Origin of the sequence: Microcoleus sp. CAWBG27 (genome assembly GCF_020883145.1) — a bacterium.
In the GTDB taxonomy this organism is placed as follows: domain Bacteria; phylum Cyanobacteriota; class Cyanobacteriia; order Cyanobacteriales; family Microcoleaceae; genus Microcoleus.
Genome location: NZ_JAHREU010000043.1, coordinates 1 through 57,671, shown reverse-complemented (window position 1 = coordinate 57,671; position 57,671 = coordinate 1). Strand labels below are relative to the sequence as shown.

General features: G+C 44.8%; 36 protein-coding genes (1 of these 36 running past the window's edge). 24 read left to right on the top strand and 12 right to left on the bottom strand.

Going from position 1 to position 57,671, the window contains the following annotated elements; genetic code table 11:
- The 3 genes from QZ938_RS21625 to QZ938_RS21615 form a co-directional block, all read right to left on the bottom strand.
- Positions 1–992, bottom strand: the beginning of a protein-coding gene (locus tag QZ938_RS21625; RefSeq protein ID WP_293353181.1) for a tetratricopeptide repeat protein. Its footprint begins 9,070 nt before the window's first position; 992 of the gene's 10,062 nt are visible here — the first part of the coding sequence; it begins with the start codon at positions 990–992; its stop codon lies beyond the left edge, outside the window.
- A gap of 116 nt (positions 993–1,108) precedes the next feature.
- Positions 1,109–2,104: a homogentisate phytyltransferase gene (locus tag QZ938_RS21620; RefSeq protein WP_293151784.1), complete on the bottom strand. Its 996-nt coding sequence runs from the start codon at positions 2,102–2,104 to the stop codon at positions 1,109–1,111.
- Positions 2,105–2,807: 703 nt separating this feature from the next.
- A complete protein-coding gene (locus tag QZ938_RS21615) occupies positions 2,808–3,761 on the bottom strand; it encodes a methyltransferase domain-containing protein (protein ID WP_293353179.1) in 954 nt (317 codons plus the stop codon).
- Here QZ938_RS21615 and QZ938_RS21610 point away from each other — a divergent pair.
- From QZ938_RS21610 to QZ938_RS21600, 3 genes are all read left to right on the top strand, one after another.
- Complete coding sequence (locus tag QZ938_RS21610; RefSeq protein ID WP_293353177.1) at positions 3,755–3,913, top strand: hypothetical protein; 159 nt, start codon at positions 3,755–3,757, stop codon at positions 3,911–3,913. The genes QZ938_RS21615 and QZ938_RS21610 overlap by 7 nt on opposite strands.
- A gap of 137 nt (positions 3,914–4,050) precedes the next feature.
- The gene (locus tag QZ938_RS21605) at positions 4,051–5,385 is read left to right on the top strand and encodes a TrkH family potassium uptake protein (RefSeq protein ID WP_293353175.1); all 1,335 of its coding nucleotides are present in this window, start codon (positions 4,051–4,053) and stop codon (positions 5,383–5,385) included.
- 141 nt (positions 5,386–5,526) lie between these two features.
- Positions 5,527–6,222 carry a TrkA family potassium uptake protein gene (locus QZ938_RS21600; RefSeq protein ID WP_293253566.1) on the top strand — a complete coding sequence of 232 codons (696 nt, stop codon included), beginning with the start codon at positions 5,527–5,529 and terminating at the stop codon, positions 6,220–6,222.
- A 588-nt stretch (positions 6,223–6,810) separates the two neighbouring features.
- On the opposite strand, the gene QZ938_RS21595 is transcribed toward QZ938_RS21600, so the two are convergent.
- Positions 6,811–7,044: a hypothetical protein gene (locus QZ938_RS21595; protein ID WP_293151796.1), complete on the bottom strand. Its 234-nt coding sequence runs from the start codon at positions 7,042–7,044 to the stop codon at positions 6,811–6,813.
- A gap of 787 nt (positions 7,045–7,831) precedes the next feature.
- Here QZ938_RS21595 and QZ938_RS21590 point away from each other — a divergent pair.
- Positions 7,832–9,799 (top strand): hypothetical protein, encoded by a 1,968-nt coding sequence (locus QZ938_RS21590; protein WP_293151802.1) that lies wholly within the window; start codon positions 7,832–7,834, stop codon positions 9,797–9,799.
- Positions 9,800–10,207: 408 nt separating this feature from the next.
- Here the strand turns inward: QZ938_RS21590 and QZ938_RS21585 are convergent, their stop codons facing one another.
- Both QZ938_RS21585 and QZ938_RS21580 read right to left on the bottom strand, forming a co-directional pair.
- Positions 10,208–10,888, bottom strand: a complete 681-nt coding sequence (locus QZ938_RS21585) for a class I SAM-dependent methyltransferase (protein WP_293150055.1) — start codon at positions 10,886–10,888, stop codon at positions 10,208–10,210.
- A gap of 263 nt (positions 10,889–11,151) precedes the next feature.
- Positions 11,152–12,330, bottom strand: a complete 1,179-nt coding sequence (locus tag QZ938_RS21580; RefSeq protein WP_293150053.1) for a glycosyltransferase family 2 protein — start codon at positions 12,328–12,330, stop codon at positions 11,152–11,154.
- 157 nt (positions 12,331–12,487) lie between these two features.
- Here QZ938_RS21580 and QZ938_RS21575 point away from each other — a divergent pair, with 157 nt between their 5' ends.
- The 3 genes from QZ938_RS21575 to glcD all read left to right on the top strand — a co-directional run bounded on the left by QZ938_RS21575 (position 12,488) and on the right by glcD (position 15,864).
- Positions 12,488–12,880, top strand: a complete 393-nt coding sequence (locus tag QZ938_RS21575) for a transporter (protein ID WP_293150051.1) — start codon at positions 12,488–12,490, stop codon at positions 12,878–12,880.
- 610 nt (positions 12,881–13,490) lie between these two features.
- Complete coding sequence (locus QZ938_RS21570) at positions 13,491–14,375, top strand: DUF6671 family protein (RefSeq protein WP_293353173.1); 885 nt, start codon at positions 13,491–13,493, stop codon at positions 14,373–14,375.
- 13 nt (positions 14,376–14,388) lie between these two features.
- A complete protein-coding gene (gene glcD, locus QZ938_RS21565; protein ID WP_293353171.1) occupies positions 14,389–15,864 on the top strand; it encodes a glycolate oxidase subunit GlcD in 1,476 nt (491 codons plus the stop codon).
- A gap of 126 nt (positions 15,865–15,990) precedes the next feature.
- On the opposite strand, the gene QZ938_RS21560 is transcribed toward glcD, so the two are convergent.
- Positions 15,991–17,808 (bottom strand): PAS domain S-box protein, encoded by a 1,818-nt coding sequence (locus QZ938_RS21560; protein WP_293353169.1) that lies wholly within the window; start codon positions 17,806–17,808, stop codon positions 15,991–15,993.
- A gap of 547 nt (positions 17,809–18,355) precedes the next feature.
- On the opposite strand from QZ938_RS21560, the gene purH reads away from it, so the two are divergent.
- Positions 18,356–19,900, top strand: coding sequence for a bifunctional phosphoribosylaminoimidazolecarboxamide formyltransferase/IMP cyclohydrolase (gene purH, locus QZ938_RS21555; protein ID WP_293353167.1), 1,545 nt, complete (start codon positions 18,356–18,358; stop codon positions 19,898–19,900).
- Between the two features lie 439 nt (positions 19,901–20,339).
- The gene (locus tag QZ938_RS21550; RefSeq protein ID WP_293150041.1) at positions 20,340–21,290 is read left to right on the top strand and encodes a 2OG-Fe(II) oxygenase; all 951 of its coding nucleotides are present in this window, start codon (positions 20,340–20,342) and stop codon (positions 21,288–21,290) included.
- 1,042 nt (positions 21,291–22,332) lie between these two features.
- Here the strand turns inward: QZ938_RS21550 and QZ938_RS21545 are convergent.
- Positions 22,333–23,814, bottom strand: a complete 1,482-nt coding sequence (locus QZ938_RS21545) for an ankyrin repeat domain-containing protein (RefSeq protein ID WP_293353165.1) — start codon at positions 23,812–23,814, stop codon at positions 22,333–22,335.
- A gap of 96 nt (positions 23,815–23,910) precedes the next feature.
- On the opposite strand from QZ938_RS21545, the gene QZ938_RS21540 reads away from it, so the two are divergent.
- The 3 genes from QZ938_RS21540 (at position 23,911) to QZ938_RS21530 (ending at position 25,942) form a co-directional block, all read left to right on the top strand.
- Entirely contained in the window at positions 23,911–24,381 is a 471-nt protein-coding gene (locus tag QZ938_RS21540) for a DUF4079 domain-containing protein (RefSeq protein WP_293353163.1), read from the top strand.
- Positions 24,382–24,642: 261 nt separating this feature from the next.
- Positions 24,643–25,323, top strand: a complete 681-nt coding sequence (locus QZ938_RS21535; RefSeq protein WP_293353161.1) for a type II toxin-antitoxin system antitoxin SocA domain-containing protein — start codon at positions 24,643–24,645, stop codon at positions 25,321–25,323.
- Positions 25,324–25,327: 4 nt separating this feature from the next.
- Positions 25,328–25,942 (top strand): type II toxin-antitoxin system PemK/MazF family toxin, encoded by a 615-nt coding sequence (locus QZ938_RS21530; RefSeq protein WP_293353159.1) that lies wholly within the window; start codon positions 25,328–25,330, stop codon positions 25,940–25,942.
- Positions 25,943–26,408: 466 nt separating this feature from the next.
- Here the strand turns inward: QZ938_RS21530 and QZ938_RS21525 are convergent, their stop codons facing one another.
- The 3 genes from QZ938_RS21525 to hetZ all read right to left on the bottom strand — a co-directional run bounded on the left by QZ938_RS21525 (position 26,409) and on the right by hetZ (position 31,252).
- Positions 26,409–28,802: a transglutaminaseTgpA domain-containing protein gene (locus QZ938_RS21525; protein ID WP_293353157.1), complete on the bottom strand. Its 2,394-nt coding sequence runs from the start codon at positions 28,800–28,802 to the stop codon at positions 26,409–26,411.
- 202 nt (positions 28,803–29,004) lie between these two features.
- Positions 29,005–30,078: a hypothetical protein gene (locus tag QZ938_RS21520; protein ID WP_293353155.1), complete on the bottom strand. Its 1,074-nt coding sequence runs from the start codon at positions 30,076–30,078 to the stop codon at positions 29,005–29,007.
- The gene (gene hetZ / locus QZ938_RS21515; protein WP_293150019.1) at positions 30,071–31,252 is read right to left on the bottom strand and encodes a heterocyst differentiation protein HetZ; all 1,182 of its coding nucleotides are present in this window, start codon (positions 31,250–31,252) and stop codon (positions 30,071–30,073) included. The genes QZ938_RS21520 and hetZ overlap by 8 nt, the downstream gene beginning before the upstream one ends.
- A 634-nt stretch (positions 31,253–31,886) precedes the next feature.
- Here hetZ and QZ938_RS21510 point away from each other — a divergent pair.
- Both QZ938_RS21510 and QZ938_RS21505 read left to right on the top strand, forming a co-directional pair.
- Positions 31,887–33,155 (top strand): transposase, encoded by a 1,269-nt coding sequence (locus QZ938_RS21510; protein WP_293150017.1) that lies wholly within the window; start codon positions 31,887–31,889, stop codon positions 33,153–33,155.
- A gap of 169 nt (positions 33,156–33,324) precedes the next feature.
- Positions 33,325–33,789, top strand: coding sequence for a hypothetical protein (locus QZ938_RS21505; RefSeq protein WP_293150015.1), 465 nt, complete (start codon positions 33,325–33,327; stop codon positions 33,787–33,789).
- A 303-nt stretch (positions 33,790–34,092) separates the two neighbouring features.
- Here QZ938_RS21505 and sds read toward each other — a convergent pair whose 3' ends face one another.
- Positions 34,093–35,064: a solanesyl diphosphate synthase gene (gene sds, locus QZ938_RS21500; RefSeq protein ID WP_293353153.1), complete on the bottom strand. Its 972-nt coding sequence runs from the start codon at positions 35,062–35,064 to the stop codon at positions 34,093–34,095.
- 1,560 nt (positions 35,065–36,624) lie between these two features.
- Between sds and QZ938_RS21495 the strand changes: the two genes are divergently transcribed.
- The 10 genes from QZ938_RS21495 to QZ938_RS21450 all read left to right on the top strand — a co-directional run bounded on the left by QZ938_RS21495 (position 36,625) and on the right by QZ938_RS21450 (position 57,316).
- Positions 36,625–42,711, top strand: a complete 6,087-nt coding sequence (locus tag QZ938_RS21495; protein ID WP_293353151.1) for a trifunctional serine/threonine-protein kinase/ATP-binding protein/sensor histidine kinase — start codon at positions 36,625–36,627, stop codon at positions 42,709–42,711.
- Positions 42,712–43,120: 409 nt separating this feature from the next.
- On the top strand, positions 43,121–45,694 hold the full coding sequence (locus tag QZ938_RS21490) for a CBS domain-containing protein (protein WP_293353149.1): 2,574 nt from the start codon (positions 43,121–43,123) through the stop codon (positions 45,692–45,694).
- Positions 45,695–45,746: 52 nt separating this feature from the next.
- Positions 45,747–46,145: a response regulator gene (locus QZ938_RS21485; RefSeq protein ID WP_293150007.1), complete on the top strand. Its 399-nt coding sequence runs from the start codon at positions 45,747–45,749 to the stop codon at positions 46,143–46,145.
- The gene (locus QZ938_RS21480; protein WP_293353147.1) at positions 46,142–49,300 is read left to right on the top strand and encodes a PAS domain S-box protein; all 3,159 of its coding nucleotides are present in this window, start codon (positions 46,142–46,144) and stop codon (positions 49,298–49,300) included. Before QZ938_RS21485 ends, QZ938_RS21480 begins: the two co-directional genes overlap by 4 nt.
- On the top strand, positions 49,297–49,473 hold the full coding sequence (locus QZ938_RS21475) for a hypothetical protein (protein WP_293330314.1): 177 nt from the start codon (positions 49,297–49,299) through the stop codon (positions 49,471–49,473). Before QZ938_RS21480 ends, QZ938_RS21475 begins: the two co-directional genes overlap by 4 nt.
- A gap of 795 nt (positions 49,474–50,268) precedes the next feature.
- Positions 50,269–52,203, top strand: coding sequence for a response regulator (locus tag QZ938_RS21470; protein ID WP_293353145.1), 1,935 nt, complete (start codon positions 50,269–50,271; stop codon positions 52,201–52,203).
- Positions 52,204–54,111 (top strand): ATP-binding protein, encoded by a 1,908-nt coding sequence (locus tag QZ938_RS21465; protein WP_293353143.1) that lies wholly within the window; start codon positions 52,204–52,206, stop codon positions 54,109–54,111. It begins immediately after the preceding gene.
- A gap of 342 nt (positions 54,112–54,453) precedes the next feature.
- Positions 54,454–54,603: a hypothetical protein gene (locus QZ938_RS21460; protein ID WP_293149999.1), complete on the top strand. Its 150-nt coding sequence runs from the start codon at positions 54,454–54,456 to the stop codon at positions 54,601–54,603.
- Positions 54,600–55,067, top strand: coding sequence for a response regulator (locus QZ938_RS21455; RefSeq protein WP_293330298.1), 468 nt, complete (start codon positions 54,600–54,602; stop codon positions 55,065–55,067). Before QZ938_RS21460 ends, QZ938_RS21455 begins: the two co-directional genes overlap by 4 nt.
- Before the next feature lie 581 nt (positions 55,068–55,648).
- On the top strand, positions 55,649–57,316 hold the full coding sequence (locus QZ938_RS21450; protein WP_293353141.1) for a diguanylate cyclase: 1,668 nt from the start codon (positions 55,649–55,651) through the stop codon (positions 57,314–57,316).
- Positions 57,317–57,671 lie beyond the last annotated feature (355 nt).

Here is a 57,671-nt window from a genome sequence, read left to right as displayed (position 1 = left end):
TCCCAAAGCGGCTGTGGAAATTGTCTCGGTTCTACTTGTGAAGTGCGCCACCGCCACTCATATTCAACAAAACCGCGCTGGAAATCTCCAAACAATAGCAAAGTCAAGGCTAATTCCAGGTGTGCGATGGCGTTGTCTGGCTGCAATTCCAAGGCTCGATGGTGACAAGCAAAAGCCTCTTGAAATTCACCTAAATCCACCAAAGCGTGGGCGAGGTTGTTAATAGCATCCACGAAGTCCGGCTTAAGTTTTAATGCTTGTCGGTAGTGGGAAACTGCTGCTTTAGTATTGCCTTGTTCGTGGTAAAATGCTCCGACATTGTTCTGAGCTTCCGGATTGTGAGGTTCTAAAGCTATAGCTTGCTGGTAGCAGTCGAAAGCTTCGGGGAATTTACCTTGCTGCTGAAAAATTCTTCCCAATCCGATCAGAGAATATGTCAAATTAGGATTAATTTTTAAAGCGTGCAGGTAACAGGCAACTGCCTCATTTAATTGATTTTTTTCTTTCAATAAGCCAGCTAAATTGTGTGCAGTTTCCACCAGGTTTGGGTCGAGTCCGAGGGCTGTTTGATAATATGAAATTGCCGAGTCAATTTCGCCCAAGTGCTGTTTGAGCCAGCCCAAATTGTTGTATGCTAGTGCCGAATTGGGCTGAATTTTGATCACTTGTTCGTAACTGGCGATCGCCCTTTGAGTAGCGCCGACATCCATCAAAACATGGGCTTTGTTTAAATGTGCCTCTACAAAATCCGGGTTTTGGGCGATCGCGCGATCGTAAAAGTCGATCGCCTCAGCCACTTTTCCCTGCTGTCTGACTGCAATTCCCAACAAACACAACACGTTTGCTGACTCCGGCTGCGCTTCCACAATTTGCCGGTACAAATTTTCAGCTTCTAACAAACGCCCCGCTTGATGATATTCCCAAGCTATGTTCAAAGAATCTTCACCACGCATTTTGACGGCAGATTTTTGCAATTTTTTCTTAGAAGCCATAGTTGTCTTTGTTGTTTGTTATTTGTTATTTGTTATTTGTTATTTGTTGTTTGTTGTTTGTTGTTTTTTACTATAACAATAACCGCCAACTGCCAACTGCCAACTGCCAACTGCCTTCATCCCAACAAACAAGCTGCGGGAAAAATCAGATATTCCAAGAAAAACAACTTCCAGATAAACTGATAAAAACCAGCAATTTCTTTCTGCTCATCCAAATCAACTTTGACACTCCAAAACCACATCAAACCCAAAGACACCAAATGAGCAACCGCCAAAAACACTAAATTAACATTAGACAACACGACTGCTCCCGCCAAAGTAGCGCCCAAATAGCAAACCGTCAACACCCAGCGAGATAAATTAAAGACAGCCCGCTTGCCCAGCTCGATCGTCAACGTAGTAATATTGTATTGCTTGTCGCCCTCCATGTCAGGGATATCTTTGAAAATGGCGATCGCAAAAGTAAACACGATCACAAAAACCGTCAGCACCCAAACTTCCGCCGGAATCGCCAAAGACAGACTATTTAAGCTCCAGCCCGTAAAAACGCTTTTTGCCCTTCCCAAACCCAAAACCCAATTAAAGTGTAGAAACAGCCCTAAATTGACGATCGCCCCGCGCACCGTAAAAATGCACAGCGCCGCCCAAAAAGGAAACCGCTTCAACCGAATTGGTGGCAGAGAATAAGCAGTCCCAATCGCCAAACTAACGCCAACTGTAGCCAGCAAAAACGGGCCTTGCAAAACAGCAGTCACAACCGCTATAATTCCCGTGGCAATTACAATCGACTCCCCAGTTTTGCGAGAAAATGCTCCCGAGGCGATCGGCAAATACGGCTTATTAATTTTATCAATTTCAACATCTTCTAACTGGTTCAATCCCACAATATAAATATTGCCGCAAATGCAAGCCAACCAAGCAAACGCCAGCGGCAGAAGTATAGGATTCACAAATAATCGAGTGCTTTGAGCGATCGCATACAAAGCCAGTACACTCAAGGTAGTGCCGATAATCGTATGCGGCCGAGAAAACTCCCAAAAAGCCCTCACCCAGCTTTGCGGAGCCGAGCCATTTTCATCAATCCAAGACTTACCAATCGAATCGTTGCTCATAAATCCTACAAACGCACCATAAATAATATTAAGTAAGGCTATTTTCCGAGCCATTAGTGTCAACAATCGTCTAAAATTCCTGATAAATCCCGCTTGTAGCTGAGTCTAGATCGCCCTTAACAAGGGGGACTTTGAGAGAGTTTTAGGCTTTCCCCGACTATCTGGTTAGCACGACAAGTCTCGCTTTTGGCGTAGTCTAGATCCCCCTAAATCCCCCTTAAGAAGGGGGACTTTGAGCGCTCCAGTCCCCCTGAAAAAAGGGAAACTTCGATCGCTCCAGTCCCCCCCTTCTTAAGGGGGGCTAGGGGGGATCGGGCCCTAATCATCAAACAGTAGACTCATACTACCCCCTTAACAAGGGAGACTTTGAGAGAGTTTTCGGCTTTGCCCGACTATCTGGGTAGCACGAAAATTCTCGCTTTTGGCGTAGTCTAGATCCCCCTAAATCCCCCTTAAGAAGGGGGACTTTGAGCGCTCTAGTCCCTCTGAAAAAAGGGGGACTTCGATCGCTCCACTCCCCCTAAAAAAAGGGGAGGCTTCGATCGCTCCAGTCCCCCCCTTCCTAAGGGGGGTTAGGGGGGATCGAGACCTAATCATCAAACACAGTAGACTCAGACTACCTTTAATCGCAAGTTGACACCAATGCTCTGAAAAACACCTTACGCCTTAACTAAAAACTCAAAAATTCTCTAATCCTTCCGATCTATTTTACAGCACAAATTAGCCCGAAACGAATCAATCCGCTCTCATATCCCCGACTCATCAACCCCAGAGCAAGTGCAGCTTGAATAGTCGTCCAACCGCTCGTCAACAAACCCCAAATCGCGCTCGGAGTCAAAGCAGAATCGATCACCACATCCCAAAAAGGAGCCACAGCTTTTGACCAATCAGCACTGCGAATACTTGTCAGAGGCAAACTGCGGACAATCTCCTCATATTCCGGCAAAGAAATCACATAAGGCAAAGCATAAACTCGGTAAATTTCTGCCAATTCCTTCCTCTCTGCATCAGTCAATTCTCCCGCTATTTCTCCCAGCGGGCGGTGACACCAAGTTGCCAAAATCAAAGTTCCTCCCGGCTTGAGCACGCGACAGCATTCCTGTAAAAACTTAATTTTGTCGGGCATATGTTCCCCACTTTCGAGCGACCAAACCAAGTCAAAGGACTCATCAGGAAAAGGCATATTTAAAGCATCTGCTACTAAAAAGTTAACATTGCTTTCCAGTCCAGCAATTTTAGCGCGTTCCTTTGCTCTGTTGGCCTGTACCGGACTCAGCGTAATGCCGGTAGCTGTCACCCGATCGCCCTTTTGATTTGGTTGAGACGATCGACTAAAATCGCGATCGACCCCATCATCCGACTTTAAATTATTTTGCGCGATCGAACCAAACTTTTCGGTCAAATACAACGTGCTCCCACCAATGCCGCAACCGACATCCAGAATGCGGTAAGGTTCTGATAGCGCTCCGGCTGTCGGCACTTGGGCCCACAAGAGCAGTTCCTCGATCAAATCTATCTGAGCCTGTCGGCGCTCTTTTTTCAAATTGCCATCCGGGCCGTAGTAACCGTGGTGCATATGTTCGCCCCACACCTGCTCCCACAAACCGCTAGAAGCGTCGTAGAGTTGCTGAATTTGCTGGTAAAGTGTTGATGTCATCGCACGATCGCAAGTTGTTACAGGAATTCTACCGTGATTTTCCCGTTGTTGTCATCGAATTTGGCGGCGAAAGTGCGATCGACAGCCGGCACTCGCACTCGCAGAGATATCCTGATTTCGGGCCGGGCGATCGATTTGTGAGTTCCCTTTAAAATCCCAAATCAAAAATCTCAAATCTAAAATCGATTTGTGGGTTCCCTCTAAAATCTCAAATCCCAAATCCCAAATCCCACATCCCACATCCTCAAATCTCAAAATCCCCAATCTAAAATCTAAAATCTAAAATCGAATGACTGTCTCGCGAACTATTTGTTTAGGATTCATCGCCGTCATTACCGCAGGTGCTCTACTACTAATGATGCCATTTTCCACAATAGATGGAACTTGGAGCGATCCAATCACAGCACTCTTTACATCTACTTCCGCTGTCTGCGTCACAGGGTTGTCGGTTGTAGATGTCGGAAAATATTACTCTTTTTGGGGGCAACTGTGCCTCGTGTTACTGGTGCAAATAGGAGGCTTGGGCTACATGACAGCCACAACTTTCTTACTGCTGCTATTGGGCCGCCGCTTTGGTTTAAAAGACAAGATTGCCCTGCAACAATCACTGGACAAATCCGGGCTGGCCGGCGTAGTGCAACTCGTGCAGTCAATTCTAGCAACAACCGCTTTGTTTGAATTGACTGGAGTGTTTTTGCTGATGTTAGTTTTTGTCCCAGAATACGGATTTAAAGACGGTCTCTGGTCTGCTATTTTTCACAGTGTAAATTCCTTTAATAACGCCGGATTTAGCATCTACTCAGACAATTTAATCCGCTACGTCAATTCGCCTGTAATTAACTTCACAGTCACCGGCTTGATCGTATTTGGGGGCATCGGCTATCAAGTAATTATGGAAATGTACCTGTGGCTGCGCGATCGCTTCAAAAAAAGCCCCATCTGTACAGTTTTTTCCCTGAATTTCAAAGTCGTTACCAGCACAACTGCTGTCCTTTTAATTTTAGGAACCCTAGGATTTTTGGTGCTGGAATACAACAACCCAGCAACTTTCGGCCCTCTAAATTTCCCTCAAAAGGTGATGGCAGCTTGGTTTCAATCTGTGACGCCCCGCACGGCAGGATTTAATACAATTGACATTGGAAAAATGAGCGAAGCCGCGCTATTTATGACGATCGCGCTGATGTTTGTCGGCGCCAGTCCCGGCAGCACCGGCGGCGGCATCAAAACCACAACTTTTAGGATATTGTTTAGCTGTACCGCAGCAGTTCTAGAAGGTCAGGAACAGGTGGAGTGCTATCAGCGTCAAATCCCACCAGCACTGATTCTGAAAACCATTAGCGTCGTCTTCGGTTCCCTGTTGGTCGCGATCGCCTCTGCAACTTTAATTGAACTGACCAATCCCGAACTAGAATTTATCCAAGTGTTGTTTGAGGCAGTGTCAGCTTTTGGCACGGTCGGCCTTTCCACAGGGATTACAGCTAAAATTTCGGCGATCGGCAAATTAATTTTGATTGCTACCATGTACATAGGTCGTGTTGGCGTGCTGCTGCTGATGAGTGCCGCTGTCGGCGACCCCAAACCCAGAACTTTTAAGTATGCTGAGGAAAGTTTATTAGTCGGATAGCAAAATCCTGCCTCGTTCCTGATAATCTAAACAATGGGTAACAACCCAAATCAACTTTTACTATTCACTCAAAAATCAAAAGGAGGCAGCGCTGTCTATGCTAAAATTTGAACATCCATACCTTCAGCGCTGAATATGAGCGTGAACCTTTCATCTTTAAAATTTTTTCGCAGTTTGCGCGCCGAAAACAAGCAATTTGCAGTTATTGGCTTGGGACGTTTCGGCAGAGCAGTGTGCTCGACTCTCCACGGCTTGGGTTACGAAGTCCTCGGGGTTGACACCGACGAAAAAAAAGTAACTCAAGCTTTGAGCGATCGCATTTCAGCTCACGTTTTGCAGTTAGATTCTACAGAGCCTAGCGCTCTACAGGAAGCAGGTATATTTGAATTTGAAACAGTGATTGTGGCGATCGGCAATTACCTCGCCGAAAGCATTACCACCACCCTCAACCTCAAGGAAGGCGGGGTAACTCACGTCATCGCCAAAGCTTCCTCGGAAACTCACTTAAAACTGTTGAAAAAAGTCGGCGCCGATCATGTAGTTTTTCCCGAACGAGAAATGGGCTGCTCTTTAGCCCGCATTCTTACACAACCCAGCATTTTAGAACGCTTTGACCTAGACCCAAATCACAGCATTGTTGAGTTGCTCGTTCCTGAAAAATTTGACGGTAAAACCATTGCCGATTTGGATCTCCGGCGCCGGTACGGTTTGAACTTGCTCGCAGTCGGTCGCGGCGACAATTTCGAGATCAATCCCCAGCCAAACGAACGCTTGAAAAACGGCGAGGTGATGGTAGTAATTGGTTCTAATAAAGATATCAATCGCTTGCCAATTTAATTGCTCGATCTATAGGTGCGCCACCAGCGCACCTTAAAAATTGTAGGATGGGCCCGAGAGCCAGTCCTAAAATTTGATTGCAAGGATTTAACGAATCTTGTTTCTTAATGTTATATATAGCCCAATACGGTTGACTTAAGATAGTCATTGCGAGGAACGAAGCAATCGCAGTATCTATTTCTCATCGGATTTTACCTCCAGGGCACTATACCAGTAAACGGTATTGATATATAGCCTTTCTTAAAAAAGTGAGTTAGGCCCTATGCCCTAGGCCCTAGGCCCTATGCCCTATTCCCTATGCCCTAGGCCCTAGGCCCTATGCCCTATGCCCTATGCCCTATTCCCTATTCCCTATTCCCTATTCCCTATTCCCATGAGTACCTCATATGGGAGATCGAAAGGCTATAGTTTATAGCCGAAATATCTAAAGAAGAATTTTACCAATACTGCGGTTGCTTTGCCCGTGGCGGCTTGCTCGCAAAACATAACGGAAACCATCGCCACAAGCGAAAATTTTTGAAGAAAGTAGAAGCACCCAACGATCGATTGTCGCGCTAGCCCAAATCTAGGAGCGATCGCCCTCAAAATTCAACCGACTTTCAAGATATCTTGCAGGTAAGCTTTGCCAAAAACCAGCACCACCAAGACTAGAGCGAGTTCAACAGGCCAAGGACAGACCGCAAAAAACCAAATTAACGAACACACCCCAATAATTGCAGCTATGGGAGCCGGAATCCCGTCTAGCGTTCTCTTGTCAGTCCCAGCAGTCACGAGCCCAGCGAGCAAGCAGAGCGTAAACGGAATCAAGCAACTTGCGATCATGGCTTTTACCTCATTAAATTTTTTTTAGATATGGCAGATGAGCATATTGTAACGATACATGAAAACTTCGTGACTGTGCCAAAAAGTTTGATAAAATTTAATGTTACGTCAATAAATATACTGTGCCGACACTCGTTTAATTTTTAGCTGCAACCCTCTCCGCAGGCATGAAGTAGCTCGACTGAAGCCAGAATTTGGGAATTTTGGTTTCGGCACTGGCGATCGCACCCGAATACCTAGAGATGAACTGCGATGCACCCTCGATCGCACTTCTGGAATAAATTAAGGTTGGGCTGATTTCCGGTAGCCTGCCCTTAGGTATTTATACACATATGATGTCTGGAGGATCGCTTTCGCCCGCCAGACTCAACAGCTAGCAAAAATCAGTAGAATGCCGATCGCCCCGCCAACCTTTCCCTCCATCGCAGGAAAGAAGATATGGCTGGGCGATCTTTTTGGTTCCAGCGTGCGATCGATCTTTGCTTCCCCATCTCTCACTAAAAAATAAAACCAATTTAAAAAGAAATAACAGTATTCTTGTCCCCCCCCTTACTAAGGGGGGGCTAGGGGGGGTCGAAGGCTGTTGCACCATTTTAGAGAAATGGTATAAATTCCCAAGCCATTAACCGCCTTTTTTGCAGCCATTAATTAATATAAATAATCAACAATAAATTGACTAAAATAACCCCCTATTGTATAATCCAAAATCCTCCCTATAAAAATAGCCGACACTTGACAACTAATCAACTAAAAAGTTAACTATTTAATAGATACAACTCCTACAGCAATGATGTTATACCTCATCTCATTTTTCTACGGTATTTGCCTGCTACTATCCCTCATCGGTTGGGGAAAAGTCCTAAACCACATCCTGTTTCCCAACCAGCGAATTGACTGGGGACAAAGAGCCGCTTGGGGTCTAGCTTTTAGCGTTCTAATTGGCGGCATCTTAAATGCAACCTGGACTATTTCCCAAACCACAATTCTATTTTTTTTAGGTTTGGGACTCATTTACTGTCTAATAGATTTAGTAAATCACAGACAATTAATTATTAATAATATCTTGCACGTATTTCAAGAATGCCGCCAAGACAAAGTCATCTTAGCAGGCATTGCCATAGTTAGTCTACTAATTTTAATTCAATACGCCGGATGGCTTTATACAGGTAGACACAACTTTGCAAATATGGTCTATGCTGACGGATTTAATACTAGCGACGACTACCACGGTTACTTAGTATTTCCCCACAAAATGCTGCAACTCGGTTCCATGGGTTCAGACCCTTTTAGCGAACGAAGAATAGTATCTTTAGGTGGGCAGTCATTTCTCCAAGTATTGATTTTAAGCGGACTTTCCGACACTAATCTCAACCTCATCGACCCCGCTTTGCCCCTGATAATTACTGTCGGATTAATTCTAGGATTTTTCAAAGAAAATAAAGTTTCAACCAAACGAATCGTCTTCACTATTTTATTCTTGCTTTTGATTCCACTTCCCAAAGCCAACACTACAAGTCTCATGCTACCCGTTGCTTTATTTGTAAGTTTGTTCAGAACCATTGACAGTAAAGAAATAGAAGACAACCATTGGGCAGCAAATGCTTGTATATTAGCTTTAATCACTGCGGCTATTTGTGCTTTAAAATCCTCGTTAATACCCGCCTGTGTCTTTCTATTTGCCACGAGCTATATTTGCCATTTAATTAGCTCCGAATCCAAGCAAAAAGCTGTATTTGAAATGGTTTTGACAACAGTATTAGTGGGAGTATTTCTACTGCCTTGGATGATTTCAATGTATCAATCCTCAGGCACTCTATTGTATCCTCTTTTGGGAAAAGGCTATCACGCCTCCGCCTACGGCATTACCTTCAAATCAGGTTCGACGTTATTAGGAACTGCGAAAAGCGCCCTGATAGCATTCCAAGGTATTTACGTTTTTATACTGATATTTCTCGGCTGTTTGAGCTTGAGCATCCGACCTTGGAAGTTTGGCAATTTACCCGAAGAACCTTCGTTCTCGAACCGCCAAGCAGTTTTATCAATGACAATTGCAGCGGGATTGGCGACAATTGCTGTAGGTGTAATTACCGAAAATGCCGACCCTTTTCGGTATTCGTTTTCTCACCTTTTCCCAGCAATTTTAATATTGATCGCGGTAGCAATGACCGACACAGGAACATTAAACAAAAACGGAGCAGCCAACTTTTTTATTGCTGCTGTATTTTGTGCGGGGTTGGCAATTAGCTATAACTGGGCTATCACTAAACAGACTTATTCAGCTTATGTAAAAAATATAGAATTTGGGCTGACAAATCCATCATTAGTTACAGCAAAGCAAAAGTCGCAGTACGTAGCAATGCAGGAGTCTGTGCCACAGGGAGAAACAGTTTTGACCAGACTAGATGCACCTTTTATCCTCGACTTCAAACGCAATCAAATTTTCCTAGCAGACTGGCCGGGGGGAGCAAGTTTGCCACCCGGTATGCCTGTATTCAAAGGCCCTGAAGCCTTAGCAAACTATTTAGTTTCAAAATCTATTCGATACATAGCTTATTCGTCTTGGAGTCTCAATCATCCCGCAGATGTAGATACTTCGGGGCCTGGATTGTCATCTTGGTTTCGACTGCAAGCAAAACTCTCTCACGATTTTCGGGATAACGTGCGGCAACTTGCAAAAAGTCGCAAAAAACTTTATGAAGACGGAGAAAATTTTGTGTTAGATTTGGGAACTAAAGCCATCTCTATGGGTTTGTAGTTCTGAACAGTAGACAAGATTGCAAAAGTCCTTTTAATCAAATTTTGGGACGCTGCTCAAAGCCATCCCACAAGAAAAAAAGATTTTTGTGGGACGTTGCTCTGAGCAGCGTCCTAACTATTTTTGCAAGAAGTCTAGTTCCTATAATCAAAGCAAGCTGAAAAAGTCTTACATGATACGCTAATGATAGCGGTAAGGCGCGCATTGGCACCCTACAATAACTTTACTCTTTAGTCAGCGAAGGCAGACTTCGTTTGTGTAGTTAGCGGTTTCAACCGCTTAAAAAAGTCTTTAGTCGGCGTCCGGCGGACTTCGTTTGTGTAGTTTGACCTCGAATTCGTATTCCAGGGGCGGTTCGCCACATACGAATTTGAGGTCAACAGGTTTCAACCGCCGAGTCTTATCTAATCAAAGCGGATTTTTAACATAAAAGAGCAGATTGGATATCAAACCGAGAAGCCGAAAATGTCTGGTAGAAACTTGAGCATCTGCTGGCAGCATCTTTAACACATCTTTCTCGGATAATAGGTTGAGATTCTCCTCTTTGGCAAAGAAGTTTTTGCCGAGCAATCTCAACAAAGCTCGAAACCAAGAAGGGGGAAACCAGTGAATTAGGGGAACAGCAGTGTGGAATTCTACGGGATACCAGCGGTTGGGAGTGGTGATGCAACAAGTTTTGCCGACTCGGCAAAGTTCTCGAACAAAAGCTTTTTGTTGAGTTCTATTGCCAACGTGTTCGATTACGGCAAAACTCACGACTAAATCGAAACTTTTGTCGGGAAATGGTAAGGTCAACCCGTCGGAACGGACGTATTTTAAACCGGGATATTCTTCTTCTAAAAAGGCAGCATCTTCCATGCCGACTGCGGTTATTTTATGGGGGTACGGATAGAGTTTTTCAAAGAAATTGCAATCTTCGCGACGGTCGGAAGTTACTCCTACATCCAGGACGGTTGTGTCGTCGCTGGGATTGGCTAATGCCAGGAGCAAATCAAACATTTTTTGGCGGGCGTACCAAGATAGTTTAGTTGCGAAACCGCCTAGCTTGGGGCCGATATACTCGCTGGAATTGTTTTCAGTTACTGTCATAGGATTTGAGATTTTCGATGTACAGATTAGATGGGTGAAGTCTGATTGTTCGTGACCGCTTTAACGCAGCATTTGGACAAGTCTGTCGATTCTGAATTTTAAATTTTAGATTTTAGATTTACTCCACAGATGAATTGGGTAGCTTGAAATTTGGTCTAAAGTCTGGGGATATCCACTCCAGGCGCCGGCAGACTGTATCTGTTTTTGGGCTGGTTCAAATTATCTTTGCTGACAATTGTAATAAGATTTGAGGTTGAATTATTTTACCTGCGTTTTAAGCTCAGAACGCTGAGAAAAAAGCTAGACAGAACCATCTGCAAACCTACTGTCAGGCACGTGAGGGAGGGAATAACTAAACGGAGAGTTTTAGAGGAGTCTAGAGAACCGAAATCTGTTTTGCTCCAGATAGTTAATGACAAGAACGAGCCAATTATTCCGATTAATATTAGCGTGATTCCCACGATCAATCCTGTCTCTAGGGTGACATAGCGAAATATTTTGTTGAGTTTGGGGTCTTGCGGTAACAGTTTCTCGCTGATGGCGAAAATTTTGGTGAAGAAAGCGAATGTTACGGCTTGAAAACCGACGATAATTGCGATCGCAGCATACAACAGCGTATGTACATCAAAGCTGATGCTCCCGATTTTTTGAGTACCCGGTAACAGCCAAATGCCAACTATTAAACCCAACACCATCAGCGCCGTACCGGGATACAGAAACAGCCACCGGGGACTGTACAGCAGCAAAAATCGGAGGTGCCGCCAGCCATCTCGCCAAGTTCGCAGGTGTGGCGGGCGGCTGCGGCCGTCGGGAGAGAGTACCGTTGGGACTTCAGTTATCCCCAACTTGTACAGCGAGGCTTTGACAACCATTTCGCTGGCAAATTCCATCCCCGTTGTTTGCAAGTCGAGTTTCAAAATTGAGTCTCTCCTGAAACCTCTGAGCCCGCAGTGAAAGTCGCCGGCGGGACTTGAAAAGAATAACCGCCCAACCCATGTCAGCACCGGATTTCCTAAATATTTGTGCAGCGGCGGCATGGCCCCTGGTTTGATGCCCCCTTGAAAGCGGTTTCCCATGACTAAATCGCAGCCTCCCCGCAATTTTTCGACAAAGGCGCCCAGGTGCGAAAAGTCGTAGCTGTCGTCAGCGTCACCCATGATAATATAAACTCCGCGCGCCGCTAGGATGCCTCCCATCAGGGCGCTGCCGTAACCTTTGGCTGCTACAGGTACGACTCGGGCCCCCAATCTGGTGGCGATATCTTGAGAACCGTCAGTGCTGCCGTTGTCTGCTATTATGACCTCGCCGGCAATATTAAGTTCGCGCAGGGACTTCTGTGCTTTCTCGATACAGATTTCTAAAGTTTCTGCCTCGTTGAGGCAGGGCATGAGTATCGAGAGTTCGAGACTGTATTCGTCGCTGGTGTTGGTCTGTTCTGCCATATGTTTGTTCCAGGCGTTACTGGCGATCGACAATACTTACTGTTCCAGTATCTATGCTTAAATTATTAGTGGTGAAGAAAACTAAACAAAACTTAATTTAAGTTTTTCCAGTTTTTAGGAATGGCAATTTTTGCTGTAATATAGGTTACTTAAACTTATGAGTAGAAGCGTTTTTCTAGTTTTGCTCGCTGCTATTTTGTGCAGTGTTGTGGGTCAATTTAGTCTGAAAGCAGGAGCAAAAATATTAGGGCCGATTGGCGCTGCTAATTTAGTTGAAAAAGTTATCGCAATGGCAACTCAGCCTTTGATAGTTGGAGGTCTGTGTTTGTATGCAGTTTCTTCGATCGGCTTTATCGTAGTTTTGTCTCGCGCCAACATTAGCATAGTCTCGCCTTTACTGTCAATTAGTTACTTGTTTACTGTTTTGGGCGGCAAAATTGTATTTGGCGAGCCTTTGCCACCACTGCGGTTGGTAGGCGTGGGGCTAATTATGACGGGAGTAATTTTTGTACTCAGAGGTCAGGCTGGGGGGGTGACTGGTGGCAATTAATACGATTTTAGATTGAATATTGAATAATTTTAGCGGTAGGGTGCGTCGCAATTTAAAATCCATAGTATAAAATCGATCGTTTCATTGCGACGCACCTATTTAGATTTTAGATTTTAGATTGAAGATTGAATAATTTTAGCGGTAGGGTGCGTCGCAATTTAAAATCCATAGTATAAAATCGATCGTCTCATTGCGACGCACCTATTTAGATTTTAGATTTTAGATTTTAGATTTTAGATTTTAGATTTTAGATTTTAGATTGAAGATTGAATAATTTTAGCGGTAGGGTGCGTCGCAATTTAAAATCCATAGTATAAAATCGATCGTCTCATTGCGACGCACCTATGCCATCGCGAATTGAGCAAACCAACTCAAAAATTATGTTGTAGCAACAGTTAAGATAAATGGTATAAGATTGATAATTGAGTGCTGAATTGATAATTTAGGTCGCAGGGTATATGTGAGTCCTCTGTTATGAAATAATCCTGCAATATAGCGGTTTTCAAGCGTGGTGAGGTATGCCCTCTTTGCCCTCTTTGCCCCATGCCCTGTTTGGCCGATGCCCTATGCCCTATGCCCATGAGTAACTCATTTTTTTGAGAAAGGCTATATGTCTCTGTCCTCTGAGTCTATGAATCCACATCAACTATTAATAAGTCGCACGGCAGTTCTTGCTACTATGCACCAAAAAGAACGGGTGATGGCTCCGATTTTGGAACGAGAATTAGGCGTCATAATTAGCGTACCTGCGGATTTTGACACTGACGCATTCGGCACGTTCACCAGAGAAGTTAAGCGTTTAGGTACTCAAATAGAAGCGGCTCGCCAGAAAGCAGAAAAAGCTCTAGAAGTTGCGGGCGAAACTCTAGCATTTGCGAGCGAAGGTACTTTTGGCCCTCACCCAATGATGCCGTATCTGCCAGCCAACAGAGAAATTGTAATTTTATTAGATAGAGCTAACAATATCGAACTTGTCGGCGAATCTTTGTCAGTGGAAACTAATTACAGTCACCAGTTAGTTGCAAGTATAGAAGAAGCCGAGTATTTTGCACAAAAAGCGGGATTTCCCGCACACGGAATGGTGGTTGTAGTTGGCGATGCTGCACTCGGTAAGGGTGAAATTATCAAGGGCATTGCGACAGAAAAAAAACTTTTTGATGCTGTATCAGCAGGCTTGAAAAAATCTTCAACTGGCAAAGTTCACGTCGAAACAGATATGCGGGCGATGTACAATCCCACTCGGATGAAAAATATTGAAAATGCAACTCTCGATTTAGTTAAAAAATTCCAGCAATTGTGCCCGGAGTGCGGTTGGCCGGGATTCGAGATTGCAGACAGGAAAATCGGGTTGCCCTGCGGACTTTGCTATTTTCCGACTCAGCTAGTCCGATCGCAAATTTATCTATGCAAAAACTGCGGTTATACTAAAGAAGAACTGTTTCCCGACGGTCGAGAGACTGCCGATCCCGGTCAGTGTCAGTATTGCAACCCTTAAAAATAAGTTACTAATGATAGCCGTAGCAACAGAACGCAACTGGAAACCCGTTATTAAAGAATTTGAGGCTGTAGTCGGCAAAAACGGCGTAGTGCAGCGCCGTGAAGAATTGATTGTCTACGAGTGCGATGGACTCGCTAGCTACCGCCAGCGCCCCGCCCTGGTGGTATTGCCGCGAACTACGGAGGAAGTGGCAAATGCGGTCAAAATCTGCGATCGCAATTCGATTCCTTGGGTGGCTAGAGGCGCAGGAACGGGGCTTTCCGGCGGCGCTTTACCTGTAGAAAACTGCGTGCTGATTGTCACCGCCCTGATGCGAAAAATCCTGAAAGTAGACTTAGAAAATCAGCAAGTAGTCGTACAACCCGGAGTAATTAATAACTGGGTAACGCAGGCAGTTAGCGGTGCCGGTTTCTACTACGCACCGGATCCTTCGAGTCAAATTGTTTGTTCGATTGGCGGTAATGTTGCTGAAAATTCTGGCGGCGTTCATTGCCTCAAATATGGCGTGACAACCAATCACGTTTTAGGATTGAAATTGGTACTTCCCGACGGTTCGATTGTCGATGTCGGTGGCGAAATTCCTGAGATGCCCGGTTACGATTTAACAGGTGTATTTGTCGGTTCCGAAGGCACTTTAGGAATTGCGACAGAAGTTACTTTGCGAATCCTGAAAGCGCCGGAATCGATTTGCGTTTTGTTGGCAGATTTTCCTAGCATAGAAGCAGCGGGCGAATCGGTTTCCGATATTATCAGTGCGGGCATTATTCCCGGCGGCATGGAAATCATGGACAATATCAGCATCAATGCTGTAGAAGATGTGGTAGCAACTGGTTGTTATCCCCGCGATGCGGCCGCAATTCTGCTCGTAGAAATCGACGGTTTAGAAGTGGAAGTTGCCACAAATAAACAGCGAATCGCCGATATTTGCAAGCAGAATGGAGCGCGAAATATCACCACGGCTCATGACTTGGAAACGCGGATGAAAATTTGGAAAGGGCGGAAAGCTGCTTTTGCGGCGGCGGGTCATCTCAGCCCGGATTATTACGTGCAAGACGGCGTAATTCCCCGCACGCAAATGGCTTATGTTTTGAAAGAGATTGAGGGATTGAGCAAAAAATACGGCTACCGGATTGCGAATGTATTTCATGCGGGAGATGGGAATTTGCACCCGCTGATTTTGTACGATAATTCGGTAAAAGGTGCGCTGGAAAAGGTGGAGGAATTGGGCGGAGAAATTCTCAGGTTGTGCGTGAAAGTTGGCGGCAGTCTTTCGGGGGAACACGGGATTGGTGCTGATAAGAAGTGTTTTATGCCGGATATGTTTTCGGAGGTAGATTTGGAGACGATGCAGTGGGTGCGTCACGTGTTTAATCCGAAAGGTTTGGCAAATCCTGGGAAGATGTTTCCAACGCCGAAGACTTGCGGGGAAGCGGCGAGGGCTAAGGTTGAAGCTATGAAAAAGTTGGAGGGTGCGGAAGTTTTTTAAATGCCCAGTTTGTAGTGAGGACTTCAGTCCTTTGAGTTTGTAGTGAGGACTTCAGTCCTTTCTTATATTTTGATGAAGAAGGACTAAAGTCCTCACTACAAACAATTTTTTTTATTGCTAACCGTGCTAATGTGCGATCGGCATTTTGATGACAAATTCCGTGCCTTTCCCCAATTCTGAAGTGCAATACAATTCCCCTTTGTGTCTTTCTACAATAATTTGATAGCTAATTGACAAACCCATTCCCGTGCCTTTACCAACGGGTTTCGTAGTAAAAAATGTATCGAATATGCGCTGCTTGACTTCTTCAGTTATTCCCGGCCCGGTGTCAGCAATTTTGATTTCTACAACATTGCCGGTAACTTCGGTACAAATTCTAATCTGGCGGAAATTTTCTGGCATTTCTTGAAAATCTTCCCTAATGTTCGGATCGTCTAAAGCATCAATTGCATTGCTGAGAATATTCATAAAAACTTGATTTATCGGCCCGGCGAAACACTCTACAAGCGGCAAATTTCCGTATTCTTTGACAATTTGAATTGGTGGCATTTCGCCGTTTCCTTTCAAGCGGTGATTGAGAATTAACAGCGTGCTGTCAATACCTTCGTGGAGGTTAACGGGTTTCATCTGTGAATCGTCGTGCCGCGAAAAGTTCCGCAGCGACTGCACAATCTGGCAAATGCGATCGACGCCTACGCTCATTGAAGACATGATTTTGGGTAAATCTTCAGCTAAAAATTCGAGTTCGTTCTCTGCTGTTTCTTGTTGAATCTCAGCAACTGGATTGGGATAATGTTGTTGGTAAAGTTCTAGGAGGTGAAATAAGTCTTGGATATAATCTTTGAGGTAAGCGAGATTGCCGTGAATGAAGCTGACGGGGTTGTTGATTTCGTGAGCCACTCCGGCAATCAGCAATCCCAAACTGGACATCTTTTCGCTTTGAACTAATTGGGAATGAGTATTTTTTAGTTCGTCAAGTGCTGCTGCTAGTTGTGCTGATTGTTCTCTGCTTTGTGCTTCGGAATTTCGCAAGGATTCTTCGGCTTGTTTGCGATCTGTGATGTCTCTCTGTACGCCGATGAAATGAGTTAATTTGCCTGTTTTGTCGCGCACTGGAGATATTGATAAAGCATTCCAAAAAACTGTTCGATCTTTGCGGTAATTTTTTAATATTACCTGACATTCGCTTTCGGTTGTCAAGGCTTGGCGGATTATTTCTAATGCCTCGGAGTCGGTATCGCTTCCTTGTAAAAATCGGCAGTTTTTGCCGAGAATTTCTTCCCGTCGATAGCCTGTCATGCTTTCAAAGGCGGGATTGCAATAAATAATTGGATATTCTGGCTTGGTGGCGTCAGCAATGGTAACTCCGGTGCTGGTAGCAGCCATAGCCCGATCGTACAACCAAAGCATTTCTTCTGCGCGCTTGCGATCGGTAACGTCCCGCAACGTTGCTAAATAAGCCATTTCTCCCTCCCATTCCGTTTCCACCACCCGCATTTCTACTACAGCATTTGCTTTGTGCCTGCGAATAGCCTCAACTTCTGTTTGCACGACACGCATCCCTGCTGCTTCTGTTTCTCCAACTTGGGGAATAATATCCGTGTCCATTTCAATGTCGCAAGCTGAACCTTCTACTACCAAATTGCCAAAAAATGCTTGACCTAAAAGTTCTTCTGCTTTGCAGTTAAATAGCGCTTCTGCTGATGGGTTGGCAAAACATACAAGCCCTTGCTTATTGACGATTGCGATACCGTCAGCATTTTTGGCGATCGCATTCCGAAACCGAGATTCGCTAGCTTTCAAGTCCTGTTCTAACTGTTCAATTACTTCCTGCATCTGTTGCATTTCGCAAATACTAATACTGTCAGATTGTCCAAAATTGGATTCTATGCAATCATCGGCTATTTTTTGGGGTAACTCTTGACAGTCCATTCTATTGTTCATATTTTTAGAAAGTGTTTTGTGGCTACTTCTAATATTACTGACCTTATTTCCTGAATCAGCTTCATGAAAAAACATATTTAAACCTACCATTTTTTTATTAAGGTGTTGCGATCGCGAAATTTTTATTTTAATCTAGGCAGAAAACAATTTCCCTTCGATGCTAACACATTACTTTTATGATTCATCCTAAAATATTTTTGAAATTTAATATTTATCTCCATGGAATGATCTATTCCACTTGAGTAAGTAATTTCAAAAACATCGGGATTTACGTAGTAGGAAAACTAACCATTAAGGCGAGAAATGGCTTCAATCAGCCTCCTAGGGGACAAAATAACACTATCGACTCCCCTGTTATAAATATTTAGAAGCAATTGCCAAGTATAAATTATTATATGATTTTGAAGTAAGTCCGCTGGCTCACAAGCAGGCTCATGCTTGAAGTCTCAGGAAATAATCACAATTACCAATTAGCAAATTATCTACCTGCCGCCAGATTTGATATAGAATGTAACCTGTCTATTTTTGCGATCGCAATTTCAAACCAATGGCACGTCTAGCACTTCTGAGCGTCTCCAATAAAACCGGGCTAATCGACTTAGCGCGCAGTCTAGTAGAAGAATTTGAATTTGACATAATTAGCAGCGGCGGGACAGCAAGCGCCCTCAAAGAAGCAGGAATCCCTGTCACGAAAGTTGCAGAATATACTGGTTCTCCCGAAATTTTGGGCGGGCGAGTCAAAACACTTCACCCGCGAATCCACGGAGGTATTTTAGCACGCCGCGATGTAGCGCAAGACATCGCGGATTTAACGGAAAATCAAATTCGGACGATCGATCTAGTTGTAGTCAATTTGTATCCCTTTGAACAGACTATTGCCAAACCTGGAGTTACTCTAGCTGACGCGATCGAGAATATAGATATCGGCGGGCCGGCGATGCTGAGAGCTTCAGCTAAAAATCACGCTCATTTGACAGTTTTGTGCAATCCAGACCAGTACAATACTTATTTAGCAGAACTGCGACAAAATGGCGCGGAAGCATCCTTAGAGTTTCGGCAAAAATGTGCGTTAGAAACATTTCAGCATACAGCAAATTACGATCGCGCGATCGCCAATTATCTCAGCAGCCAATCCGAGCCAGAATCGAAGCTACCACAGGAGTTTAGCGTATCGGGAACCGAGCTGCAAACACTCCGCTACGGCGAAAACCCCCACCAAGCAGCCACCTGGTATCAAAGCGGAAATGCACCGACAGGCTGGACAACTAGCACCATCCTGCAAGGCAAAGAATTGAGCTACAATAATTTAGTAGATTTAGAAGCAGCAAGGCGGCTAATTGTAGAATTTCCCGAGACTCCCGCCGCCGCTATTCTGAAGCATACAAATCCTTGCGGTACAGCCTTGGGTTCGACTATTTCCGAAGCGTATCAAAAAGCTTTTGATACAGATTCAGTCTCAGCTTTTGGTGGAATTGTTGCCCTGAATCGCCCGATTGATGCTGCTACTGCAACGGCGCTAACTCAAACATTTTTAGAATGTATCGTCGCCCCAGGGTGCGAACCAGAAGCGGAAGAAATTATCAAGAAAAAGGCGAAAGTTCGAGTATTAATTTTGCCGGATTTGACTCCAGGGCCAGCGCAAACTGTTAAGGTAATTGCAGGCGGTTTGCTGGTACAAGAATCGGATAATCTAGTAGAAGAAACTAGCAAATGGCGCGCCGTTACCGAGAAGCAGCCGACTGCGGGAGAGTTGGAAGAATTGCTGTTTGCTTGGAAAGTGGCGAAACACGTTAAATCAAATGCGATCGTTGTGACGCGCGATCGCACTACAATCGGTGTCGGCGCCGGACAAATGAACCGCGTGGGATCGGTTAAACTAGCGTTGGAACAAGCGGGAGAGAAGAGCAAAGGAGCTATTTTGGCTAGCGATGGCTTCTTCCCCTTCGATGATTCCGTCAAAACGGCTGCCCAAGCGGGAATAATTGCGATCGTCCAACCGGGAGGAAGTATGCGCGACAAAGATTCGATCGCAGCAGCCAACCAACTCGGAATTACAATGGTTTTCACTGATATCCGGCACTTTTTGCATTAGGAATAATACCTATAGCTTTTCTTAATTGTGTACGATAGTGTAGGGATATAATAGTGTTCATTGGTCTTAACTTAAGTCTAAAAGCTTTGAATCTCTCGTTAGTATCCGAGTCTAGATCCCCCTAAATCCCCCTTAAGAAGGGGGACTTTGAAAACACTTTTATCGTTACTAAGACGGGAGACTTTGAGACTCTTGTCCCCCCCGACCTAAGGGGGGTTAGGCAGGGTGGTTTTATTGTCGTCAGACAAATTAGGTACGTTGTTGGGCTTCAGCCCTCTTTCCTAATCTTATAAAGAGGGCTAAAGCCCAACAACGTACCTTGGCCCAGACGCGAACCAACCTGCTTCTTAAGAGGGGCTAGCGGGGGATCGAGAAGACTGTGACACCAATCAAAACTGTTATATCCCTAACCAGTACCCAGTTGTATCCTTCAAAAATTATGACTTACAGCGAACAGCAAATTAAACCCCAAGACGTAAAAGTTAAAATCCTGCTTACCGGCGGACATCAGTGCACCATTACGCTCAAATCCGACACACCATTATTGCACAGCCTTGTCAAAGCATTAGTCGATCGCCCGCAACAGACAGTAGGTTTTTCCACCTTATTCCAAATCCCCATAGACGACGGGCGTTCCAGCCTTTCCTTTCCCGCCGAACATCTCGTCGGATTAGTCACCGAACCCCCAATTTTCTTGCAGCAACCGCAACCGCAGCAGCCAGCAATCCCCCTAGAAATTGTCCCAGAAATTCCCGCAGAAATTCCCGCAGAAATTCCCGCCCCCGCACCCGTAAATGACGATTTAATATCTCGCTACGCCCAAATAGATAACTTTTTGACAACCGCAGAAAAGAACAAACTAATTAAATATGTTTTAGCCAAAGAATCAGAATTTGTAACTACCAGTACCTCAACAAATGCCGAAGATTACCGTCGCTCAATGGTGCTCCACTCCTTCCCGGAATTTTCCACACTGATGGTAAATCGCATTAAAGCAATTCTCCCCGATGTGCTGCGTAAATTAAATATCCCAGAATTTGCGCTGGGTGACATAGAAGCTCAATTAACAATGCACAATGACAACAACTTTTACAAACTTCATAACGATAGCGGTTCGCCAGATACCGCCAGTAGATTTTTTACTTACGTTTATTATTTCAACCGAGAACCTAAGGCTTTTTCAGGCGGGGAATTGCTGATTTACGACAGCAAAGTCGAGAACAATTTTTATGTTGCAGATGAGACATTCAGAAAGGTTGAGCCTCGGAATAATAGCATTGTATTTTTTCTGAGTCGCTATATGCACGAAGTTTTGCGAGTCAACTGTCCCTCGAAAGCTTTTGCTGATAGTAGGTTTACTATTAATGGCTGGGTGCGAAAAGCGGATTGAGATGAGATTTGCAGGTTAAGCTGGGTGCGTAAAGCAAATTGATACACGATTTGTGGATTAAGGAATGAAAATTCAATAATTTCAGCATCTTTACGCCCGCTAGCTTTGCAGGCAAGGATTGAAAGATCGAGATTGCTTAAGTTATTAAATTGCCATTCCTAAGATAAAACGGCGGTTGAAACCGCGTCTACAAAAACAAAACCCGCCTCCGCGGGTTGAAGAATGGACGGTTAACATTACGTTTTTTATTGACACCGCATTTTCTTTACACCGCGGAGACGGCGGTTAAAACCGCGTCTACAAAAACAAAACCCACTCCAAGCGGGTTAAAGAATGGATGGTTAACATGATATTTTTTTGTTGACACCGCCTTTTCTTCAGTCTGCGGAGACGGCGGTTAAAACCGCGTCTACAAAAACAAAACCCGCCGATGCGGGTTAAAGAATGGATGCTTAACATGATATTTTTTTGTTGACACCGCCTTTTCTTCAGTCTGCGGAGGCGGCGGTTAAAACCGCGTCTACAAAAACAAAACCCGCCGATGCGGGTTAAAGAATGGATGGTTAACATGATATTTTTTTGTTGACACCGCCTTTTCTTCAGTCTGCGGAGGCGGCGGTTAAAACCGCGCCTACAAAAACAAAACCCGCCGATGCGGGTTAAAGAATGGATGGTTAACATGATATTTTTTTGTTGACACCGCCTTTTCTTCAGTCTGCGGAGGCGGCGGTTAAAACCGCGTCTACAAAAACAAAACCCGCCGATGCGGGTTAAAGAATGGATGCTTAACATGATATTTTTTTGTTGACACCGCATTTTCTTTACACCGCGGAGACGGCGGTTAAAACCGCGTCTACAAAAACAAAACCCGCCGATGCGGGTTAAAGAATGGATGGTTAACATGATATTTTTTTGTTGACACCGCCTTTTCTTCAGTCTGCGGAGGCAGACTTGGTTTGACAAGACGCGGTTTCAACCGCCGTCTGCTTGGTTTGACAAGACGCGGTTTCAACCGCCGTTTACGTCTCCCGCGATGCTATATTTACTCTTGTGCTCCTGCACTTTTGAGCAATTTCACGACAGTCGAATAACCTTTAAATTCAGCTAACATTAAAGCTGTATAATTTCCCGGATTTTTGTGATTTAACTCTGCACCAGCAGCGATTAAAATCTTAACTGCATCAGCATAACCCCGATGGGCGGCCCACATCACAGCAGTTGCGCCGGATTCATCGAGCAAGTTGACATCTGCGCCTTTTTCGACTAATATTTGGACGATCGCCAGATAACCGCGATCGCACGCCTTCATTAAAGCAGTTTTCCCCAAATCCGCTGGGATATTCGGATCTGCACCGCCGTCAAGCAAGGCTTTCACCGTTTCAGTATGTCCGTGAAACGCAGCTAGAGTCAAAGCTGTCTCGCCAAAGTTTTTAGCATTCAGGAAATCTGGGCGATTTGAGTTTACTTTTTGCAGCAAAGCCGATACGATAGCACTGTGACCGTGAACAGCCGCCACCAGCAAAGGCGTATCGCCCAACCGATTTCTCGAACCGACATAAGCACCTCGGTTTAACAGCAATTCCACCACATCTTGACAGCCTTCAACCACGGCAAAATTCAACGCAGTTTCGTCATCTCTGTCCTTCGCGTTGATATCCGCGCCAGCATCTAGTAATATATGTGCGATCGCTCCATTTCCCCCAGCAGCAGCAGCCATCAAAGCCGTCCCGCCATCTCCACTTTTGACATTCGCATTAGCACCCGCAGCCAGGAGAGCTCGCACCGCATCAACATTACCGCAATCCGCAGCCAAAGTTAAAGCAGTTTCGCCCTCTTTGTCGCGAATTTCCAAATCAGCACCAGCGGCTAGCAGCATCTCGACTACCGCCAAATTGTCCGCCGTAGCAGCCTGCATCAAAGGAGTTTTGCTCTGTAGATTTTTAAGATTAACATCCGCACCGCGATCGAGCAAAATTCGGACAATTTTAGCGCTACCTTGACTGATAGCTGAAAATAGCATAGAATTATCAGCAACAGCACCCCCATCAGCCAAAGCTTGAACAACAGCTTCATGTCCCGAACAAGCAGCTATTTTGAGAGCCGAATCTCCATCTTTATCTCGAACATTCACATCAGCCTTAGCATCCAGTAACAACCGGATAACATTGATATCGCCTTTGAGAGAAGCAGCCATCAAAGCCGTACTTCCATCATCATTTTTAGCATCAACATCAGCACCCGCAGCCAACAACAGCCGCATAACATCAGCCTGTTTGTTAGCCGCAGCCAACATCAAAGCCGTGAGGCCAAAACGCCTGCTTGCGAGGTTGACATTAGCGTCATTGTTTAGTAAAATACGCACGATTTCCGTATAGCCCTTTTGGGCGGCAAACATCAAAGCCGTCGTCCCCTCAGAGTCTTTGGCGTTAGCGTCAACCCCTTTAGCTAGTAAAGCTTGGACGTGAATAATGTTGCCAGTCTTGGCAGCTTGGATCAATACAGCGTCTTGTTTAGTGGCAGGCATAATAGTCTCTCATACCGTATATTTGTACCGTCGCACGAGAGGGACTTACTGGTATGCTAAGTTTTATGAAGTATATTTACAAATCCTCAAAACGCCATGAATCTCGAAATTCCGCAGTCTGTGAAAGTTTGGAGTCAATTCTTCCACCCAGTTTTAATGTGGGTGTTGCTAGCAATCTCATTTTATGCTTTGTATCTCGGCGTTCAAATCCGCCGTACCAGAAGTGCCGAAGGCGAAGTCAAGAAAGAGTTAATTAAGGGCAAATTCAATATCAAGCACCATCAGATGGGCTCCTTGCTGCTAGGCTTGATGGTAACAGGTGCGATCGGCGCAATGGCAGTCACCTACATCAACAACGGCAAACTATTTGTCGCCCCGCACTTAATAGCAGGGTTGGGAATGACCGTCATAATTGCCATTTCAGCGTCTCTGACTCCGTTTATGCAAAAAGGTCAAGATTGGGCGAGATACACTCACATCGTTCTAAATGTGGGGCTGTTGGGGCTATTTGGCTGGCAGGCATTAACAGGTGTAGAAATCCTGCAAAGAATCATCAGTAAAATGTAACCGTTAGAGTACGATTCAGGACTTGCGCGCGGATGTCCAGAAACCGGGTTTTTCACGCGTTTACTTCGTTGTAGGCGTAAATTCTGCTAAAAACCCGGTTTCTTTAATCGTAACAGTCGTAGGGTGTGTCGCGATCGACAATCCCTCGATCGCGATCGACAATCTCACAGCGACGCACCTTGGTTATTCAACAGTTGAATAAACAACCCTATCTTTTAGTCTTTCCCAACAGTCGTAAGGTACATCGCCCTCAGATTATCAATGGAATTAATTAATTTTTATAATCGCGACGCACCCTATAGCGGTTCTCAAAAAAGTGATATATTCGCTATGCCCTCTTTGCCCGATGCCCTCTTTGCCCTCTATGCCCGATTCCCGATGCCCGATTCCCGATGCCCGATTCCCTATTCCCATGAGTACCTCATCTTTTTGAGAAAGGCTATACAAAAAATCAAAGCCATGCTAGAAACCCTCATCAACTATTTTGTTTACACCACCAAAGGCCATATTACAAAAAACCAATTAATCAAATTCTTATATTTAGCCGACCTTTATGCTGTCAAATGGACAAACAAACAACTTACGCAGCTCAATTGGCGTTATTATCACTATAGTCCTTGGAACGAAGACATAATAGTCGCCTTAAATCAAATGAATGGCAAAACAATTGTTCAAGAATTTGTGGGAGAAACTATATTTATCCGACTTGGTGCCGAAGCAGGTAATATCGACGATCTAGAATTGCCCATAGGACTAAAACTAATGCTGGAAAACATTCGCAGAGAATGGGCAGGTTCAGGACAGGAGAAAAGCCAGAAGTTACTAAAGTATATCTACAGCACTGCGCCAATGATGGAGGTTAAAGATAGCCATCAACAAGATCAAGTGGTGAGGCTGAATCTAGAGACAGAAAGACAAAAATTAATCAATGAATTAGGGTGATAATGTGGCTGGAAAAACACCTCGTCAAGGTTGGATTTATTTAGTGAATCCCCAGAAAGTATCTCTTCGTTGCCAACACAATCACAATCACATTTATGATTTAAATGAACCATACGAGATGGAATGCCAGACAGTTGATTGTAAACTAATAGTTAATTCTCGTAGGGTTTTGCGGGGAGAACATCATTATCTCTTTTGGGAAATTGACCAATTTCAAGATAAGTCTGAATGCTTACAAACTTTTACGGTGATTCCCTTAACTTTCCAAGAAACCTGCAAAGGTTTACCAACAGCATATCCCATTAACTCGACCAGCAAAAATGGTCTCGATCGCAATTCATTGGCTTTAGTGCATCAGATATGTACAGTTGATGCTAATTGTTTTAAGGACTCCCAAGGAAATTGGCTCGATCGAGTCGGACAAGTGGATAAAGGAGATAAGGAGTCGATAGAGGAACGTTTAAAGTATTTTTTGAATCTTGGGAATAATTCTAGTGATGATTGGTTGATGAACAATGTGTCTGTGGAAGTTTTAGAGAAAGTCTTTGATTATTTGCCGAAGGATATGACGAAAAAGATTGATTTAGAAAAAGTCATAAGCGATCTAGAATTATGGTAATATTATTTCCCGTCGATTACCATTACAAAAACGGTTCGTAGTGCGGACTTAAGTCCGCAGCCGTAATGCGGATTAAGTCCGCATTACGAACCTTACTTATTGCAGTCAATCGACCGGACATGATATAATATCAACTATCTCTGAACTTGCACTTAATTTAGCCACAGAATATAATCCCAACCACGGAGAGATAAAACTTCTTCATTTCTGAGAGAAGAGAATTAACCAAACCGTATCGAGTTATAAATTGTCATTGCGAGGGACGAAGCAATTGCAATATCTATTTTTCCTAGGTTTTCCAGGGGTGCGGAATGGGGATTATAAACCCTAATACAATTGGTTCGATCGCTGGGAATGTGAGTCCTCTGATTGATGCGGACTAAAGTCCTCACTACGAACCTTTATTTGCGGACTAAAGTCCTCACTACGAACCTTTAAGAAGGACTAAAGTCCTCACTACGAACCTTTACCTGACGTTGGGGGTTGCGAATTTTGACAACCAGCGGTTTTTCAGTTTCTTTAAGTGCGATCGCCTTAAATTATCCACCAACCGCCGCAACTGATCCAAATTTCCCGCTTCGCCACCGTACTTCCACCGCACGTAAGCTTGCGAAACTTCCTCAATTACCTCAGCTTCATCGGTTGCATGATGGCCGCGCATTGCCTCAGCATACTCCAAAGGCGTTTGAGCTTTCTGCTTGGGAAATCCCCGACTCGCCAAATCCTGCAACATTTGCTGATAAACCCCTTCCACGGGCGCCAACTTACCCAGCCAGCGCCGGTAGCGCCACTTGCGCCACCCTTGCCACATTAACCAGCCAATGAAGCCAAATGCGATCGCACTAATTAACCCAGTAAACAACCCAACCCAACCCTTCGCAAACTGCCCCAAAAACCAGCCCACAATCAAACTAATCCAGCGAATTACAAAACCGATGACTGAATCTAATCCGCTTCTCAGAGGCGTTGGTAGCCAACCCGCGATCCACTTCCAAAACGATTCCAGCGCGCTAAAAGTCTGGTTATCTTCCACCGAAGCGGGAATCAGTGGATAACCTGGAATCGGATTAAAACCAAACCAGCCGTAATTGGGAAAATATACTTCCGTCATCATGAAAGCGTCGGTATTTTTCACCACATACAAACCAGTAAACGGGTTGAACTCCCCCGTATCGAAACCGCCAGCCACTCGCGCCGGAATCCCGATCGATCTGAGCATAATTGCCAGTACCGTCGCAAAGTGATCTGGATATCCACCAGTCACTTTTTTGCCATCCTGGGTGTTTTGATAGCCAAACAGAAAACCCTCAACCAAATCTTCAGTTTCTTCTAAATAAGGCAAGGCTTTTTCAATTTTATAATTAGGGTTTTGCTTCAAATATTGAGCTAAATACAAAGCTTTTTCGTAGGGAGAGTCGATCGCCCTTTCCGACTTAGCTACTCTAGTTCTAGCCTGCAAAATTTCCTCAGTTTTTGCCCGCACCTTGGCTGCAATTTTCGGCGGCACGTTCAAATAGAACTTGCGAATGTTTTTCGGGTAATCTGTACCAGTTTTATTCAACTCAGCCCGCTCGCGGAAAGGCACATTAGAAATCACCGTATAAGTCACGCCCTCTCCCAATTCCGCAGGCGCTCGCAAACCCCCCTCCGCATCAACCGCCACCTCTGGACTTGGAAAATAAAGTTCCTTTGGTTTGTTTAAAGCCGGAATCAAATTCGGCAACTGAGCAATAATAGTATAACTTTGAATCACCTCTTGAGTCCGAGGCGCATTCGGAAATGGATTCAGGTAAAATTGATAAGACCAGCTAGGTCTAGTAACCTTTTGAGCTTGTTCGTTGCGAGAAATTTCCCAACCCTGACCAGTGTACTTGTCAAAGCCCAACACCCGCCAAAAACCCGCCGCTTGCGATCGCACCCGCATCACCACTTGGGGTTTCATTTCCCCCCGCAAATTCTGATTGATGCGCTGGTTGAAACCGTAATAAAAAGTAGAGTCCACCTCTCCTGGCCCTTTGTCTGGGTTTCTCCCCCTTCCTCCGCCAGTCCCTTGTTCATTTCCCCCTCTGACATACCCCGGATTTAAAATGCTGCGCGAGTCAAATTCCCCCTGATATTCAATGGGAGCACTGACAGGAAAAGTCCGCAACTGATAGCCTGGGAGGCGCGGCAAAAACGCAAAAATAGTCAGCCCCAACCCAACAGTTATCGCTAGCAGCCAACCAAAATACTTGGGGGATAGAGTAGCAGCAAATAGTGACCAGTTCTTATTTTTGGCTGCACCTTCTACTTTCTGCTTGCTATCGTCTGCTTTGGAAAGTCCCAAGCGCGATCGATAATCCAACACCAAAGTCGGCAGCGCTAAAGCCAAAAACACCACTAGCAACGGCCCAAAAGTCAGCGTTTGACTGATAGTCGCCGCTACACTCAACAAAATCAACCCGATCACGATCGAATAGCCCAAATCTTTGCGGCGGGGCAAATCGAAGCTGTGCAGCACTTGAATGTGAATTAACAGTTGCGCCAAAACTAACCGGGTATCGTTCAATTCCCCTATCAAACGGGTAAAAAAAGCGAACAGCGCCACCAGCATGGCAATAGCTATGCAGAACTTAGCAGCTACATTGCGATCGCGGCGGCGGTACCAACTCCAAGTTGCTCCCACAATGCTAACAGGCACAGCCCACAGGTTCAGCGCTTCTTCAGCAGCAACATCTGTCGCCACAATCCCCACAATTACCAACAACTGAACCAGGATTCGCAGCAGTAAAGAATCCTCAATCACCGGCGGAGGCATCGCCTCAATCTGCTCCCACAGCTTACCCAAAACAGGTATTTTTCGCAGGTTATCAGTTGTCATGTGCACCCATCCAAGTCAGTCGATTGTAGATTTTAGATTTTAGATTTTAGATTAACTCCACAGATAAATCTGAGACGGTTTTAACTAAAATCTAATTTTTTTGGCTTCCCACGAGCGAGGTCGGGGGATTGAATTTGTTTTTGTGTGTGTGAGGTCAAACCACAGAGTAAAAATATACATGATTTACTCTAATTGTATTTTTTTAGTTGCTATCTTGTCCTGACAAAACTGGACGAATAGCAAACATCAGAGGTCTAGTCTCGAAGTTTTGGAATCGAACTTCTAAGGCATAAATCTTATCCGGTTGCGGATCGAACAACTCCACACTTAAATGCCCGGAATTCGGACGATGTGCAGTTGCTTCAGCATCTCCTCCCTTGAGTTCCAAACTTCCTCCCCCAGGAAATTCGCATTCAACTCTTAAACACGGCCTTGGTGGTTCTGTATTGCGGTTGGACAGGTATTGAGCTTGCAGAGTCAGCGAACCCAAAGCTGTCAACCATTCTCGGGAAACCGGCGGCTGATTTACAGGACAATCCAAAGTTAGAGAGTCAATGATTTCTCGGGCGGCCAACAGCGACATCAGCATTTGTTGATCGGTAGTTGCCTCGGAGTAATTCGGTAAATCTTCTACTTCTGAAGCTGTAATTCCTCTTGTCGCACCCAGGAGTACGATACCAGCTAATTCGTTAAGTTCCTGAGACTGATCCGGAAACAAGCTATCTACAGCGCGGACTAACTTTGCTCCTTCCCGCAGTGACAACATTACCAATTCCTGACAAGGTTCTAGCAGTTGAGCAAAAACCCCTTGGGCGATCGGAATTGGCAGGCGACCCCATCTAATATTTTGTAGTTGGGGAGTCCAGATATGTAGGGGGGGAACCCATTGGGGGGCTACATCGTCTGGGTAGTCGTGGTCGTAACTTTTAATTTCTGTTTCCCAGGGGAACAGAGGCGGGTTGGATTCGATTTCGGCTCTAAGCCTTTCTTTTAACAAGGTCTGAAAACGGTCTTGCACGGTCGGTATATCTCCAATAGTCAGCGGTTGTGCGGGTGCATTGCTGTGCGCCCTCACTTGATAATCCAGCGGGTCTGGTTCGTCCCATTCCCAGTATTCCACCCCAGAATTGTCTTCGTTGCCCCACTCTTCTGAATAAGGGGGCAGATTGAAGTTCTCCTCATCTTCGCTAGAGGCATTCTCGATCGGCGCCTGCAATACCCAGTCTAAGAAATGGCGCTCGAAAGCCTCTGCATCCCTGTTCGTTTCGTTATTCATCACTAGATGCCCCTTCTCCGGAATCTGAACGATTTCGTAATTCCCAGGCAAGTTCGAGTAATTTAAACCACCGTTTCTGTACCTGGGCTACCGTGCTGCCGAGGGTTTGCGCGATCGCTGACTCTGACAGACCCTGTTGCTTCAACTTTAACAAACGCTGCCCCTCTGGGCCGATTTGCTCGCCAAAGATCTGCCACTGGGAAGGCAGCAAACCCAGATTTTTATCTAAGTCTGCTTCCAGCCACTGGTGAACCAGTTCCCAGCGGTGCGACATGGCAAACCTGAGCAAATGGTACTTAAAGCGTTGCTGCAAATAGTCTCTTTGACGGGGAGTTATGTTTAGAAGCGACTCTATTTCATTAGTCGGCAAGTCTTGCAAGCGCAATATGAAATAATCAGCGCATTCTTGTTGGTTGCGCTCTTTCAAATACGCCACTAATTCATCAATCACATTTTGCCGCAGAGATTCTGACTCTTCGCCTTGGGGGCGAATTGCCGAGGAACCCTGTCCTGCCATCGCTTCCCGCACCGAGTGCACCGACGTGTCGTTCCAAGTTTGGTCGGAATCTGAAGCCCCTCCATCGGCGGCTTGTTCCATATCCACCGAGGTTTCTTTGGGTTGCTGCTGGGAAAAGGTTTGGGCCCGCAAAATAATTAGTTGCTGGCTCCGGTTGCGAGGTAAGGGAATGCGCCGTTTGCCAAAACGCTCTACAAAGGCCATGTACTCTGCTAGTTCTAAGCGAGTGCGAGGACTGTAGGTAGGTGGCAGTTGGGTTTCCCGCCGGAATGCCTTTAAAGCTTCCAGATAAAATCCTTGCAAGAAATCTTTGATCAGTTCTACTCGCGCCTGATAGCTAGACTGCACCTGTGGAGGGGTGATGTAGCGATAGACGATCGCGCTGAGGGTACTGTGCAATTCTACTCGCCCGGGCCCGGAGCCTAAACTATAATAGTGGAGGCATTGTTGCAAGCGGTGCTGAGCTAGGCTCTGGGCTGAACCCTCTATGTCTCCGGAGTTTTGAATCCGCTGACTTTCTGTGCATATCCTGTTGACTTCTGCTGCGAGTCGCCCTGCTACATCTTGGCAGTTTTGCTCAGACGCGCGAGTGGACTTTTTGAGTTCGTCTAACAGCAGTTGAAATATGGTTTCCACGCTCTGGCAGATTTCCCGCATGATTGTTTACAGCTCACATTGAAATTAGCACAGTTAGTAGCAGTATGGAGATTTTTTTTCTACCGCTACTTGCTCCGGGATTCCCGGCACAGGACAAACTGCAATGTCCTCGATCTCCTGTTCTACAAAAACAGTGACGGCTGTTTTTTCTTGATGTGTCCCAGATGTACTATCCGCCACCAACCAGGTTTAATCAGGGGTTTTTGGTAGTGAGGACGAGATAATTTTTAGCAGAAACCGTTTTTTTTTCGTACATAAATATAAAATTTGGATCCGCCACCGACACCAGCATCAATTAAATCGAGCATGAGGCACGATATTTTTCGACTTGAAGGGTCAAGGGTGAATCAATCTAAAAAATGCAGAATTTTTGCTAAAAAAGGCTATATTTGGGTATTGTAAAACTTCATTCAGTTTGTAAGCAGGGATAAGCGATTATGGTATTGTGTAGTCAGGATGTTAAAAATAAAACTATCAAACTATGCTAAAGCAATAAGTATAAGTTACACAACCCCCCGCATGGCGAGGCTTCCAAGCCCTCTAGCGTTGCCACATCCAGCACGACAGACAGAAAGTCGTTTGATTATAGTTGACTACTCCCCACAATCGCCGAACTGAAAGACAGAGGTTCAGAATGCAGCTAACAGAACGTCACATCATCAAATCTACCGAACACCGTTTTGCTCAGATTGACGAACTAGCTTTTAAATCGAAGAATCTCTACAATGCTGCCAATTATGCGCTCCGTCAAAGTTTCATTTATGGATGGGGCTACATCAATTACAACGAAATGAATCGCTTGATGAAATCTCACGAAGCTTACAAAGCAATGCCCGCCAAAGTAAGCCAGCAAATCTTGATGTTGTTAGATAAAAACTGGAAATCTTTTTTTGAAGCTCTCAAAGCTTACAAAAAAGATGCCTCTAAATTTACGGGTCGTCCAAAACTACCTAAGTACAAAGATAAAGTAAAAGGTCGAAACATCCTGGTTTATACGATTCAAGCAATTAGCAGCAGGCAGTTGAAAAGTGGAATCATTAAACTGTCGGGTACTGAGATTTCAATCAAAACCAAAATAAATCCCGAACAAATCTGTCAAGTTAGATTGGTTCCCAAATGCGATGCTTATGTAATTGAGGTAATTTACAATGAACCGGAGTCCACCGCTAGAATTAACAACTTCGTAGCTAGTATTGATTTGGGACTGGACAATTTAGCGGCGCTAACTTCAAATCAACCGGGATTTATCCCTTTGTTGATTAACGGGCGACCATTAAAGTCAATTAACCAGTTCTACAACAAACGTAAAGCCCAATTGCAGTCTCAATTAAAAGGAAATCGCTCCTACTCATCACGGATTCAACGCTTGACCCGGTGTCGCCACCAAAAAGTAGATAATTACTTGCATCACACCAGCCGATTAATCGTCGATATTTTGACGGCGCATCAAATTGGGACGCTAATAATTGGCAAAAATGCACAGTGGAAAACCGGAATTGAATTGTCCAAACGAACTAATCAAAACTTTGTCAGTATTCCTCACGCTAGACTAATTGAGATGTTGGAATACAAAACTAGATTGGTGGGAATTAAAGTGATAGTTCAAGAAGAATCTTACACCTCTAAGTCGAGCTTTTTGAACCTAGATCCAATTCCTGTGTACGGACATACTGATGCGTCGAATGTCATATTTAGTGGCAGGCGAATCAAAAGAGGATTATACAGAACATCAGTCGGTAAATTAATTAACTCCGATGTTAATGGTTCTTACAACATCCTCAGAAAAGCAATCCCAAATGCTTTTAGCAATGGGATAGAGAGCTGCGTACTTGGGCCGAGGCGGGTCAATCCGCTCAAAGTAAAAGCGAAGGGGGAGGGATTTAACGCCTCCCGTGTCATGTAATAAATGACTATACTTTTACCAGCTATATGTTTCATATTTATCAATCAAATTTATGGGACTTCAGATTTCGCATTTTAGCTTAATATGGGGCAGTGCCAGTTATTACATACTTGCACCTTCACCCGTTACCCTGACATTATTAAACCTCAAATCTCAAATTAACTGACTGATGGATTTAGATCTACAGATTCAAGCACTAATCGAGCAAGCTCCGCCTGACGGTTCGACGCCACAAATCTTAAAGGCGATCGCCCCGGCGCTGGTTTTAATTGCCCAACAGCTACAGCACCTCGAATACTCGATCCTGCAATCGGTAGACGAAAGTTGGGCGATCGTAGTTTTGAGCAATCTCAAGCAACCGGGACAGGAGAAGAAGGTGATTTATGCTTTTCCCACTCTTAAAGATGCGTCCTCGGCTGCGGCGGCTGGGGGCGGGAGCGTCAAGCCCGTACAGTTGCCTGTCACTCACATTTTATTTCAGATGATTGCTCTTGAAGGTCTCGACAGTATTGTTTTTTTTGAAAATCCCGGCAATCAAGAAGTCGGGGTGGAAATCCCTCGCCGACAAGTGCAGGACTTAATCAATGTTTACTTGCAACAGTATCGATCGGCTCCACCGTCGGATATTGCTTAAACAAATCAATTTGTTATTAATTGGCGATCGGGCATTAGGCCTCGGGTATTACCCATTACCAATTACCCATTACCAATTAGTGTCAACTTAAGACTGAAACCATTGATAAATCTAGCTTGACGCTGAGTCTAAATCCCCCTAAATCCCCCTAAATAAGCGGGACTTTGAGAAAATTCTTGTTCCCCCCTTAAGAAGGGGGGTTAGGGGGGATCTGGGCCTCAGCGTCAAAGCAGTCTGGGACTACATTTGACCTGGTTGTTTACACCAATTACCCATTACCAATAAAGTGCAACTTTTTAACCTCTAATACAGCCGGCTCAAAACGTAATCTGCCAAATCAATCAAGGCTTGACGGGATTCTGAATTCGGCAGCCCAGCTAAGTATTCGACAGCTTTTTGTGCGTGATTTGTTGCTAGTTCTCGCGATCGCTCTATGCCCCGAGACTCGTGTACCAGTGCCAGAGCCTGCTCTAGATCTCCTTCTTGGGCGAATTCGCGTTCTATGAGAACTTCCAAATAAGGCTTTTCTTCTAGGGCAAATAGCGCTGGTGCTGTCAGATTACCGCCGATCAGATCCGAGCCTGCGGGTTTCCCCAAAGTTTCCGTTGAAGCAGTGAAATCCAATATATCATCTACTATTTGGAATGCTAAACCAATGTTGCGACCGTAGTTGTACAAATCGTCTGCTATTTCTGCTGGAACCTCGCTCAAACAGCCCGCTGCTTTGGAACTGTTGGCAATTAAAGACGCTGTTTTGTAATAACTTTTTTCTAAGTACGCTTCGATCGACAAACTGGTGTCAAATCCATTTAGTCCCTGTTGAATTTCGCCCTCAGCTAAATCCATAATCACTTCTGAAAGCAGTTTGACTACTGGCAGGTTGTCCAGATTTGCCAAGTGCCACGAAGATTGAGCAAACAGAAAATCTCCCGCCAATACTGCCACTCGGTTGTTAAACCGACTGTGTACTGTCGGTACTCCCCGTCGCAGATCCGACTCGTCCACCACGTCGTCGTGGACTAGACTGGCTGTGTGGATCATTTCTGTGATTTCCGCGAGGCGGCGGTGTTTTTCGGTGATTTCCCGATCGGGCATCGTCGCCTTGGCCATCAACAAGACTATTGCGGGTCTCACCCGTTTTCCCTTTGTGCCGAATAAGTATTCTGCAGCCGCGTACAATATGGGATGACGGGCACCCACTAACTGTTTTAAGTTTTCTGTCAACAGTCGCAGGTCTTCTTCAACCGAGGAAAATAGGAGAGTGCTAGAGATCATGGATACGCCGACTCAAGCCGTAAAGTAACAAAATTTTACATATCATATCTTTATCTTAAGGCAATTCTCTGCAATAGGGAAGAAAAATCTAGCCGATCGGCAGTTATTTGTCATCTGCTAGGGGCTAAGAGTCACCCCACTACCTCCGGTGAGTGGCCCGCTGGCAGAGCGGTTGCCCCTATTGTATCGAATTGTTAAGTACACTGCCAAAAAATAGCTAAATCCCAGAAACCCTGTGTTATTATAGGTATTAAGGATTTAAACAATTCTATACATTAAGTACAGGCTGTAATTGAGCCTGGCTGGCAGGTAGCTTTCAGATGCCTGTAAGAGTTTCGTAGAGCCAGCCTTGTTAGTCGATCGCAGCGAAAATTTCTGGGACAGATTTTTAGTTCCTTGTGGCTAAAAATTTTCAGGAGTTAAGACTAGCGCATGAGATGTGCACGGTAGCTCAAAGCAGCTAAAGTGGATGGTTTTACGCTGTTCCAGCATCTGTAAAGCAGTAAATCATTATTGACCTCGCCCAAAAACGGGTAGAAGCCACGACAATTGTCGTGGGTAGCCCAAAATTTTAGATCTTAGTTGAAGCTCCCAGATTTATCTGCCGAGTAAATCTAAAATCGAAAAATGGAAAATCTCAAATCGACTCACCGGGAACGCCTAAGTTTTTCGGCAAGCCTGATATGGAAAAGTAGCCTTCAGAACCAAGGCATAGTCTTGCGTGCTGACTTAATGTAGTAGGTCTTGAACTTGTCCCGTCCTCCTCCTCGTCCTTGACTTTTGGTTCTAATTATGATTTATCGCGATATTCCTCTAATTATTCCCATTCTAGCCGCCGGTTATGTAATGACTATTTATATAGTGCTGATGTTGGCCGAACGTAGCTCTAAAATAACTCGATTGGGCGAGTAGTGCAATGCTTGGCAGCCGAATCCGGCCTCGCCCGCCATGGACTACTCGCTCAGAATTCCGAATATTCAACAATAACCCTGCCTTAAATGCTTGCACACAAAGGCAGGGTTATATGATTTTAGACTTTAGATTGAAGATTTGCGATCGAGCTCGTGGTTTAGGGCTTACAGGCAAGTCTGAGAATATAGGTGGCGGTAGCTGCGAACACATATCAGTGGCTACACTAAGTTGACAGTCCTCGACATACAGGCCCGAGGATTCTTAAGACATTTCGATCTTAATATCCCGCTTAGCGTGCGGGTTCTTGGGCGCAATCCTTTTGCCTTCAAAGGTGGGCTGCTATCCTTGTCTTGCAACAAGCTCAGAGAAGCGTTTAGGGATTTAAAAAAATCCCTGGTTTCGCGTCCTGGCCCGCGTACCATGAACAAAGCTCTATCTTTTGTTGTTTGTAATTGACTTTAATTACGATTTTTCCTCGCTTTGCAGCAAGATACTTAATCCTTAAAATCTACTTTGAGAGTAGAATTGATTAACACCAAAGTCAAGACTATGTTACATTACTTGATTACGGGAAAAGCCGTCCTATAAGGACGGGGTTTTAGACCCAAGTTTTTGATAAACGCTGCTGCTCTCTAAGATTCTGCGGTTATGCTCCACTTCCCCGGCTACAAAATTTTCAGGAAAATCTATCAAAGCGATCGATCTCTAGTTTACCGGGGCGTGCGATCGGCCGACGGTCAGCGCGTAATCTTCAAGATACTCAAGCAAGAGTACCCCACTCCGGCTGCACTCGCCCGTCACAAGCAAGAATATGACATCATCCGCAGCTTAAATCACCCAGGAGTTGTCCAAGCTTACAGCTTAGAACAGTACGATCGCACTTTGGCGATCGTACTCCAAGACTTCGGAGGAGAATCTTTCAAAAGGTTCATGCACTCTCGCCCCTTTACTCTATCCGAATCTCTGAGCTTCGCCATTCAAATAGCCGACATTTTGGGCGACATTCACAGCGCCAATATTATACACAAAGATATCAACCCTGCCAACATAGTTTTCAATCCCAGCACCAACCAACTCAAAATCATTGACTTTGGGATAGCCAGCGTCTTCGCGCCCGACAAATTAACCGAACAACCCACCCTCAAGCATCCCCATATTCTAGAAGGCACTCTCGCCTATATCTCTCCAGAACAAACTGGCAGAATGAACCGCAGCCTAGATTATCGCACCGACTATTACTCTCTCGGCGCAACTCTCTATGAAATGCTGACGGGCCAACTGCCGTTTGAAACCAGTAGTGCCCTAGAATTAGTACATTGCCACATTGCCAAACAGCCAAAACCGGTCGCCGAAGTCGATCGACAAATTCCCGCAGCAGTTTCTCATATCGTCGCCAAATTATTAGCCAAAAACGCAGAAGACCGCTACCAAAGTGCTTGGGGCATCAAAGCAGACTTAGAAGAATGTCTCAACCAATTAAACACCCACGGTAAAATATCAGAAATCTCCATAGCCAACCAAGATATTTCCGATAAATTTCAAATTCCGCAAAAACTGTACGGACGCGAAACACAAATTCAAACATTACTGGCAGCATTTGAGCGAATCACCAACAATAACCCCCGCTTTCCCAGGCAAAAACGGGTAGAATTGATGTTAGTAGCAGGTGATTTCGGTACAGGAAAGTCATCGCTGGTACAAGAAATTTACCAGCCAATTATCGAAAAACAGGGCTATTCAATCGCTGGAAAATTCGACAAATCGCAGCCAAAACTTCCTTACAGTGCCCTCGTCAAAGCTTGTGAAGAACTGCTCCAACAAATTCTCGCCGAAAGCGAATATAGATTTCAAGACTGGCGCGCCAAACTCTTAGCTGCTATCGCACCAAACGCTCAAGTCATTATTGACGTGATGCCCGATCTAGAATTGATTCTCGGCAAACAACCTGCTGTACCAGAATTAGAACCCAATGAGGCTACCAATCGTTTTAACTTAGTATTTATCCAATTTCTGCGGGTATTTTCTTCAGAGAAACATCCCTTAGTTATTTTTCTAGACGATTTGCAGTGGGCTGACTCCGCTAGCCTCAAATTAATTCAACTAATGGTGACTGGTTCAATCACAAGCCACAACCATGAAAATATTGAAATTTTCCAACCAATAACCCTTGAGAATTTATCTCTGATACAGCCCGAATATTTATTGATTGTTGGAGCATATTGCGACAAAGATGTCAGTCCTGTTCATCCTTTGATGCTGGCAGTGGCAGAATTGCAAAACCAGGGAGCAACGGTAAATCAAATTACCTTACCTCCGTTGGAAATAGCAGATATTACTAATTTGATTGCTGACACATTACGCAGCGACAAAAAATTAGCAGCACCTCTAGCAGCATTGGTGAAGCGAAAAACAGGGGGCAATCCTTTCTTTGTTAGCGAATTCCTGAAAATGCTGCACTCTGAAAACTTAATAACTTTTAGTTTTCCTAGCTGTCCCCAGTTGACTTTTGATGCTACCTCATTCGCAACTTCTGCCTCAGATTATGTCAATAATTGCGCCGAATTTCAAGCAGGCTGGCAGTGGGATCTAGCTCAAATTGAGGAGATGGAAATTACCGATAATGTGGTGGAATTGATGATTGGCAAATTGCAAAAACTGCCAGAGTCAACGCAGCAAGTTTTACGCTTTGCAGCTTGCGTGGGAATAGATTTTGATTTGCACGTGCTGTCTGTGATTTGCGAAAAGTCTCCCCAGTTAGTGTTTTCTGACCTCCAAGCAGCACTGGCATCTGGTTTGATTTTAGCAGTTTCTGAGGTAAATGCCGAGCTGTTAATTGTGAATTTTAAGTTTTTGCACGATCGAGTACAGCAAGCCGCTTATGCTTTGATTGACGAGGACTATAAAAAAATAGTTCACTGGCAAATAGGTTGCTTTTTATGGAAAAATACGGACGGATATTCGCTGACAGATGATATCTTTAAAATAGTCGATCAGATTAACATTGGCATAGAAAATGGTTTAGATTTAACACCGACATTTACTCAGGAAGAGCGAGATCGAATCGCTAATTTGAATTTGATTGCTGGCAGAAAAGCTAAGGCTGCTACCGCTTATGCTGCTGCGGTGATGTATTTAAATGTCAGCCGTCGATTGCTGGCAGATTCGAGCTGGGAAAATCAGTACGAGTTAACTTTAAATCTTTATATAGAATCCGTTGAGGTGGCGTACTTTAGCGGCGCATTTGAGCTGATGGAACAGTTAGCTGGGACTGTGCTGCAACAAGGCAGAACTCTGTTGGACAAAATCAAAGTTTATGAGGTAAAAATTCAAGCTTATATCGTGCAGAGGAGACAGCCAGAAGCGATCGCGATCGCCAGAGAAGTGCTAGCACAATTTGGCGTAACTTTTTCCGATAATCCTAGCGAGTTAAACATTCAGTGGGAATTAGAGCAAACAGCGGCAAAATTAGCCGGAAAGAAGATCGAAGACTTAATTAATCTGCCTTTGATGACATCTCCCGAACAACTGGCAGCAAGGCGGATCGCAGCAAGCATAGTTCCTGCGGTATTTCACTGCGATCCTCAACTATTAACTCCGTTGGTTTTGTCACAGATTAATTCATGTATTCAGTATGGAAATTCACCGCTTTCTGCCTTTTTCTACGCAGCTTGGGGCGTAGTTATGAACTACGCATCTCAAGACATTGAATCGGCAAATAAGTTAGGGGAATTGGCTTTAAACTTAGCATCAATGTTCAATGCAAAAAGCCTCCGAGGGAAGATATTATATATAGTAGCAGCTTGTATCGCTCACAGCAAATATCATGTCAGGGAAACCCTGCCAATGTTCCGAGAAAGCTATCAAAGTGCACTCAAAAACGGAGATTTTGAGTTTGTCGCTTATTGTGCAAAACAAAAATCTCAATATGCTTATTTGGTAGGGCAAGAACTTACAAATCTAAAAGTCGAAATTGCTGAATCTAGCAACCTGCTGGCTCAACTCAAGCAATCAATCAACTTGCAGTGCAATCAAATATTTCATCAAGCGGTGCTTAACTTGCTGGGTGAAGCAGAGAATCCTTGCAATTTATCGGGGACAGCTTGCGAAGAAGAGCATCTGCTACCGTTGCTGGCGAAAGCGAACGATCGCACGGGAATACATTACTTTTATTTGCACAAGCTCATACTGTGTTATTTATTCGGGGATTTGTGCCAAGCACTGGAAAATGCAGGTAAATTTAGACAAGGTTTAATGGGAGGAACTGGTTTTTTAACTGTGCCGGTGTTCCATTTTTATGATTCTTTGGCTGCACTAGCTGCTTGTTCTGAGGCGGATGTATTGGAGAGAGAGATGCTGCTCGAAAGAGTAGGAGAAAACCAAAAGAAAATGCAGACATGGGCTGCACGCGCCCCCATGAATCACTTGCACAAATTTCATCTGGTTGAGGCTGAGAAATATCGGGTTTTGGGCGATAATTTTCAGGCAATGGAGGAGTACGATCGCGCGATTGGTTTGGCGAAGCAAAACGAATATCTTAACGAAGAAGCTCTCGCTAACGAACTTGCAGCTAAGTTCTATATCGGTTGGGGAAAAGAGAAGATTGCACGAGTTTATTTGGCTGATGCTCACTATGGTTACACTCACTGGGGAGCTCAAGCTAAAGTTGAGGATTTGGAAACACAGTATCCCCAATTTTTAATCAGAATTCCAGTGTCAACTAGCATTACCAGCGACAGCGCTACAGTTACTAATATTTCCAGCAGCCACGATTCGGGCCAAACTTTTGATTTGGCGGCAGTGATGAAAGCCTTTGGTGCGATCGCTAGCGAGATTGTGCTGGACAAGTTGCTGGCGAAGTTGATGAGAATTATGCTGCAAAATGCGGGGGCAGAAAATGGTTTTTTGATTTTGGAAAGCCGAGGTAAGTTTTTGGTAGAAGCTTCGGGAAAATTAGATGGCGACCGCGTGGATGTTTTGCAGTCGGTTCCTGCTGAAAAGTGCCTGCCTGTTTCCATTATTAATTATGTCGCTCGTAGGAAACAAAATGTTGTAGAAAGTGACGCAGCTAACAAAGGAAGATTTACGCGCGATCCGTATATTGTCAGACATAATTCTCAATCTATATTGTGCGCGCCCTTGCTGAATCAAGGTCAATTAATTGGGATGGTTTATTTAGAGAACAATCTCACTACGAGTGCTTTTACTGATGACAGGGTAGAGGTTTTGCAACTGTTATCGACGCAGGCTGCTGTTTCTATTGCTAATGCTAAACTTTACGCAGAAGTGCGGGAAAGTCAGAGCAAGTTGACGCAGTTTTTAGAAGCTTTACCTGTGGGAATAACTGTACTTAATCCCCAGGGTAAGGTATCTTACATCAATGAAACTGGACAGCGGTTGCTGGATCAAATTTTGGCGCCGTCAGCTACAGGTGAAGAGTTGATATCAGCTTCTGAAATTTATATATCAGGAATGGAAAGCCCCTGTTCTGAACAACAACTGCCGGCTTGGCGAGCTCTCAATGGCGAAAGTGCGATCGCCGATAATTTAGAAGTCCGCAGAGATGGGAAGATTGTGCCTTTGGAAATGCACTCGCAACCGATTTTTGACAACAAAAACAATATTGTCTATGCGATTACTGCTTTCAGCGATATCACCGATCGCAAACAAGCTGAGAAACTGGTAGCAGAGTACAACAGAACCTTGGAAATGCAAGTAGCCGATCGCACCAGAGAACTCTCGGAAGCCCTGCAACACCTGCAAGCAACGCAACGAGAACTCATTCAATCCGAAAAAATGGCAGCATTGGGACAGCTAGTTGCTGGTGTGGCTCACGAAATCAATACTCCCCTGGGTGCGATTCGATCGTCTGTCGAGAATTTAGCCGATTTTTTCAATCAAAATCTGGCCCAAATCGCGGATTTTTTCCACAAAATGTCCCCGGAACGTTACTCTGATTTATTGACGCTGCTCCCCAAATACCAGTCGCAGGCGATGCTCTTTTCCAACCGAGAAAAACGCCAGTTTAAAAGAGCTTTGATTCAGCAGCTATCAAACAATTCTGTGGCAAATTCAGAAACAGTAGCAGACACCTTAGTTGATATCGGCATTTACGACAATATCGAATCAATTTTGCCTTTGCTGCAAGACCCCACTAGCTCGGATATTTTACAGCAAGCCTATCAATTTACTGCTTTGCAAAGAAGTACGAATACTATTATCACAGCTACAGATAGAGCTGCAAAAGTAGTTTTTGCTTTAAAAGCATATTCTCGCTCTAACTCTATGGGAGAAAAGGTTATTGCCAATATTACTGAGGGGATTGAAACTATATTAACTCTTTATTACAACCAACTCAAACACGGAGTAGAAGTTGTGAGGAATTATCAAGATGGACTGCCTGAATTGCTGTGCTATCCAGACGAACTCAATCAAGTTTGGACAAATCTGATTCACAATGCTTTACAAGCAATGAACAATTGCGGAATTTTAACAGTAGATGTTAGAGTAGAAAATCAGCTCCTGTTGGTGGGCGTTAGGGATAACGGCACAGGAATTCCCCCGGAAATTTTGCCGCGAATATTTGAACCCTTCTTTACCACAAAACCCGCCGGAGAAGGCAGCGGCTTGGGACTGGATATTGTTAAGAAAATTGTCGAAAAACATTCGGGTAATATAGAAGTAACATCCGCGATCGGTCAAACGAGCTTTATCGTGTCAATTCCGATCGCCTTTTAGCGCTATAGCACTAGAAATTTTACCGAGGCGCGACCAAAAATGCCACTCTAGACCGATGTCATTCGATTTAAGATTTGAGAATTTAGATTTAGTTGTAGTGCCGTGAATCTGGGAGCTTGAACAGGAGTCTAAAATTTTTCGTGCTCTATGACTTGAGTCGGTGGGACGGTATCCATTTTTTGGAAGGTCAAACTAAAATGGAAATTAGGCCAGTGTTCCAAACCGTTATGCGATCGGTGATGATTTCCCATTCTTCAATTCTTTAATCTCAAATCTCAAATCTAAAATCTAAAATGGTATGAGACGGATGTCAGACTTCGATGGTGGTCAGGGTGCGGCCATTGTCAAAGCTCAGATCTAAAATGGCATTAATTGCCGGTTCCACCTGCATCTCCCCCTTGATTTGCCCATGTCAATAACAGTTTCTGATAGCCAAAGCTTCTTAGAACAGGCGATCGACCGCAAACCGCCGGTACTCCCTCCTGATACACCCTTGAAAGTCGCGATCGCCGCCATGACTCAGGCGAGGGCTAGTTGCATTTTAATCGCGTTCGATCGGCAACTGATGGGAATTTTTACAGAGCGCGATGTTGTGAAAATAACTGCGAGCGAAATACCGCTAGCAGGGATGACAATTTCTGAGGTAATGACACAAAAGCCGATCGCCATTTCCCTGGAAAAAGCGGGGAATATCTTCAAAATATTGAATATATTGCGATCCTCTTCGAGGGCTGCGCTAACGACAAAAATCCGTCACTTGCCCGTCACAGACAACAGCGGAAACTTGCTGGGCGCCATCACCGGAGAAAGCATCCGTCAAATCCTGAAACCGGGCGACTTGCTGCAAATGCGGCGCGCCGAAGAAATTATGACCGCAGAAGTAAGAGTTGCCTCAACTAACACCTCAGTTTTAGAAGTGGCAAAACAGATGGCAACTCACCGCAAAAGCTGCATAGTCATTTGCAATGAGTCCGACAACAAAAATCAGAAACCAGTCGGCATCATTACAGAATGGGACATTGTTAAATTCCAAGCTGCCGGACTCGATTTCGCTGGCACGATGGCCGCCACCGCCATGAGTTTTCCCCTGATGCAGTTGCAGGCAAAAGCCACATTGTGGGAGGCTCACCAGTTCATGCAGGATCGCCACATCCGGCGCTTGGTGGTGGTGGACGAGGGAGGATATTTAGCCGGAATTATCACCCAAAGTAGCCTGCTGCAAGCCTTAGACCCGGTAGAAATGCACGCGAATGTCGAGCTTTTGCAGGAAACAGTTGCCGAAAATATCCTGGAGTTAAAAAAAGTGAACGAACAATTGCAAAAAGAAGCGCTTCGCAGAACCGAAATAGAGGAAGAGTTGCGGTTATTAAATGAAAACTTAGAAGAGCAAATTAAGCTGCGTACTGTAGAATTAATTAACACGAACAGTCAATTAAAGAAGGAAATACAAGACCGCGCCACCGCCGAAGCTGAAGTGCGCCGCCTCAACACCGAACTGGAACAGCGAGTTCGAGAGCGCACGGTTCAACTAGGAGCCAGCAACCAAGAATTACAGCAAGAAATTTGCGATCGCAAATTGCTAGAAGAAAAATTACACTTTTCTGAAACCAAAGTTCGTGCTGTTTTTGAAGCGATGACAGACATCGTTCTCGTACTAAATATTCATGGCAACATAGAGGTTTTGCCGACTAATACGGCGGCAGTTTATGAGCCGGATTGCGATCTAGTCAGCCTGACGGTCGAACATTTTTTTGACGACGACAACCCCGATGATTGGTGGATGCTAGTTCAGCAAGTGTTAGAGACGCAACAAACCCTCAATTTCGACTACAGTTTAACAGTTGGCGATCGCGAAATTTGGTTTTCCGCCTGTATTTCTCTGTTCTCAAAAGATGCAGTGATTTGGGTTGCCCGCAACATCAGCGCCCGCAAACTAGCAGAGTCAGCGCTGTGCAAAAAAAATGTAGAATTAGCTCATACCCTAGAAGAACTGAAGCGCACTCAACAAGAGCTGATTCAATCAGAAAAAATGGCAGCCCTCGGACAGTTAATTGCCGGAGTTGCCCACGAAATCAATTCTCCTTTAGGGGCGATTCGCTCCTCGGTGCAGAACATCGCCGACTTCTGGGCCGAACAATTGCACCAGTTACCGATATTTTTCAAGCAACTATCTCCGGAACGGCAGCAGGATTTCTTTGCCCTGCTGTACAACTCAACTACGGAAACAGACAACTTATCTAGCAAAGAAAAACGTCAGTTGAAAAAACTTTTGCAGCGGCAATTAGAATTAGAAAAAATTGACGACGCTGACAGCCTTGCTTGTACCTTGTTAGATATTGGTATTTGCAATAATCTCGAACGTTTTTTACCTTTGTTGAAAGACAGCGCAAGTCCAAATATTTTACAAACCGCTTACGAATTTGCTACGGTACAAAAAAGCACTAAAAATATTGTTACTGCGACAGATAGGGCAGCCAAAATTGTTTTTGCCTTGAAAAGCTATTCTCGTTACGACCAGTCGGGTTCCAAGGCGATCGCCAATATTACCGACGGGATTGATACTGTTTTAACGCTTTACCACTACCAAATCAAACATGGTGTGGAAGTCGTCAGGAATTATGGTAATGATTTACCCTCTATGCTATGCTATCCTGATGAACTAAATCAAGTTTGGACAAATTTGCTTCATAATGCTTTACAAGCGATGGGCAACAAAGGAATGTTAAAAATTGAGGTCAAACACCAAGATAACGCAATATCAGTCAGTATTACCGACAGCGGCCCCGGCATTCCTCCAGAGATTATGCCTAGAATTTTTGAGCCATTTTTCACTACTAAACCTCCTGGAGAAGGCAGCGGTTTGGGATTGGATATCGTTCATAAAATCATTAAAAAACACCAAGGTAAACTGCAAGTAGAAAGCGTGCCAGGTCAAACCAAATTTACTGTATCCTTGCCTATCGAAATCACTGAGAGAAATTAAAATCTGGCTCAATCTGCCCGTCCATTTTAAAATAAAAAAAGAGTAAAATTTTATGCCAAAACCAGTAATTTTGTGTGTTGACGATGAAGTTGTAATCTTAAACAGCTTGAAGATTCAACTGAAAAAAGAATTTGGTGATGATTACCTCTATGAAGTAGCAGAAAATGCCGATGAAGCTCTCGAAATTATTGAGGAAATTCAAGGAGAAGAGGAAAGCGATATTTTGGTCATAGTATCTGACTGGTTGATGCCGGGTCTTAAAGGAGATGAATTTTTGATCCGGGTTCACCAAAAATATCCCAATATTGTGAAAGTTATGCTGACCGGGCAAGCTGACGAAATAGCAATAGAACGGGTGAAAGAGCAGGCAAACTTGCACCGCTGTTTGTACAAGCCGTGGGACGGTCAAGAATTAGTAGAAACTATAAAATCTGGTTTAGCAAAAATATGAACAATAAACCTGTGATTATTTGCGTGGATGACGAACCGATCATTCTTGAAAGTTTGAAGATTGAGTTAAAAAAAGCCCTAGGAGAAGAACATTTATTAGAAACAGCCGAAGGCGGCGAAGAGGCTTTAGAGTTGATAGATGAATTGCTGGAAGAGGGTTGCGAAATCGTGGCTGTGATTTCCGACTACCTGATGCCCAATATCAAAGGGGACGAATTACTGAAGCAGATTCACATAATTTCACCAAAAACCATCAAAATCATGCTGACGGGGCAAGCAGACCTCGAAGCTGTGGCGAATACTATTAAATATGCTAAATTGTACCGCTACATATCTAAGCCTTGGCAGTCAGAAGATTTGAAGTTGACCTTAAAAGAAGCGGTCAACAGCTATTTTATGGAGAAGCAATTAGGGGAACAAAATGCTCAACTCCAAAAGCTGAATCAAGAATTGGAAACTTTAGTTGAGGAGCGGACTGCACAACTGAGCTTGTCTGAGGAAAAGTTTGCTAAAGCTTTTCGTTCTTCTCCCAACCCGATTACTATTGCCCGACTTAAAGACGGTCGTTATTTAGAAGTCAATGAGGCTTTTTGTCAGACAATTGGTTATTCGATAGCAGAAATTATCGATCGCACGGCGCTTGATTTGAATCTTTGGGAAAGCGAACCAGCCCGCGCCAAGTTGTTTGCAATGTTAGACGAACAAAAAATTGTTCGTAACTACGAATTTGATTGGCGCACGAAAACTGGGGAACTCAGAACCGGGCTGGTGTCTGCTGAAATCATTGACATTCACGGCGAAACCTGCGTGATTTCTGTGATTCAAGATATTAGCGATCGCAAATTGGCAGAAGAAAAACTCCGGGCTCTAGCTGCATCCTTAGCAGCAGCGCAGAGAATCGCCCGCGTCGGCAATTGGGAATGCGATTTTTCTGCCAATACAACTACTTGGTCGGAAGAATTATCTCATATTTTCGATCTCGATGCAACCGAGGCTGCGCCAACACTAAGTGAATTTGCACAATACGTGCATCCGGACGATCGCCAAAAATGGCAAACAACGATCGACGCTGCTATTGCTAGCGGCAAATCCTACAGTTTGGAATATCGCATCCTGCGCCCGGAACCGACAATTGCTGCGGATACTTGCCCGTCACAGACAAGTGAAGGCGGCTCGATCCGCTACATTGAATCCAAAGGAGAAGTAGTTGTCAACCAACAAGGGCAAGTGACTAAACTCTTCACAACTTTGATGGACATTACTGCCCGCAAGCTGGCGGAAATAGCATTAGCAGAAAGCGAAGAAAAATACCGTCATTTAGTTGAAACTTCCCAAGATATTATCTGGTCTTGCGATGCCCAAGGACACCTGACTTTTGTCAACCAAGCTGTCAAACAAATCTACGGTTATGAGCCGGAAGAAATGCTAGGCTATTCTTTTAGCGATTTCTTGGCGCCTGCCCAAATAGACCGGAACCGAGAACTTCAGCAGCACTTGCTGACGGGAGATGCTGTGTTTCAGTACGAAAGTATAGTATTAGGGAAAGACGGCAGGCAGATAGATGTCAATACAAAGGCGATCGCGCGATTGGATGCAGCAGGAAATATCATCGGTACCACAGGCACAGCCAGCGATATTACTGAGCGCAAACAAGCAGAAATATCGCTGCAAAAAGCCAAAGAAGAAGCCGACAGAGCCAACAAGGCTAAAAGTGAATTTCTCTCGAATATGAGCCACGAATTGCGAACTCCCCTCAACGCGATTCTCGGTTTCAGTCAACTGCTGGCGCGCGACGCAGCCCTCGGTAGTGACCAACAGCAATATTTAGGAATTATTAGCCGCAGCGGGGAACATTTGCTCGATCTGATCAACAATATTCTGCAAATGTCAAAAATCGAAGTCGGGCTGGTGACACTCAATAACAGCACCTTCGACTTGCACAGAATGCTAGAAAATACTGAAGATATGCTGAAGCTGCAAGCCGAAAAAAAAGGGTTGCAGTTAATTTGTGATGCTGCGCCCAACCTCCCTCAATATGTAGAAACAGATGAAAGTAAGTTGCGTCAAGTATTAATTAATGTGGTGGGAAATGCGATCAAGTTTACGGCAGAAGGTGGTGTTAACTTGAGAATCAAACATGAGCTGTTGTCAAACAGAAATAACGAAGAGATTGGGCCGATCGCAAATTGCTGCTTGCTCTTTGAAGTGGAAGACACGGGGGCGGGAATTTCTGCCCAAGAAATGGATAGTTTGTTTAAGCCTTTTGCTCAGACAGAAAGCGGAAGAAAAGCTCATGAAGGAACTGGTTTAGGCTTGCCGATCAGCAAACAGTTCGTTGAGTTAATGGGAGGAGAAATGACGGTGACAAGCAGCGTCGCTAACGGCAGTATTTTTAGATTTGATGTTAAAGTTTCGCTCCCTAATGCAGTGGAAATTCAGGTTGCTCAAACAACTCGTCGCGTTGTGGGCCTGGAACCCGGACAGCCGGAATACCGCATTTTAGCTGTGGACGATCGCCTGGAAAGCCGTTTGTTGCTGGTGAGAATGCTGTCATCTCTCGGTTTTACTGTGCGGCAGGCTGAAAATGGCGTTGAAGCTTTGTCCGTGTGGTCGAGTTGGGAACCTCATTTGATTTGGATGGATATGCGGATGCCGGTGATGGATGGCTACGAAGCTACTAAACAGATTAAAGCGCATTTGAAGGGTCAAGCAACGGTGATTATTGCTCTGACGGCGAGTGCTTTTGATGAGGAGCGATCGGTGATTTTGTCTGCTGGGTGCGATGATTTTGTCGCGAAGCCTTTTCGGGAACAAGTCATTCTGGAAAAGATGGCTAAGTATCTGGGTGTCCGCTATGTTTACGATCGAGAAGCTTCGCTAAGTTCCGATCCTGTTGCTGGTGGTGACGTTTCGGCGCCGACTGTGACGGCTCCTTTGCCTGTTGCGCTGAATTCTTCATTTTTTGAAGCTATGCCTCTCCAATGGGTTGATGAGTTGTACGAGGCGGCGGATTCGGTTGATAACGAGGAGATTTTTCGGCTGCTGTTGTCGATTCCTCCTGTTGATGCTGGTTACCGCAGCGCGATCGCCGATTTGGCGAATAACTTCCGGTGCGATCGGATTATTGATTTGATTGAGGAATTTAGAAATATTTGAGAGAAGAAGGAAGTTCGGCAACGGATTTTATAACGGATGTAACGGATTTAACGGATGTTGAGGTTAGAGGGGAGAGGTTCGAGGGGAGAGGGGCGGGTTCGGGATTGTTGATGGTTGAGGTCGATCGACTATTGCTAAACTTGCTCCTGGGCGATCGGCTAAACTATCTTTGATGATTATTTTAAATCAGTGGTGGACGAAGAAACTGGGTTTGATAACGAAAATATCTAGTTATACCAGTTACCCAAAAAATGCAACTGCTTTACCAGCGCTCCAAACCCTTATGGAATCCTTCATTCCCCATCTAAAATCGTATTACCAGAAAGAATTGGTTGAAAGCCCGCCCGCGGGAGTGGGAGAAATTAAAATCAGATTATTCATTACTCCAATCCTCGGACTTAAGGGTAGAGGTCGCTCTCCTTCTGTCAACTATCAACTGTCAACTGTTGAAGGCTCTCTATCTTGGCTGAAAAACCCGATTTCTCGGTTTTTTGTAGGTAAGTTCTGTAAATATAGAAGTAGTTGATGCTGGAGCGAGTGCTATAGTCAGGAACTCAGGGCTCAAGCCACTGAGCTTGTAAGAAATTGCAAGCTGTTCTGACCAGACCCCTCTTGTCGAGGAGACGTTATTTAGGTCACGACACCGGAGAATGCGACGCCAGTTTTCCGCTCTGTCATCTGCAATTAAATAGTTTTAAAGTCACTGAAACAGTGTTGCAGGTCTAACAAGCCTTTATAACCAGGTCGAGGCGAACATTACCCGAAAGGGATTCGGAGACAACCATATCTCCACAGAGGGGCAACCATACCCCTCTAACCCCGAAAGGGGATTCAAGGCGATTGAAATCGCCGAGTCGTTTTCCTCTCAGGTCTAAAGACTCGCTCCTTTCCCACTTACCGATTTTTTATGACGATTTAATTGGTTTTCATAATTTCAGCAATTATAAATTTAACACAAAATACCATCGATGACCACCAATAAAACAGAAAATAATAAAGGCAACATATTAATTGTTGACGACACTCCCGAAAATTTGCAAGTTTTATCAGCAACGCTGTCGGATCGCGGCTACAAAGTCCGGGGCGTAATCAACGGCAAAATGGCAATCAGAGCCGCGCGTTCAGGTTCTCCAGACTTGATTTTGCTCGACATAAAAATGCCAGAAATGGACGGCTATGAAGTCTGCACGCAGCTCAAGGTCGATCCGAAAACATCAGAAATTCCAGTTATTTTTATTAGCGCTTTAGATGAAGTATTAGACAAAGTAACCGCCTTTAAAGTAGGAGGGGTAGATTTTATAACCAAACCGTTTCATGTAGCAGAAGTTTTAGCGAGAATCGAACATCAACTGACTATCCAAAGACTGAAAAAACAATTGATCGATCGCAATACGGAACTGCAACAAGAAATAATAGAACGCAAAAAAGCCGAAGAAGCCGCAGCCGCTGCATCCCTAGCAAAAAGTCAATTCGTTGCCAACATGAGCCACGAATTGCGGACTCCCCTGAACGCCATCCTGGGTTTTACCCAAGTCATGAGCCGCGACTCTTTGCTCAGCCACGAAAATATTGAAAATCTCCGAATTATCAACCGCAGCGGTCAACATTTGCTGGAATTAATTAACGATGTTTTAGACTTGTCCAAAATAGAAGCCGGAATCATTGGCTTAGATGAACGCAGCTTTGACCTTTATCAACTTCTCGACACTCTCGAAGAGATGTTTCAAATCAAAGCTGAAACCAAAAATTTGCAACTAAGATTTTCCGTGCAGCCGAATGTTCCCCAATACATCAAAACTGATGAAAAAAAGCTGCGCGTATGTTTAATTAATTTGCTGGGAAATGCCATAAAGTTTACACCAAACTGCGGTAGTATTTGGCTGCGCGCTGTGCAAGCCAACCAGCAGCCTGCAAAATCGGAGGTGGATCCTAATTCTAATTCGGACGATTCCTATTTTATTTTGTTTGAAGTTGAAGACACGGGAGTTGGCATAGCAACAGCAGAAATTGACAAGTTATTTGAGGCTTTCGTGCAAACAGAAGCTGGCAAACAAGCGGCTGACGGTACGGGATTGGGTTTGACAATCACTAAAAAATATGTAGAGATCATGGGCGGAGATATTGAGGTAGACAGTGTTTTAGGTGAGGGAACCATTTTTAAATTTAATATCCGAGTATTTCCCGCTACTTCGTCTGAAATAACAGTGGCGACATTGCAGCGGGCGATCGCACTACAACCAGATCAACCAGTTTATCGGATTTTAGCAGTTGACGACAATCAAGAAAATCGGCTGCTGCTGGTGAAAATGCTGCAACCAATTGGTTTTGAAGTCCGAGAAGCGGAAAACGGCCTCCAAGCTGTTGAACTTTGGGAAAGTTGGCACCCTGATTTAATTTGGCTGGATACGCGAATGCCTGTAATGAACGGTTTTGAAGCCGTCAGACAAATTAGATCTAAAGAGAAACCATCTGAGCGTCGAACTGTAATTATTGCTCTGACTGCTAGCACCTTTGAGGAAAAAAAAGGCGAAATTCTTGCCGCAGGTTGCGACGATTTTGTGCGGAAACCTTTTCAAGAGCAAATGCTCTTTGATAAGATGGCTTCTTACTTGGGAGTGCGCTATATCTATCAAGAATGGCCCGCGCTCCCTATCGGGGCTTTACGGCGTTATTTTGTGAGCGAAAAACCAGATTCATTTTTCTCGCCGCTGCTCGCCCAGATGCCTCGAAGTTGGGTGCAGGAACTCTACGACGCAGTTAATGATGTTGATGAAGATCTGGCGATTCAAATTGTCGATCGCATTTCGGAAACTCATCCAACGTTAGCTGAGGCCTTAAAAGATTTGCTGGCAGATTACCGACTCGACAGGATAATGGATTTAACTCAATCTATTTTAAAATAAATGGAGCATAGTGAAATTAAAGTATTGGTGGTTGACGACCAACCGAGCAATCTGCGGTTCTTATCCGAGCTGCTAACTGCCCAGGGGTATCAAGTTTGTCGGGCTATTTGCGGTAAACTGGCGTTGAAGGCTGCGATCGCCCATTGCCCCGATTTAATTTTGCTCGACATCAGAATGCCGGAAATGAACGGTTATGAAGTTTGTCGGAGACTGAAAGCTACACCGGAAACCGAACAAATTCCGGTGATTTTTTTAAGTGTATTAGATGAGATTAATGATAAATTACAAGCTTTTCGAGTGGGCGGCGCCGACTATATTCTCAAGCCATTTCAAGTAGAAGAAGTTTTAGCGCGCATCGACAAGCAAGTCTGCTTGCAAAAACTGCAACAGCAACTAAAAGAGCAAAACACTGAACTGCAACAGTCGCAGTCGCTGCTTGCTAGCATCTTAAATAGTTCCTTAGATGGTGTGGTGGCTTATTCTGCCGTCCGCAACAGTCAGGGAAAGATTGTAGATTTCCAATGGCTGTTAGTCAACCCTGCTGCCAACAATATTTCTGGTAGGCCATTAAATGCGATAGTTGGCAATCATTTGTTGGCAGAAATTCCCGAGGTTCGCAATAATGGATTATTTGATTTGTACGTTTCTGTCGTAGAAACCGGAGAAATTTTAGACCAAGAATTTTATTACGAACACAATTCAGAGACAAGTGCTTGGCTGCACATTGTCGCGGTCAAATTAAACGACGGTCTGGCAGTAACATTTCGCAATATCACCGATCGCAAACGAGGAGAAATTGCCCTGCGAGAAAGTGAAGAACGTTTCCGCGCGATATTTGAGCAAGCAGCAGTCGGCATCGCTCAAACCACACTTTTAGGCGAATTTTTGCGAGTAAATCCTGGCTTTTGCCAAATTGTCCGCTATGCAGAATCGGAATTGTTGCAGCTTGATTGGCAGGCAATTACTCACCCTGATGACATCGAAGCTGGCAGAGAATACGTGCGGTTGCTGTTATCCGGGGAAATTCAAACTTTTTCTCGGGAAAAGCGTTTGATCTGCAAAGATCGGGAAGTGTGCTGGGCGAATGTTACTGTTTCGGTAATGCGCGATGCTGAGGGAACCGCGCAATATTTGATTTGTGCGATCGAGGATGTTTCCGAGCGCAAGCTGGTACAAGAATTGCTGCAAGCGAGTTTAGAAACTCAAACCCGTTATGCTGAAGAACTGACTCGTTCTAATGCCGAATTAGAACAGTTTGCCTACGTGGCTTCTCACGATTTGCAAGCACCTTTGGGCACGATTGCAGGCTACGCTCAACTATTAGAACGGCGCTATCAAAACCAACTTGATGCCCAGGGGAATAAATTTGTCGGCAATATTGTTAATTCTTGCGTGCGGATGCAGGCGCTGATTGATGACTTGCTGGAGTATTCGCGAGTGGGCCGCAGTCAGAAACCTTTTGAGCTGATAAATTGCAATCAGGTTTTTGAGGATGCTTGCGCTAATTTGCAGTTGGCAATCCGCAAGCATCAAGCTACTGTAACTAGGGGCGATTTGCCAATGGTAAGAGGTGACTGTTTTCAACTGTTGCAACTGTTTCAAAATTTAATTGGCAATGCCATTAAATACCGTACCAGCGAGGCGCCGGTGGTACAGGTGGGCGCTGCGCGTCAGGGAGATAACTGGGTGTTTGCGGTGCAGGACAACGGTATTGGCATTCCCGAACAGCACCATCCACGAATTTTTCAGATTTTTCAGCGCTTGCACACCCAAAAAGAGTATTCGGGAACAGGTATCGGTTTAGCGATTTGTCTGAGAATTGTCGAGCGGCATGGCGGCCGGCTTTGGGTAGAATCAGCACCCGGTCGAGGCTCGACTTTTTATTTTTCTGTTCCTGTTGCACCGTGAAATCAGCATTCTGCTTGGATCGGTCAGCAGTCATTTAGTTAAACTATAAATATTTTTATCATTTTTTACACAAATACTCATAAATTTTAGCATATTCACTGATGACATCAAGCTAAAAATCGTTCAGTATAATGATATTAGCTCGATCTCTATACAACTTAAAAATCAGCGGTGTGCGCCAGACTTGTCAGTTTGTTTCCACTGTATCCAGATCATCTGGCTTTGGGATGCAGTAGTTTTAGTAGTAATTTGCGGACAAGCATTTCTGATGTCTTTGCCGTTTGCCGGTGCTCGGAGAGACTGCCAAGTGAAACAAAGATTAGTGACAAACATTTGCGAATTATGCAAAACCGCCAATTGCTGCAACACAAATTCAGTGTTATGGGCCAGATTTGCCAGATCGTCGTGGCAACAGATGCTTTGCAGGCGATCGCAAACCGCTTCAAGTCCCGCTACCTCACAAAATTAGTTAGTCGTGAGGCCAAGCTGTGAATTATCCAAAGAAAAATGAAAAGAAAAAATTTACTATTTTAATAGCAAACGATGACGAGGACACGCGCTTTTTGGTGGAGGAAGCACTGCGAGAAGTTCGATTACCAATCAGAAGCGAATTTGTGGAAAATGGAGAACAAGTGCTAGACTATTTGTACCGTCGCCGTCAATATGCTGGTGGCAGCAATTGGCATCGACCAGACCTGATACTTTTGGATCTGAATATGCCGAGGCTTGACGGGCGAGAAGCACTAACTTCGATCAGATATGACCCCCAGTTTCAACAAATTCCGGTGGTGATTCTCACAACGTCGCACCGCAGCGGAGATATCTTGCTTTGCTACCGCTTGGGTGCGAATTCTTTCATATCTAAACCAGTCACTTTTCAAGGATTGGTGGAAGTAATGAAGATTTTATGCCAGTATTGGTTTGAAATCGTTTCGCTCCCGCCCCCCGATCTGTAAGCTTTAATTGATGGCTAGATAGTTTCAGTTGACAGTTGACAGTTGACAGTTGACAGTTGATAGTTGATAGTTGACAGTTGATAGTTGACAGTTGATAGTTGACAGTTGACAGTTGACAGTTGACCGCAAGAGGGCGACCTCTACTTAAAAGGAAGAGGATTGGAGTAATGAATAGTCTTCTTTTAACTTCTTCCTAAAAAGTAGAGGCTTTCAACCAATTATTTCTGCTAAACTGAATTTGATAGACCGACATATTGCTGCAATACGATTCTATTAAGGCAGATCCTGCCTAACTGCCCTTAAAAAGGTGGGGATAAGAATCCGATCGAAGTTCCGCTTCTTAAGGGGGATTTAGGGGATATTCGGGGAATAAATAGCCCGATCGCAAATAAGCAAATAAGTAGGTAGGTACAAATAAACAGGCTGATGGGGAGGTTGGGTGAGAGCAAGGCTCCACGGCCTGCTAGTTAAACATCCGGGTTCAACCCGCCACTAGAAGATATTATTGTTGTTTAGTGCCGATCGCCCGTATCGCTCTCAAAACAAAAACTTTCCTTAAACCTGCTCCAAACGCTATAGTTGTGTTAACACGTAACCAATGTCTGAAAATTTTGTTGGTTGAGGATGACCTCGCAGATGCGACGCTGATCGAAGATCTTTTAGGGTCATTCAGCGATGCTCTGTTTCGCCTCCAAACTGTTACATCTCTAGAGAGGGGACTCGCGTGTCTGGAAGCAGAAAAGTTTGACGCCGTACTATTAGACTTGTCAGTGTCAGACGGCTTGGGGGGAAGCGAGGATCTCGCCGTCTTGAAAGCCCGATCGCCCACAGTGCCAGTTGTGGTGCTGACGGATAGCAATGATGAGAATACGGCGCTGTCGGTATTGCGATCGGGCGCTCAAGATTGTTTGGTAAAGGGAAGATTTCAGAGAACTCTGCTGGTGCGAGCAATCCATTACGCGATCGAACGCCAGCAAGTCGAAGAACAATTGCGACAGCAGGCGATCCGAGAGCGGCTGTTGGGACAAATGATCGAACATATTCGATCGTCAATAGACGCGGCAAGCATTCTTCAAAGTACCGTAGCAGAAGTGCGCCAATTTCTCAAAACAGACCGGGTTTTAATTTATCGCTGTCAGGATTGGGCGTCTCAATTTGACGGGGAAGAGCAAAAAGGTGCGATCGTCGCAGGTGACGGTTTGCCAGACGGTTATATTGAAAACCAAAATATTAATGCTGCTTTGGCGGTGTCATGTTTAGTTTTGGTTGAATCCCAGTCTGTACAAGCAATAGCAGATGTCAACACTGCCGCATTGTCTGGGAGTTGCAAAGAATTGCTGGCAGATTGTGAAATTGCAGCAGTTTTAAGCGTGCCAATTTGGCAATCGGGCGACTGGGAAACGGCAAACCAAAGACTAGAAGGCACTGTTTGGGAAGCCGAAAAAAATCAATATGCAGCCGAAAATTATCTCTCGCTGCCGGCTGTTGGCAAGCCGCAGGCACAGGGAAAAAGTGCGCCGGATTTAGAGAGAGAAAATCGCAATAATTTGTGGGGAATGCTGACAGCATACAATTGCAGCGAGACGAGGGAATGGCAGCAGTGGGAAATAGATTTTTTACAGCACTTGGCGAATCAAGTAGCGATCGCGATCGAACAATCTCAACTTTACCGCCAGTTAGCAATAGCCAATCAAAAATTGCAGGAACTGGCCACGACTGACGGACTGACGGGCATTGCCAACCGCCGCCAGTTCGATCGCGTTTTGATGTTAGAGTGGCGCAGATTGGCAAGAGAGGAACTGCCGCTGTCTTTAATTATGTTTGACATCGACTTTTTTAAACTTTATAACGACTTTTACGGGCACCTCGGCGGCGACGATTGTTTGCGCCAAGTTGCCAAGGCGATCGCCTCTTGTGCCAAGCGGGCTGGGGATTTGCCGGCCCGCTACGGCGGCGAAGAATTTGCCATAGTGCTGCCCAACACCAGCGCTGAAGGGGCAAACATTGTCGCCCGGAAAATTTGCGATCGCATTGCCAGCTTGCAAGTGCCCCACGCGCGATCTTCGATCGGCTCCTACGTTACCGTCAGTTGCGGAATTGCCACAGCGATTCCTTCTGCCCAGCAATCTCCTGACAGCCTAATTCGCAGCGCTGACAGCGCCCTTTATCAAGCCAAAACCGAAGGCAAAAATCGTATTTGTCACGCCAGCAAGCCGGAATCTTCCCCTTTAACCGCTCTCGGTTTGTAGAAATGCTCGGCGGTTGGAAACCGCATCTACACAAACGATGTCCGCCTCTGCGGACTAAGAAATATGGAATTTGAGAGAAATGTGCGAGTGACTCTTCAACCTGCGGAGGCAGGTTTTGTTTGTGTAGACGCGGTTTCCAACCGCCGGGTTTTTTGGGTTGATATCTTCCTCTACGTCAAGAGCGATTGGTTGAGTCGATGGAAGGTATTATCCTTCGCACCTCTCAGTTAATTAGAGTCGATGCCTGTGTTACCACAGGACACCTCTCCTTCAGAACGCGGACGTGCAGCTTTCACTGCATCCGGCTCCTAGTCTGACACCTAATAAGTCGGGTTTAACCCGCTGTTCGGACTCT

Excerpts from the sequence above, each read along its gene's own strand:
- QZ938_RS21570 (WP_293353173.1), top strand. The coding sequence starts at position 13,491 with ATGTCTCTGTCCTCTGAGTCTATGAATCCACATCAACTATTAATAAGT.
- QZ938_RS21620 (WP_293151784.1), bottom strand. The coding sequence starts at position 2,104 with ATGAGCAACGATTCGATTGGTAAGTCTTGGATTGATGAAAATGGCTCG.
- QZ938_RS21540 (WP_293353163.1), top strand. The coding sequence starts at position 23,911 with ATGAATCTCGAAATTCCGCAGTCTGTGAAAGTTTGGAGTCAATTCTTC.
- purH (WP_293353167.1), top strand. The coding sequence starts at position 18,356 with ATGGCACGTCTAGCACTTCTGAGCGTCTCCAATAAAACCGGGCTAATC.
- QZ938_RS21465 (WP_293353143.1), top strand. The coding sequence starts at position 52,204 with ATGGAGCATAGTGAAATTAAAGTATTGGTGGTTGACGACCAACCGAGC.
- QZ938_RS21550 (WP_293150041.1), top strand. The coding sequence starts at position 20,340 with ATGACTTACAGCGAACAGCAAATTAAACCCCAAGACGTAAAAGTTAAA.
- QZ938_RS21580 (WP_293150053.1), bottom strand. The coding sequence starts at position 12,330 with ATGGCAGAACAGACCAACACCAGCGACGAATACAGTCTCGAACTCTCG.
- QZ938_RS21485 (WP_293150007.1), top strand. The coding sequence starts at position 45,747 with ATGCCAAAACCAGTAATTTTGTGTGTTGACGATGAAGTTGTAATCTTA.
- QZ938_RS21585 (WP_293150055.1), bottom strand. The coding sequence starts at position 10,888 with ATGACAGTAACTGAAAACAATTCCAGCGAGTATATCGGCCCCAAGCTA.
- QZ938_RS21490 (WP_293353149.1), top strand. The coding sequence starts at position 43,121 with ATGTCAATAACAGTTTCTGATAGCCAAAGCTTCTTAGAACAGGCGATC.
- QZ938_RS21545 (WP_293353165.1), bottom strand. The coding sequence starts at position 23,814 with ATGCCTGCCACTAAACAAGACGCTGTATTGATCCAAGCTGCCAAGACT.
- QZ938_RS21605 (WP_293353175.1), top strand. The coding sequence starts at position 4,051 with ATGACTGTCTCGCGAACTATTTGTTTAGGATTCATCGCCGTCATTACC.
- QZ938_RS21525 (WP_293353157.1), bottom strand. The coding sequence starts at position 28,802 with ATGACAACTGATAACCTGCGAAAAATACCTGTTTTGGGTAAGCTGTGG.
- QZ938_RS21560 (WP_293353169.1), bottom strand. The coding sequence starts at position 17,808 with ATGAACAATAGAATGGACTGTCAAGAGTTACCCCAAAAAATAGCCGAT.
- QZ938_RS21610 (WP_293353177.1), top strand. The coding sequence starts at position 3,755 with ATGTCATCGCACGATCGCAAGTTGTTACAGGAATTCTACCGTGATTTT.
- QZ938_RS21470 (WP_293353145.1), top strand. The coding sequence starts at position 50,269 with ATGACCACCAATAAAACAGAAAATAATAAAGGCAACATATTAATTGTT.
- QZ938_RS21510 (WP_293150017.1), top strand. The coding sequence starts at position 31,887 with ATGCAGCTAACAGAACGTCACATCATCAAATCTACCGAACACCGTTTT.
- QZ938_RS21495 (WP_293353151.1), top strand. The coding sequence starts at position 36,625 with ATGCTCCACTTCCCCGGCTACAAAATTTTCAGGAAAATCTATCAAAGC.
- sds (WP_293353153.1), bottom strand. The coding sequence starts at position 35,064 with ATGATCTCTAGCACTCTCCTATTTTCCTCGGTTGAAGAAGACCTGCGA.
- QZ938_RS21480 (WP_293353147.1), top strand. The coding sequence starts at position 46,142 with ATGAACAATAAACCTGTGATTATTTGCGTGGATGACGAACCGATCATT.
- QZ938_RS21520 (WP_293353155.1), bottom strand. The coding sequence starts at position 30,078 with ATGAATAACGAAACGAACAGGGATGCAGAGGCTTTCGAGCGCCATTTC.
- QZ938_RS21535 (WP_293353161.1), top strand. The coding sequence starts at position 24,643 with ATGGAATTAATTAATTTTTATAATCGCGACGCACCCTATAGCGGTTCT.
- glcD (WP_293353171.1), top strand. The coding sequence starts at position 14,389 with ATGATAGCCGTAGCAACAGAACGCAACTGGAAACCCGTTATTAAAGAA.
- QZ938_RS21505 (WP_293150015.1), top strand. The coding sequence starts at position 33,325 with ATGGATTTAGATCTACAGATTCAAGCACTAATCGAGCAAGCTCCGCCT.
- QZ938_RS21595 (WP_293151796.1), bottom strand. The coding sequence starts at position 7,044 with ATGATCGCAAGTTGCTTGATTCCGTTTACGCTCTGCTTGCTCGCTGGG.
- hetZ (WP_293150019.1), bottom strand. The coding sequence starts at position 31,252 with ATGCGGGAAATCTGCCAGAGCGTGGAAACCATATTTCAACTGCTGTTA.
- QZ938_RS21460 (WP_293149999.1), top strand. The coding sequence starts at position 54,454 with ATGCAAAACCGCCAATTGCTGCAACACAAATTCAGTGTTATGGGCCAG.
- QZ938_RS21575 (WP_293150051.1), top strand. The coding sequence starts at position 12,488 with ATGAGTAGAAGCGTTTTTCTAGTTTTGCTCGCTGCTATTTTGTGCAGT.
- QZ938_RS21590 (WP_293151802.1), top strand. The coding sequence starts at position 7,832 with ATGATGTTATACCTCATCTCATTTTTCTACGGTATTTGCCTGCTACTA.
- QZ938_RS21615 (WP_293353179.1), bottom strand. The coding sequence starts at position 3,761 with ATGACATCAACACTTTACCAGCAAATTCAGCAACTCTACGACGCTTCT.